This is a genomic window from Actinoplanes sp. NPDC049599 (assembly GCF_044465625.1).
Classification (GTDB): Bacteria; Actinomycetota; Actinomycetes; order Mycobacteriales; family Micromonosporaceae; genus Actinoplanes.
Genome location: NZ_JBITLX010000028.1, coordinates 1 through 57,671, shown reverse-complemented (window position 1 = coordinate 57,671; position 57,671 = coordinate 1). Strand labels below are relative to the sequence as shown.

General features: G+C 72.1%; 48 protein-coding genes, 1 tRNA gene and 2 pseudogenes (1 of these 51 running past the window's edge). 31 read left to right on the top strand and 20 right to left on the bottom strand.

The features are described 5' to 3' along the window. A protein-coding gene (locus ACIBQZ_RS34635) for a WecB/TagA/CpsF family glycosyltransferase (RefSeq protein ID WP_396093062.1) crosses the window boundary here: on the top strand, positions 1 to 733 show its 3' portion. The gene continues 50 nt to the left of window position 1, outside the view; only the last 733 of its 783 coding nucleotides appear in the window; its start codon lies beyond the left edge, outside the window; its stop codon occupies positions 731 to 733. A 54-nt stretch (positions 734 to 787) separates the two neighbouring features. On the opposite strand, the gene ACIBQZ_RS34630 is transcribed toward ACIBQZ_RS34635, so the two are convergent. The 8 genes from ACIBQZ_RS34630 to cysC all read right to left on the bottom strand — a co-directional run bounded on the left by ACIBQZ_RS34630 (position 788) and on the right by cysC (position 11,211). Beyond that, positions 788 to 1,786 carry a glycosyl hydrolase gene (locus ACIBQZ_RS34630; protein WP_396093061.1) on the bottom strand — a complete coding sequence of 333 codons (999 nt, stop codon included), beginning with the start codon at positions 1,784 to 1,786 and terminating at the stop codon, positions 788 to 790. 8 nt (positions 1,787 to 1,794) lie between these two features. Beyond that, entirely contained in the window at positions 1,795 to 2,523 is a 729-nt protein-coding gene (locus tag ACIBQZ_RS34625; protein WP_396093060.1) for a methyltransferase domain-containing protein, read from the bottom strand. Continuing rightward, positions 2,520 to 4,142 (bottom strand): lipopolysaccharide biosynthesis protein, encoded by a 1,623-nt coding sequence (locus ACIBQZ_RS34620; protein WP_396093059.1) that lies wholly within the window; start codon positions 4,140 to 4,142, stop codon positions 2,520 to 2,522. Before ACIBQZ_RS34620 ends, ACIBQZ_RS34625 begins: the two co-directional genes overlap by 4 nt. Continuing rightward, on the bottom strand, positions 4,139 to 5,017 hold the full coding sequence (locus ACIBQZ_RS34615) for a sulfotransferase family protein (protein ID WP_396093058.1): 879 nt from the start codon (positions 5,015 to 5,017) through the stop codon (positions 4,139 to 4,141). Before ACIBQZ_RS34615 ends, ACIBQZ_RS34620 begins: the two co-directional genes overlap by 4 nt. 34 nt (positions 5,018 to 5,051) lie before the next feature. Further along, positions 5,052 to 6,281, bottom strand: coding sequence for a hypothetical protein (locus ACIBQZ_RS34610; protein ID WP_396093057.1), 1,230 nt, complete (start codon positions 6,279 to 6,281; stop codon positions 5,052 to 5,054). Continuing rightward, positions 6,278 to 7,687: an O-antigen ligase family protein gene (locus ACIBQZ_RS34605; protein ID WP_396093056.1), complete on the bottom strand. Its 1,410-nt coding sequence runs from the start codon at positions 7,685 to 7,687 to the stop codon at positions 6,278 to 6,280. Before ACIBQZ_RS34605 ends, ACIBQZ_RS34610 begins: the two co-directional genes overlap by 4 nt. Then, entirely contained in the window at positions 7,684 to 9,555 is a 1,872-nt protein-coding gene (locus ACIBQZ_RS34600) for a GNVR domain-containing protein (RefSeq protein WP_396093055.1), read from the bottom strand. Before ACIBQZ_RS34600 ends, ACIBQZ_RS34605 begins: the two co-directional genes overlap by 4 nt. Positions 9,556 to 9,687: 132 nt before the next feature. After that, positions 9,688 to 11,211, bottom strand: coding sequence for an adenylyl-sulfate kinase (gene cysC, locus ACIBQZ_RS34595; protein ID WP_396093054.1), 1,524 nt, complete (start codon positions 11,209 to 11,211; stop codon positions 9,688 to 9,690). 156 nt (positions 11,212 to 11,367) lie between these two features. Between cysC and ACIBQZ_RS34590 the strand changes: the two genes are divergently transcribed. The 5 genes from ACIBQZ_RS34590 (at position 11,368) to ACIBQZ_RS34570 (ending at position 16,226) form a co-directional block, all read left to right on the top strand. Continuing rightward, positions 11,368 to 12,687 (top strand): glycosyl hydrolase, encoded by a 1,320-nt coding sequence (locus tag ACIBQZ_RS34590; protein WP_396093053.1) that lies wholly within the window; start codon positions 11,368 to 11,370, stop codon positions 12,685 to 12,687. Positions 12,688 to 12,835: 148 nt separating this feature from the next. Continuing rightward, positions 12,836 to 13,750 carry an ABC transporter ATP-binding protein gene (locus ACIBQZ_RS34585; RefSeq protein ID WP_396093052.1) on the top strand — a complete coding sequence of 305 codons (915 nt, stop codon included), beginning with the start codon at positions 12,836 to 12,838 and terminating at the stop codon, positions 13,748 to 13,750. Continuing rightward, positions 13,743 to 14,606 carry an ABC transporter permease gene (locus ACIBQZ_RS34580; RefSeq protein ID WP_396093051.1) on the top strand — a complete coding sequence of 288 codons (864 nt, stop codon included), beginning with the start codon at positions 13,743 to 13,745 and terminating at the stop codon, positions 14,604 to 14,606. Before ACIBQZ_RS34585 ends, ACIBQZ_RS34580 begins: the two co-directional genes overlap by 8 nt. Then, a complete protein-coding gene (locus tag ACIBQZ_RS34575) occupies positions 14,603 to 15,514 on the top strand; it encodes an ABC transporter ATP-binding protein (RefSeq protein ID WP_396093050.1) in 912 nt (303 codons plus the stop codon). Before ACIBQZ_RS34580 ends, ACIBQZ_RS34575 begins: the two co-directional genes overlap by 4 nt. 1 nt (position 15,515) lies before the next feature. Beyond that, positions 15,516 to 16,226: an ABC transporter permease gene (locus tag ACIBQZ_RS34570; RefSeq protein ID WP_396093049.1), complete on the top strand. Its 711-nt coding sequence runs from the start codon at positions 15,516 to 15,518 to the stop codon at positions 16,224 to 16,226. Positions 16,227 to 16,318: 92 nt separating this feature from the next. Here ACIBQZ_RS34570 and ACIBQZ_RS34565 read toward each other — a convergent pair whose 3' ends face one another. The 3 genes from ACIBQZ_RS34565 to ACIBQZ_RS34555 are packed head-to-tail and all read right to left on the bottom strand — an operon-like array spanning position 16,319 to position 18,063. Then, complete coding sequence (locus ACIBQZ_RS34565) at positions 16,319 to 16,741, bottom strand: hypothetical protein (RefSeq protein ID WP_396093048.1); 423 nt, start codon at positions 16,739 to 16,741, stop codon at positions 16,319 to 16,321. A gap of 12 nt (positions 16,742 to 16,753) precedes the next feature. Next, positions 16,754 to 17,665, bottom strand: a complete 912-nt coding sequence (locus tag ACIBQZ_RS34560; RefSeq protein ID WP_396093047.1) for an endonuclease/exonuclease/phosphatase family protein — start codon at positions 17,663 to 17,665, stop codon at positions 16,754 to 16,756. 29 nt (positions 17,666 to 17,694) lie between these two features. Continuing rightward, the gene (locus tag ACIBQZ_RS34555) at positions 17,695 to 18,063 is read right to left on the bottom strand and encodes a MerR family transcriptional regulator (protein ID WP_396093115.1); all 369 of its coding nucleotides are present in this window, start codon (positions 18,061 to 18,063) and stop codon (positions 17,695 to 17,697) included. Positions 18,064 to 18,134: 71 nt separating this feature from the next. Between ACIBQZ_RS34555 and ACIBQZ_RS34550 the strand changes: the two genes are divergently transcribed. Then, positions 18,135 to 18,827, top strand: a complete 693-nt coding sequence (locus ACIBQZ_RS34550) for an SDR family oxidoreductase (protein WP_396093046.1) — start codon at positions 18,135 to 18,137, stop codon at positions 18,825 to 18,827. A 51-nt stretch (positions 18,828 to 18,878) separates the two neighbouring features. Here the strand turns inward: ACIBQZ_RS34550 and ppc are convergent, their stop codons facing one another. Beyond that, positions 18,879 to 21,674, bottom strand: a complete 2,796-nt coding sequence (gene ppc, locus ACIBQZ_RS34545; RefSeq protein ID WP_396093045.1) for a phosphoenolpyruvate carboxylase — start codon at positions 21,672 to 21,674, stop codon at positions 18,879 to 18,881. A 168-nt stretch (positions 21,675 to 21,842) separates the two neighbouring features. Between ppc and ACIBQZ_RS34540 the strand changes: the two genes are divergently transcribed. Continuing rightward, positions 21,843 to 23,423 (top strand): lysyl oxidase family protein, encoded by a 1,581-nt coding sequence (locus ACIBQZ_RS34540; protein WP_396093044.1) that lies wholly within the window; start codon positions 21,843 to 21,845, stop codon positions 23,421 to 23,423. Between the two features lie 139 nt (positions 23,424 to 23,562). Then, positions 23,563 to 25,137 (top strand): lysyl oxidase family protein, encoded by a 1,575-nt coding sequence (locus tag ACIBQZ_RS34535; RefSeq protein ID WP_396093043.1) that lies wholly within the window; start codon positions 23,563 to 23,565, stop codon positions 25,135 to 25,137. A 63-nt stretch (positions 25,138 to 25,200) separates the two neighbouring features. On the opposite strand, the gene ACIBQZ_RS34530 is transcribed toward ACIBQZ_RS34535, so the two are convergent. From ACIBQZ_RS34530 to ACIBQZ_RS34515, 4 genes are all read right to left on the bottom strand, one after another. After that, on the bottom strand, positions 25,201 to 26,271 hold the full coding sequence (locus ACIBQZ_RS34530) for a glycoside hydrolase family 6 protein (RefSeq protein ID WP_396093042.1): 1,071 nt from the start codon (positions 26,269 to 26,271) through the stop codon (positions 25,201 to 25,203). Positions 26,272 to 26,274: 3 nt separating this feature from the next. After that, positions 26,275 to 28,224, bottom strand: coding sequence for a galactose oxidase-like domain-containing protein (locus ACIBQZ_RS34525; RefSeq protein WP_396093041.1), 1,950 nt, complete (start codon positions 28,222 to 28,224; stop codon positions 26,275 to 26,277). Then, positions 28,221 to 30,050 (bottom strand): glycosyltransferase family 2 protein, encoded by a 1,830-nt coding sequence (locus tag ACIBQZ_RS34520; protein WP_396093040.1) that lies wholly within the window; start codon positions 30,048 to 30,050, stop codon positions 28,221 to 28,223. Before ACIBQZ_RS34520 ends, ACIBQZ_RS34525 begins: the two co-directional genes overlap by 4 nt. Positions 30,051 to 30,144: 94 nt before the next feature. Beyond that, a complete protein-coding gene (locus tag ACIBQZ_RS34515) occupies positions 30,145 to 31,938 on the bottom strand; it encodes a hydrogenase maturation protein (protein WP_396093039.1) in 1,794 nt (597 codons plus the stop codon). A gap of 190 nt (positions 31,939 to 32,128) precedes the next feature. On the opposite strand from ACIBQZ_RS34515, the gene mfd reads away from it, so the two are divergent. Genes mfd through ACIBQZ_RS34495 form a run of 4 tightly spaced genes read left to right on the top strand, consistent with a single transcriptional unit; the run spans position 32,129 to position 39,192 of the window. After that, entirely contained in the window at positions 32,129 to 35,749 is a 3,621-nt protein-coding gene (gene mfd / locus ACIBQZ_RS34510) for a transcription-repair coupling factor (RefSeq protein ID WP_396093038.1), read from the top strand. A gap of 56 nt (positions 35,750 to 35,805) precedes the next feature. Beyond that, positions 35,806 to 36,573 (top strand): hypothetical protein, encoded by a 768-nt coding sequence (locus ACIBQZ_RS34505; protein WP_396093037.1) that lies wholly within the window; start codon positions 35,806 to 35,808, stop codon positions 36,571 to 36,573. Beyond that, positions 36,573 to 37,523, top strand: coding sequence for a MazG family protein (locus ACIBQZ_RS34500; protein ID WP_396093036.1), 951 nt, complete (start codon positions 36,573 to 36,575; stop codon positions 37,521 to 37,523). Before ACIBQZ_RS34505 ends, ACIBQZ_RS34500 begins: the two co-directional genes overlap by 1 nt. 52 nt (positions 37,524 to 37,575) lie before the next feature. Then, positions 37,576 to 39,192, top strand: a complete 1,617-nt coding sequence (locus ACIBQZ_RS34495) for a DUF885 domain-containing protein (RefSeq protein ID WP_396093035.1) — start codon at positions 37,576 to 37,578, stop codon at positions 39,190 to 39,192. A gap of 270 nt (positions 39,193 to 39,462) precedes the next feature. Here ACIBQZ_RS34495 and ACIBQZ_RS34490 read toward each other — a convergent pair. From ACIBQZ_RS34490 to ACIBQZ_RS34480, 3 genes and pseudogenes are all read right to left on the bottom strand, one after another. Next, positions 39,463 to 39,866 (bottom strand): annotated as a pseudogene (locus tag ACIBQZ_RS34490) (transposase); the annotation flags it as partial. A gap of 711 nt (positions 39,867 to 40,577) precedes the next feature. Further along, positions 40,578 to 41,267, bottom strand: coding sequence for a hypothetical protein (locus ACIBQZ_RS34485; protein WP_396093034.1), 690 nt, complete (start codon positions 41,265 to 41,267; stop codon positions 40,578 to 40,580). 58 nt (positions 41,268 to 41,325) lie between these two features. Then, positions 41,326 to 41,943: a hypothetical protein gene (locus ACIBQZ_RS34480; RefSeq protein ID WP_396093033.1), complete on the bottom strand. Its 618-nt coding sequence runs from the start codon at positions 41,941 to 41,943 to the stop codon at positions 41,326 to 41,328. A 169-nt stretch (positions 41,944 to 42,112) separates the two neighbouring features. On the opposite strand from ACIBQZ_RS34480, the gene eno reads away from it, so the two are divergent. The 18 genes from eno to ACIBQZ_RS34390 all read left to right on the top strand — a co-directional run bounded on the left by eno (position 42,113) and on the right by ACIBQZ_RS34390 (position 56,232). Further along, entirely contained in the window at positions 42,113 to 43,396 is a 1,284-nt protein-coding gene (gene eno / locus ACIBQZ_RS34475) for a phosphopyruvate hydratase (protein ID WP_396093032.1), read from the top strand. Between the two features lie 108 nt (positions 43,397 to 43,504). Beyond that, positions 43,505 to 44,125, top strand: a complete 621-nt coding sequence (locus tag ACIBQZ_RS34470; RefSeq protein WP_396093031.1) for a septum formation initiator family protein — start codon at positions 43,505 to 43,507, stop codon at positions 44,123 to 44,125. Between the two features lies 1 nt (position 44,126). Next, positions 44,127 to 44,627 carry a DUF501 domain-containing protein gene (locus tag ACIBQZ_RS34465; protein ID WP_396093030.1) on the top strand — a complete coding sequence of 167 codons (501 nt, stop codon included), beginning with the start codon at positions 44,127 to 44,129 and terminating at the stop codon, positions 44,625 to 44,627. A gap of 10 nt (positions 44,628 to 44,637) precedes the next feature. Next, on the top strand, positions 44,638 to 45,141 hold the full coding sequence (locus ACIBQZ_RS34460; protein WP_396093029.1) for an amino-acid N-acetyltransferase: 504 nt from the start codon (positions 44,638 to 44,640) through the stop codon (positions 45,139 to 45,141). Between the two features lie 9 nt (positions 45,142 to 45,150). Beyond that, complete coding sequence (locus tag ACIBQZ_RS34455) at positions 45,151 to 46,056, top strand: exopolyphosphatase (protein ID WP_396093028.1); 906 nt, start codon at positions 45,151 to 45,153, stop codon at positions 46,054 to 46,056. Positions 46,057 to 46,180: 124 nt separating this feature from the next. Continuing rightward, a complete protein-coding gene (locus ACIBQZ_RS34450) occupies positions 46,181 to 46,510 on the top strand; it encodes a PadR family transcriptional regulator (protein WP_396093027.1) in 330 nt (109 codons plus the stop codon). After that, positions 46,507 to 47,517: an HAAS signaling domain-containing protein gene (locus ACIBQZ_RS34445; RefSeq protein ID WP_396093026.1), complete on the top strand. Its 1,011-nt coding sequence runs from the start codon at positions 46,507 to 46,509 to the stop codon at positions 47,515 to 47,517. Before ACIBQZ_RS34450 ends, ACIBQZ_RS34445 begins: the two co-directional genes overlap by 4 nt. Positions 47,518 to 47,611: 94 nt before the next feature. Further along, a complete protein-coding gene (locus ACIBQZ_RS34440) occupies positions 47,612 to 48,160 on the top strand; it encodes a hypothetical protein (RefSeq protein ID WP_396093025.1) in 549 nt (182 codons plus the stop codon). A gap of 69 nt (positions 48,161 to 48,229) precedes the next feature. Continuing rightward, positions 48,230 to 48,967, top strand: coding sequence for a uracil-DNA glycosylase (locus ACIBQZ_RS34435; protein WP_396093114.1), 738 nt, complete (start codon positions 48,230 to 48,232; stop codon positions 48,965 to 48,967). Between the two features lie 53 nt (positions 48,968 to 49,020). Further along, the gene (locus ACIBQZ_RS34430) at positions 49,021 to 49,716 is read left to right on the top strand and encodes a DUF4129 domain-containing protein (protein ID WP_396093024.1); all 696 of its coding nucleotides are present in this window, start codon (positions 49,021 to 49,023) and stop codon (positions 49,714 to 49,716) included. Next, a complete protein-coding gene (locus ACIBQZ_RS34425; RefSeq protein WP_396093023.1) occupies positions 49,713 to 50,315 on the top strand; it encodes a hypothetical protein in 603 nt (200 codons plus the stop codon). Before ACIBQZ_RS34430 ends, ACIBQZ_RS34425 begins: the two co-directional genes overlap by 4 nt. Before the next feature lie 13 nt (positions 50,316 to 50,328). Further along, positions 50,329 to 51,339 carry an AAA family ATPase gene (locus tag ACIBQZ_RS34420; protein ID WP_396093022.1) on the top strand — a complete coding sequence of 337 codons (1,011 nt, stop codon included), beginning with the start codon at positions 50,329 to 50,331 and terminating at the stop codon, positions 51,337 to 51,339. A 20-nt stretch (positions 51,340 to 51,359) separates the two neighbouring features. Beyond that, positions 51,360 to 52,700 carry a DUF58 domain-containing protein gene (locus tag ACIBQZ_RS34415; RefSeq protein WP_396093113.1) on the top strand — a complete coding sequence of 447 codons (1,341 nt, stop codon included), beginning with the start codon at positions 51,360 to 51,362 and terminating at the stop codon, positions 52,698 to 52,700. A 1-nt stretch (position 52,701) separates the two neighbouring features. Then, positions 52,702 to 53,265 carry a hypothetical protein gene (locus ACIBQZ_RS34410; RefSeq protein ID WP_396093021.1) on the top strand — a complete coding sequence of 188 codons (564 nt, stop codon included), beginning with the start codon at positions 52,702 to 52,704 and terminating at the stop codon, positions 53,263 to 53,265. A 116-nt stretch (positions 53,266 to 53,381) separates the two neighbouring features. After that, positions 53,382 to 54,737 (top strand): NAD(P)/FAD-dependent oxidoreductase, encoded by a 1,356-nt coding sequence (locus tag ACIBQZ_RS34405; protein ID WP_396093020.1) that lies wholly within the window; start codon positions 53,382 to 53,384, stop codon positions 54,735 to 54,737. A 69-nt stretch (positions 54,738 to 54,806) separates the two neighbouring features. Beyond that, a tRNA-Leu gene (locus ACIBQZ_RS34400) sits at positions 54,807 to 54,889 on the top strand. Positions 54,890 to 54,996: 107 nt separating this feature from the next. Further along, positions 54,997 to 55,830: a Bax inhibitor-1/YccA family protein gene (locus tag ACIBQZ_RS34395; RefSeq protein ID WP_396093019.1), complete on the top strand. Its 834-nt coding sequence runs from the start codon at positions 54,997 to 54,999 to the stop codon at positions 55,828 to 55,830. Between the two features lie 87 nt (positions 55,831 to 55,917). Further along, a complete protein-coding gene (locus tag ACIBQZ_RS34390) occupies positions 55,918 to 56,232 on the top strand; it encodes a hypothetical protein (RefSeq protein ID WP_396093018.1) in 315 nt (104 codons plus the stop codon). A 393-nt stretch (positions 56,233 to 56,625) separates the two neighbouring features. On the opposite strand, the pseudogene ACIBQZ_RS34385 reads toward ACIBQZ_RS34390, so the two are convergent. After that, positions 56,626 to 56,901: pseudogene (locus ACIBQZ_RS34385) on the bottom strand (transposase domain-containing protein); the annotation flags it as partial. Between the last annotated feature and the right edge of the window lie 770 nt (positions 56,902 to 57,671).

Sequence of the window (57,671 nt, the reverse complement as noted above, 5' to 3'; positions counted from 1 at the left end):
CCGGATCACCGAGGAGGAGGTGGTGGCGCTCGTCCGCGAGGCGATCGATGCCGGCCGCGGTGGCCGGATCCTCACCCCGAACGTGGACATCCTGCGGCAGGCCCAGGTCAACCGGGCCGTCCGGGCGTACCTGGACGACGCCGACCTGGTCGTCGCCGACGGGATGCCGCTGGTCTGGGCCAGCAAGCTGAGCGGGACCCCGCTGCCGGAACGCGTCGCGGGCAGCAGCCTGATCTGGTCGTTGTCGCGCGGCCTGGCCCACGACGGCCGCTCGGTCTTTGTCGTCGGCGGCTCCCCGGCGGCCGGCGGGGTCGCGGACGGCGCCACCCGGGCCGCCGGCCGCCTGGCCCGCGACTGCCCGGGGCTGCGGATCGCCGGCACGTCGTGCCCGTCCTTCGGCTTCGAGCGTGACGCACAGTCCTATGCCGGCTTCTGCCGCACGGTGGCCGGGGCCGAACCCGATCTGGTCTTCGTCGGCCTGGGTTTCCCGAAGCAGGAGGCCGTGATCACCCGGCTGCGTGCCGAGCTGCCGCGGGCCTGGTTCATCGGTTGCGGCGCCGCGGTCAACTTCGTCGCCGGTGACGTCGACCGGGCGCCGCGCTGGATGCAGAAGACCGGCCTGGAATGGGCCCACCGGCTGGGCACCGAGCCGGGCCGGCTGGCCGGGCGCTACCTCAAGCACGACGCCCCGTACGCGATGCGGCTGCTGGCCGGCGCCGCCGCCCGCCGGTGACCCCGACGCGCCCGCGGCCGCCGGACGGATGGCCGTCCGACGGCCGCAGCCGGCCTATTCCGGGTTGAAGTACGGGTCCCGGGTCAGCTGGGTGAACTGCCGGAACGCGGCCTGGTCGCCGCCCAGCCGGAACTGCTGCTTCGGCCCGTTCCCCTCGGGGTCGGACTCGAAGTAGACGACGGCCTTGATCTGCTTGTTGGCCTTGAAGGTGCGCTCCGCGTCCGCCAGCCAGGCCGTCCGCCCGGCCGAGCCCCACGCCTTGGCCACCCCGAACTCGCCGATCACGATCGGCTTCGGCCGCTGTGCCGCCCACTGCAGGAACGGCCCCATGAGCCGGCCGATCGGCTGGAACAGGTTGCCCGCGTAGACGTCCACGCAGGTCCAGTCCACCTGGTCGTCGCCGGGGTAGAAGGCCGGCGCGTCGCCGCGGATGAAGCCCTCCGCGGTCGGGCACCACACCCAGGACACGTTCTTCACCCGCTGCTCGGCGAAGATCGCCCGGATGTGCTTGTACGCGGCGATGTAGTCCGGCCCGGACCACATCGTGGCGCGCAGGTTGGGCCGGTCCATCTCCCACCGGATCCGCAGCAGCACCGGCTTCTTCACCTTCCGGATCGCCTTGGCCTGCCGGCGGATCAGCCGGTCGTGCTCGCCCGCGGTGATCGAGCGGTTGTCGCCGGTCGCCCAGCTCACCATCAGCGTCGCGCCCGAGTCCAGGAAGTCGGCGTCCGACCGGGTGCCGACCATCTGGTCGAAGCGCCGGTAGGTGTTGACGATGTCGAGCGGCCGGCCCAGCTCCTCCTCGAGGGCGTCGACGGCCTCGACCCGGCCGGTGTGGGTGAGGGCATCCGGCTTGATCCAGGCACCCAGGTACGCGCCCTCCGCCGGCGCCTCGAACGGGCCGGCCTCGAACGGGCCGGGGTTCACGGCGACCGCGACGGGTGCGCTGGTCAGGTCGGGAGCGGGCGAGGGCTCAGGCTCTTGCCGCTCGTGCGACGTGCAGCCGGTGAGCAGCAGGACGAGCAGGCCCAGCAGAACGAGAACGCGGCGCATGGCAGGCGCTACTTCTTCCGGCGCGCCGTGTAGAGGACGTTGACCGCGAAGCCGTCGGTGCCCGGCAGCTTGCGCGCGGCCGCGTCGGCGGCGCGGGCCAGCGCCTTGTGGTCCAGCGACTCGGTCAGCATCGAGAAGCCGCGCCGCTCGGTCACCTCGAAGCCGTGCCGGCCGAGCAGCTCCGCGACGTCGGCGTGGGACAGCTCGGCGAACCAGCGCTCACCCGAGTGCCGCCGGGCCCGCAGGTGCCGCAGCGAGCCGGCGTTGCCGTGGTTCTCGACCACCAGCAGGCCGGACTCCGCCGTCGGCAGCGCCTTCGCGGCGAACGCGATCGCCCGCTCCCGGACGTCGGGGTGCACGTTGAGCAGCAGCCGGAACATCGTCACGATCGCCGGGTGGCCGGCCGGCACCGGCTCCGGCACCGGGCCGTCCGTCGGCACCTGGTGCCACTGCGCCTGCGACCCGACCTCGGCGGCCTTGGCCATCATCTCGGCGGAGGTGTCGTAGCCGTGCGCCTCGCGGACCAGGCCGTGCAGCGTACGGATGGCCCGCCCGGTCCCGCAGGCGAAGTCGTGCTGCACGGGCGGGGTGCTGAACGAGCCGGCGACGAGCTTGCGCAGGTACGCCTGCTGCCGCTCGTTGATCCGCGACGCGTAGCTGTCCGGCGCGTACGTGACGTGCTCGTACTTGTCGACGGCGTCGGCGTCCTGGAACACCTCGGTGTATTCGGTGGTCAACCGGTCCTCCTCTGGGTGAGCTTTCGGGGCTTGAAGGCGTTGAGGCCGAGCCGCTTGCGCAGCAGCCACGCGCCCCCGGCGAAGGCGGGCACGGCCACCGCCACGGCCAGCGCCAGGCCGGCCGCGCCGGGGCCGGCGACGGCGGTGACGAGCTGCGGCAGGGCGCCGAAACACGCGACGGAGAGCCCGGCGGCGGCCAGCGTGCCGCGGCCGAACGGGTGCAGCCGGGCCACCCGGCCGATCTGGATCAGCGGCAGCACGTTGTTGGCGACCATCGCGCAGGCCAGCCCGACCGCGGCGCCGAGCGCGCCGTACCGGGGGATCAGCAGCACGTCCAGGCCGACCGTGACGCCGAGCGCGATCAGGACGTTGACCAGGTTCCACGAGGTGCGCCCGGCCATCGCCAGCACCATGTCGACCATGCCGCAGCCGGTCGCCACGAGCATCGCGCAGGCCAGCACGACCACCACGTCGGCGCCGCGCCGGTAGCCGGCGCCGAACAGGCCGAGGTAGACCGGCGCGAACAGGATCACCAGGAAGCTGATCGGCCAGGTGACCAGCACCAGCCAGCCGGTGGCGGTCTGGTAGAGGTGGTTGGCGGTGGCCCGGTCGCCGACCGCCAGCGCCTCGGCCAGGCGCGGCTGCACCGACTGCGAGATGCCCTGGTTGGCGAACTGGACGAGCACCACGAACCGGCCGGCCACCGCGTAGACGGCGGCCGGCGCCAGCCCGCCCAGCGCCGCCACCAGCAGCACGTCGACCCGCTGGAGGGCCAGCTGCGCGACGCTGGCCAGCGCCCGCGGCCCGGTGAAGCGCCAGAAGTCGCGGCGCAGCTGCCGCCGGTCGCGGCGCCGGGTCCGCGGCCCGCCGGGCCGGCCCGCCAGGTACGTCCGCCGCAACGCGACCGCCGCCAGGATCACCACCGGCAGGTACGGCACCGCCCAGGCGAACGCGAACACGGGCAGCGTCGCCGCCGTCCACAGTGTCGCCACCCCGACCGCGCCCACGCACAGCAACTGCAGCGTGCTGCGCAGGACCCGGTCCAGGGTGACGGTCGGCCGCATGGCCTTGTAGCCGCGGGTGGCGGTGAGCAGCGCGTCGGTGAGCGCCTGCAACGGCAGGAACACGGCCAGCACCCGCAGGGCGGTGATGTGCGCGGCGAACACCTGCGGCGAGTCGCCGGCGGTCAGCCCCGCGATGGCGGGCGCGCCGAACCACATCGCGACGGCCAGCCCGATCGAGAGCACGAACACCGGCGTCAGGGCGGTCCGCAGGCAGGCCCCGAGCAGGTGGTCGCGGCCGGTGGCGCGCAGCCGGGCCGGCCAGTACACCAGGCCCGTCTGCGTGCCCAGCTTGGCCAGCCCGCCGACCAGCACGAAGGCGGCCGTGGCCGCGAAGAACGCACCGGCCTGCTCGGTGCCCAGGCCGCGGGCGACCACCCAGGTGACGACAACGCCGGTGCCGCCGGCCAGCGCCGAGCCGACCATGTTGGCCAGCCCGCCGCGGGCGACGCCCCGGGTGCCCTTCCGGTCCGGCGCCGCGACGGTGTCGGCAACGGTCATGCGGTACCGGCTGGGTATGCCCTCCTGGCCCTCGCTGCGCTCGGTGCAGTCGGTCACACCGAGCGCCAGACGGGCACCCGGCCCAGCCACGTGATCAGGGCGTCGTCGTGCGGGGCGAAGTGGTCGGTCAGGTCGCGGCGCAGCACCGGGTCCATGTCGGACTGCCGGGGCCGGGCGTTGTGCCGTTCGAACGCCGGCCGGCCGAGGTCGGTCGGCAGCCCGAGGAACTGGCACACCTCGTCGTAGGTCTGCTCCGGCTCGGTGAAGAACCGCTCGCTCTCCACGACGTGGATGCGTTCCCGGCCGACGTGCTGCGCCATCACGCTCAGGTAGCGGGCGTACTCGCCGCGGGCCCGGTAGGCGTGGTGCTGGTGGGCGAACGAGTAGTAGGTGGGGTCGGTCGCCAGCTTGTGCTCCTGGCGGTGCAGCCGGGCGGGCTCGAGGGCGAGCGCGTTGCCGAAGTCGCGTTCCTGCTCGAAGCCCCGGGCCACCTCGTGGTGGTGCTGCGAGTAGGCCCGTTCGACCGGGTCGCGGACCAGCACCACCAGCTTGGCGCCGGGCAGGTCGGCGGCGATCCGGGCGGCTGCCTGGGGGTGGTACATGTAGTACGGGCTGGACTCGAAGGTCTGCGCGTCGACGCCGTAGCGGGTGCGGACCTTCTCCGCGCTGCGCTGCATCGGGAAGTGCCCCTTGTACCAGCCCATGCCGCGGTCGTAGGACACGTCGAAGTAGTGCACGCCCTTGTGCAGCACGGCCTTGAGCACCACCGGGTGCGCGGCCAGGGCGCGGTAGAGCGAGGTCGTGCCGCAGCGCTGGCCGCCGCAGATCAGGAACGACGGGGTCATCCGCGCGGGTGCGGTGAGCCGGCCGTACGAACGGGAGCCCAGGTGCACGACCCGCTTGACCGGGCTCGGAACTTTCGAGACGTCCATGGCTACAGCGCCCTTCCGATGGTGTGGTGCCGGGTCACAGCTCTTCCACCCGGCGGATCAGGACCGGCAGCAGCCAGGTGCCGAGCACGCCCAGCCGGGCACCGGCCTCGGCCTGCCGGTCGGCGAGGTAGCGGGCGGCGAGGTCGACCAGGTAGAGCAGGGCGGTCAGCTCCCGGACGTCGTCGGCCACGTCGAACGGCGCGAGCAGCTCACCGGCGCGGCGGACGGTCGCCTCCACCGCGTCGGCGGCGTCGCCGGTGGACTGGATCCGCCGCTGCAACTCGTGGTGGATCGCGTCGAAGCCGACCGGCACCCCGGTGGCGAACCGCTCCCAGTCCCAGACCAGCAGCGCGTCCGCGAGGTTGGCCATGTTCCACGGCGCCCAGTCGCCGTGCCAGGCGCCGTACCGCAGGGTGTGCTGGCCGGCGTGGGCGGCGAGCAGTTCCGCGGCCGAGGTGAGCGCGACCCCCTCGGGCCGGTCGCCGACGGCGGCGAGCCGCCCGCGCAGCTCGGCCCAGTACGCGCTGCCGACCAGCGTGCCGCGGTAGAACCCGCGGCAGCCGGCGACGTCGAGCATGGCCGCGTGCAGCCGGTCCGGGGTCAGCGGCGCCCGGGGCTGCCACACCGGCAGCGCCGACTGGATCAGCACCTCCAGCCTTCGCCACTGGCCGGCGTACAGCACGGTCGGCACGGCCAGCTTGGTGAGCCCGACCGTGCCGAGCGCCTCCAGCGCCGCGATCTCGGCCTTGACCAGCCGCCGGGTGAGCGGCCCGGTGCCGAGCTTGCCGAAGCCGAAGGTCTCGCCCGCCGGGCTGATCAGTTGCAGCACCGGCTTGCGGTTGGCCCGCGCCGGCCCGATGTGGATGCTGACCGACAGCTCGCGGCCCAGCGCGTCACGCAGGTGGCCGTCGATGCTCTCCGCCGCCGGGCCGGTGATCCTGATCCGGTCGCGCAGCAGCAGCCCGGACGCGCCGGTGCGCAGCGCGGCCACCACCGCGTCCCGCTTGAGGCGGGCGCCGCGGGACTGCGGCTCCGCGTACCGGCGCACCGCGGCGGCGGCGACCCGGCGCGAGGTGTTCGGCACCAGCAGCCGGGGCCGGCGCGCGTCCGGCACCACCAGGTACTCGGTGATCTCCGGGCCGGGACCGCCGGTGGTGTCGCAGGGCGCCGGGTAGAGCAGTTCCAGCACCTCGGCGAGGTACTGGGCGCGTAACGCCGCGTCGCCCGCGGTCAGGGCGGCGGGCGCGGTCTTGACGGGACTCATGGGCTTTGCCCTCCGGGTCGGTCGGCCGCTTGTTCGTTGCGCCAGAGCAGCGCGTAGGCCAGGAACATGAAGACCAGGGGGGTGGCCAGCGAGTTGTACCAGAGCATCGCCGAGAACGAGCTGACGAGCGCGGCGCTGCCGGCGATCCCGATCGGGGTGCGGTCGCGCCGGAAGCGCCACAGGCCGTAGCCGAAGAAGGCCAGGTAGGCCAGGGTGCCGGCGGCGCCGTGGGCGTACATCAGCTGCCAGAACTGGCCGTTGCCGCCGACGGTGAAGTTGCCGCAGCGCTCGCACTCGGAGCTCTCGCCGACGGCGATCGAGTTCCGGCCGCCGACCGTGTTGCGGGTCGAGCCGTAGCCGATGACCGGGGAGTCGGCGAAGCCGTCGATCGCGCGCTCGACCAGGAAGGTCCGCACACCGTTGGACTTGCCGTTGTCCAGCCGGGCGGTGACCGTGTCGCCGAGCGGGGTGGCGACCAGGGCGACGACCAGGCCGGCCCCGGCGAGCAGCAGCGCGCCGATGATCCAGATCCGGCCCATCAGCACGTACCGGGCGGCGACGTAGAGGACGACCACGCCGATGCCGATCCACAGGCCGCGGTTGAGCGAGCTGACCGCCGGCACGATCGAGACGCCGAGGCAGACCAGTGCGAAGAGCTTCACACCGGCCCGCCGGGAGGACCAGGCGGCGACCACGAGCCAGCCCATCAGCAGGCAGAAGTTGTTGCCCCAGGTGTTGGTGTAGCCCCACGGCGCGGCCGGGCGGGGCTTCTCGGCGCCGACCAGGTCCATGATCTGCGCCGCGTACGGGTGCACCAGCGACTGCACGAACCCCTTGCCGCGTACCTCCGGCGGCAGCAGCCACTCGACCGGGGAGGTGAACTCGAACCGCCCGGCGACCATGCCGAGCAGCCCGCCCAGCACGGTGACCACGAACAGCCAGCCGAGCAGCTTGACCAGCCGGCGGCGGGGCAGTTCCCGCTCGGTGAGGTTGCCCGCGTACACCAGCAGGACGGTGAGGGACGCGTACAGCGACAGCCGGTAGACGACCGCGACCAGGCGGTCGCCGGCGGGCTCGGCGACCGTACCGCTGGGGTCGGCGCCCAGCGCCGCGACGCTCACCACGACCGCGACCAGGAACAGCAGCCACCAGGCGAAGCCGGGCGGCAGCAGCAGCGGCCGCCCGGCCGCGCGCCGGCGCAGCAGCAGCACCAGCATCGGCGCCGCCATCAGCGGGAAGATCAGCACCCCGAGGCCGAGCGCCCACCACAGCGGATAGAACGCCAGCACGCTCGCCAGCGGCCAGGCCGGCAGGGCGGTCGGCCGGCGCGCCGGGGCGGCGGAGTGCGCGGGCCCGGCGGCCCTGGTGCTGGTGGTGCCAGGGCCGCCCGGGACGACCAGCGTCACTTCTCGTCCGGCTGCTCGCCGGTCTTCTCGGCCGTCTTGGTGCGGGCGCTCGCCGAGCCGAGGTCGATGATCGCCGTGACCTCCTCCAGCTCGGTCGGGCGCGGCCGGACCGGTCCGCCGGGAGTGGGCCCGCCGGACGTGGGTCCGCCGGGGCCGCCGGAGGTGGTGCCGGCCGGCACCCGCCGCATCGGCTGGGTCCGGTCGGTGTCGAGCACGGCGGTCTCGTCCGGCCGCGGCTCGCGGCGCTCCTCCTGGCGCTGGTCGGGGCGCTGGTCGTTGCGCTGCTCGCTCGGCTGCTCCGGCCGCTGCCCGGGGCGCGGCTCGGGCCGGCGCTCGGCCGGCAGCGTGACCACCGGCAGGTTCTGCTCGTCGGTCCGCATCGCGTTCAGCCGGGGCAGCACCACGGCGCCCAGCAGCGGCGTGCCGACCCGGCTGAGCTGCTCGGCCGCGTCCAGCAGCGCGGGCCGCTTGGCCCGGCGCAGCTCGACCGCGAGGATCGCCGCGTCGGCCAGGCTGGCCAGGCTCTGCGCGTCGGCGCTGCTGGAGGTCGAGGGTGCCTCGATGACCACGTAGCCGGTCTGCCGGCGCAGCGCCTCCAGCGTGTCCCGCAGCCGCTGGGACTGCATCAGGCCCGCCGCCGTCGCCGCGCCGCCGGTCGTGATGACCCGCAGCGACGGGATGCGCGGGGTCCGCTGCATCGCCTTCTGCAGGCCGATCCGGCCCGCCAGCAGGTCGGACAGGCCCGGCATCGGCGCGACGCCGAGCATCCGGGCCAGCGGCGCCGCGTCCACCACACTGTCCGGCAGGTGCGCGCCGATCAGCACGACATCACTGCCGGTACGCGCCAGCGCCGCCGCCAGGTTCGCCGCCACCAGCGTGGTCGCCGAGCCCCGGCTGGCCCCGGTCACCACGATGATCTGGTCGCCGCTGTTCAGGCTGGCCAGGATCTCGTTGCGCAGCCGGTTGAAGACCCGCCCGCCGGGCCCGTACGGCTGCAGCACGTCGTCGAAGTGCGGGGTGGTCCGCTCGTCCAGGGACGCCAGCACCGGGATGCGCCCCCGGTCGCGGACGTCGGCCGCGGTCCGCAGGCGCCGGTCGAAGCGCTCCCGGACGAAGGCCAGCGCCAGCCCGACGAGCAGCCCGACCATCCCGCCGGTGGCGATGTTCAGCAGCGCGTTCGGGCTGGTCGGGGCGTCGGGCGCGCGGGCGTCGCTGATGATGCTGCCGGCGCCCACGGTGGCGGTGGTCAGCTCGTTGAGCCGGCCGGTGATGTTGTTGAGCTGGTTCTGCGAGTTGTTCCGCAGGCTCTCCAGGTTGCTGCGCTCGAAGCTGCCGTCGGCCGCCCTGGCCAGCCGACTGTTGATGTTGCTCAGGCTGGTGGTGAGCTGCTTGGCCTTGGCGTTCAGCGTCTTGATCCGGGAATCCAGCTCGGCCCGGGCGGTCTCCTCCCGGTTGCGCAGGTACGCCTCGGCGAACGCGTGCGAACCGGCCTGCGCGCCCTGCGGGGTGTCCGCCTGGAAGCGGATCACCAGCACCGTGGTGTTGGCCGGCACCTCGACGGAGACGTCGTGGGCCAGCGTGATCGGGGAGACCGGGGAGCGCAGCAGGGCCGCGGCCTTGACCGCGACCGCGCCGGAGCCGACCAGCTGGGCCTCGGTGTCCAGGTTGATCGGGCCCTTGGTGCGGCCGCCGGAGGCGTTGGAATCCCCCGAGACGGCCTGGACCAGCACCGAGGTCGACGATTCATAGACCCTCGGTACGGCCTGGGTGACCAGGGCGCCCAGCCCGAGGCCGACACCACCAGCCGCGAGGACCACCCACCAGTGCCGGCGGAACACGCCCAGGTAGTGCGAGAGGTCGGCGGACACCGGGCGTGGATCTTCCATCGGTTCGGCGGCCCTTTCGGGGTGTGGAGTGAGTTGGTCAGCAATCGGGCGTTTCGCCCCCCGTAGGGGGTAAACGGCCCGTGCGCCGTTGCGTAACTACTCCACCGCCATCGGTTACTTCATGTTCGGCTCCACCCAGCCGCTTTCCACCAGGTAGGCGAGCACCACGTCGATGGCCTCGACCACGGTCAGGTCCGTCGTGTCGAGCGTGAGTTCGGCGTCCGTCGGCTCCTCGTACGGGTCGTCGACGCCGGTCATCCCGCGCAGCTGGCCGGCCCGGGCGCGGGCGTACAGGCCCTTGCGGTCGCGGCGCTCGCAGACCTCCAACGGGGTCGCCACGTGGATCAGCACGAAGCCGGCCCCGGCCTCGGTGGCCATCCGGCGCACGGCGGTGCGGGCGTCGGCGTACGGCGCGATCGGGCAGGCTATCGACATGCCCCGGTGCCGGGCCACCTCGGCGGCCACCCAGCCGATCCGCCGCACGTTGCGGTCCCGGTCGGCGCGGCTGAAGCCGAGGCCGGCCGAGAGCTCGCGGCGCACCACGTCACCGTCGAGGAAGGTGATCGTCCGCTCGCCGCCCTCCCGCAGCGAGTCGGCCAGGCCCCGGGCGATGGTGGACTTGCCGGAGCCGGAGAAGCCGGTGAAGAACACGACCAGGCCGCGGTGCCGGCGCGGCGGGCGGACCCGGGCCAGCTCCTTGGCCACCGCGGGCGGGGTGTGCCACTCGGGCAGCGGGAAGCCGCGGTCGAGCAGGTCCTCCACCTCGGCGGAGGTCATCGCCAGCCGGCGGTTGCGGGGCGGGATGTCGTCGCGCCAGCGCCACTGACCGTCCCGGTTGTCGTAGGCCAGCTCGCGGGGCACCAGCACCCGCAGGCCGCCGCCGGAGAGCATGTCGCCGGTGGACAGCACGTGGGTGACGCCGTACGCGGTCGCCACCCGGGCCCGCAGCAGCGCGTCGCGCATCTCGTCGCTGCGCGGCATCAGCGGCACCGCCACGATCGTCGCGGGCGGCATCCGGTCGCGGGCCGCGAAGATCGACCGGACCAGCGCCTCCGGCGGCAGCCCGTCCGGGCCGGGCCCGGTGACCGGGATGATGATCAGCAGGTGGGCCGCCAGGGTGCGGGCGGCGTGCGCGATCTGGGCGAGCTGCGGGCGGTGCAGCGGCCGGTCGGCGATGACGCCGAGCACCCGGCCGGGCGGCAGCAGCGCCTTCACCTCCTGCGGGGTGCGCCGCAGCCGCTGGAACGGCCCGTGCCCGCCGTCGCCCATCCGGCGCACGGTGCCGCCGATGGCGTACATCCGCTCGCCGGTCGGCCAGGTGTCGGTGACCTCGACGGCGGCGACCGGCGCGCCCTCCGGGTCGGTGAGCACCACCGTGCGGCGCAGCGGATCGCTGAGGTCCAGCGTGGTGGCGAGCTCGGCGGGGATCTCGCAGGTCACCCCGACCGGCCACGGTGTCCCGTCGGCGAGCCGGCCGCGGCGCTGCAGGGCGGTCAGGTCGGCCCGCCCGAGGAAGCCGGTCAGCGGCGCGTACGCCCCGGAGAGCAACAACTCCAGGTCGGCGAGTTCGTGCGCGCGCGGCGTGTACGACGGCGCGTCACGCAACACGTCCTCGGGCAGCACAGAACCGTCGTTCACCTAAGACTCCCCTTGCAGCGGCTTGAGGGACAGTTTCGCAGCCGCACTGCCCGGGGTCGAGCGGGGTCGGCACTCAGTCTGATCTAGACCGTCGCCACGCGGAGATCCGGCCCAGATAGTCGACAAAACGGACTTTAGGTCGCATAGTGGGCGATCGTGAGACGTCGACCGCACCGAACCAGGCTCCTGCACCTCATCGCCGTAACGGCGATCTTCGCCGTCACCGTGATGGCCACTCTGTCGTGGGCCTGGACCGGCGGTGTGGAACAACTCGGCCTCGCGGGCACCGCCCCGGTCATGACCGTGCCCGGCGGGCCGCTGCCCCCGCTGCCCGGCGCGGAACCGGCCGCCGAACCGGGCGTGCCGGCGATCCCCGGCGCGCCGACGGTCACCCCCGGCGCGTCCGGCACACCCGCACCCTCCGGCTCCGCGGCGCCGAGTGCGAGGGCCGCCCGCCCCGGCGCGGGACAGACCGTCCTCGGCGGCCCCCGTCCGGCCCTGCGCAACCAGAACGGCGAGCGGTGCCGCACCGGCCGCAAGCTCGTACCCTCCTGCGGCGTGCTCTGGGGCGTGGCGCCCGGCGCCTTCACCGACGACCGCGGCCGCACGGCGCTGGCCGCCTTCGAGCGCAAGACCGACCGGCACCAGGCCGTCTACCACGCCTACCACAAGGGCATCCGCCAGCTCTTCCCGACGAAGGCCGAGCGGGGGATCGCCCGCGAGCCGGGCCGGGAGCGCATCCTGTTCCTGAACTGGAAGCCGGCCGGCGCCACCTGGGCCGCCATCGCCAAGGGCGACAGGGGCACCGACGCGTTCCTCGACCGGCTGGCCCGGCACATCAACAAGGAGTTCCCGGAGCAGTTCTTCTTCACGGTGCACCACGAGGCCGAGGACAACGTCAAGGAGCGCAGGGGCTCCGGCTACACCGCCGAGGACTACTCGGACATGTACCGGTACGTGGTCGAGCGGCTGCGCGGGCGCGGGGTGGACAACCTGGTGACGGTGCTGGTGCACATGGCGTACGTGCCGCACACCAGCAAGAGCTGGTTCGACAAGATGTACCCGGGCAACGACGTGGTCGACTGGATCGGCTTCGACACCTACGCCTACAGCGACCCCGGCTACGGCCACGGCGACTTCGCCGAGCTGCTGAACCGGCAGAGCTCGGCCCGCCCCAACTGGCCCGGCTTCTACAACTGGGCGCGGAGCCGGCACCCGGACAAGCCGCTGATGGTGGCCGAGTGGGGCGTCTGGTCGTCGCGGAAGAACCCGGGTCACAAGGCGGAGTTCTACCGCGAGGTGGGCCGGCAGATCGAGAACTTCCCGAACATCCGTGCCCTGGTGCACTTCGACACCCCGCACAACCAGGACGGCCGCGACTCGTCGGTGGACGCGACCCCGGAGTCGCTGCACGCGTACCGCAAGCTGGGCAAGCTGCCGATCTTCCAGGTCGACGTGACGCCCGCCCTGCCGTAGTCGCACGGCGATCCCCGTCCGGTCAGGCGAGCAGGAGCGCGACCACCGGTGCGGGGATCGCGCTCCTGGTTCGCCGAGGTGGTACTCAGGGTCCAGTCCGGGGCATTACCTGATCCGCGGGATGCCAGGGGTTTCTAGGCTGTCGGCTGTGAGCCTCATCGTTACCCAAGGGTTGACCAAGACGTACGGCACGCAGGTGACCGCCCTGCATGACCTGACCGTCTCCGTCGAGCCCGGCATCATCGGTCTGGTCGGCGCCAACGGCGCCGGCAAGTCGACCTTCATCAAGATCATGCTGGGCCTGATCGCACCGACCGGCGGGCAGGTGCGGGTCTTCGACATCGATCCCACCGTCGACCCCGACCGGGTCCGCGCCAAGGTCGGTTACATGCCGGAGCACGACGCGCTGCCGCCGGACGTCTCCGCCGCCGAGTTCGTCACCCACCTGGGCCGGATCAGCGGGCTGCCCCGCACCGCCGCCCGGGAGCGGGCCTCCGAGGCGCTGCGCCACGTCGGGCTCTACGAGGAGCGCTACCGGCAGATCGGTGGCTACTCGACCGGCATGAAGCAGCGGGTCAAGCTGGCCCAGGCGCTGGTGCACGACCCCGACCTGCTGCTGCTCGACGAGCCCACCAACGGCCTCGACCCGGCCGGGCGGGACGCCATGCTGGCGCTCGTGCACCGGATCGGCACCGAGTTCGGCATCTCCGTGGTGGTCTGCTCGCACCTGCTCGGCGAGGTCGAGCGGATCTGCGACTCGCTGGTCGCCATCGAGGCCGGCCGGCTGCTGCGTGCCGACCGCATCTCGGCGATGACCGAGGCCAGCGAGGTGCTCGCGATCGAGGTCAGCGAGGGTACGGACGAGCTGGCCGCGGCGCTGGAGGCGCTGGAGCTGCCGGTGACCCGCGACGGCCGGCTGCTGCTGGTGCCGTTGACCCAGGAGGCCACCTACGACCACGTGCTGCGCGTCGTGGCCGATCTCGACCTGCCGCTGCACCGCCTGGACCAGCGACGCCACCGGGTGGCCGAGCTCTTCGCCCCGAGGGAGACCGTCGATGTCTGAGTCGAGCGTCATCCATGACATCGGCTACCAGCGCTACACCGGCCCGCGGCTGGGCCGTGGCGCGGTGTTCGGCGCGCTCTACGTGCACGGCCTGCGCGCGGCGTACGGCTTCGACCGGTCCGCCAAGGCCAAGATCTTCCCGTGGCTGGTCTTCGGGATCGTCGCCCTGGTGGCGGTGATTCTCGCGGCGGCCCGGTCGCTGACCGGCACGCTGCCGATGAACTACATCCAGTTCGCCGACGCGATGAGCTGGCTGATCATCTTCTTCACCGCGATCGTCGCGCCGGAGCTGGTCTCCCGCGACATGAAGTCCGGGGTGCTGCCGCTGTACTTCAGCCGGCCGCTGCGCTCGGCGGACTACGTGGGCGCGAAGGTCGCCGCGCTGGCCTCGGCCGTGTGGATCCTGCTGGCCGTCCCGCAGTTCATCATCTTCCTGGGCGGCGCCTTCACCACCAAGACCGGCATGTCCGGGGTCTGGGACGAGGTGCTGGACCTGCTGCCCGGCTGGGGATACAGCCTGCTCTGGGCCCTGGTCTTCACCGGGATCGGGTTGCTGATCGCGTCGCTGACCGGCAAGCGGGCGTTCGCCGCCGGCGGCATCGTGGCCGTCTTCCTGATGACCACGCCGGTGGTCGGGGTGCTGTCCATCCTGCCGTCGTCCACCGCCCAGGACCTGGCCGGGCTGGCCAGCCCGATGACCCTGGTCAGCGGCGTCGGTCAATGGCTGATCAGCGGCGCCAACACCGGCCTGAACATCGGTGAGTTCGGCCCGGTGTACGCCATCGAGGCGGCCACCCTGGTCGCCACCTGCCTGCTGCTGCTACTGGCCCGCTACCGGAAGGTGGCCTCGCTGTGACCACGGTGCAACTCGACAACGTGTCCCGCTGGTACGGCAACGTGGTGGCGGTCAACGACATCAGCATGACGCTGGAGCCGGGCGTGACCGGCCTGCTCGGCCCGAACGGCGCCGGCAAGACCACCGTGCTGCACATGATGGCGGGCTTCCTGTCGCCGTCGCGCGGCACGGTGACCATCGACGGCGCGCCGACCTGGCGCAACCCGGAGATCTACCGCCGGCTCGGCCTGGTCGCCGAACGCGAGGCGGTGCACGGCTTCCTGACCGCCCGCGAGTTCATCCACGCCAGCGCCAAGATGCAGAAGCTGCCGGACCCGAAGGCCGCGACGGAGTGGGCGCTGCAGATGGTCGAGATGACCGACGCGGCGGACCGCCGGATCGAGGGTTACTCCAAGGGCATGCGGCAGCGCACCCGGGTCGCCGCGGCGCTGGTGCACAACCCGCAGGTGCTGCTGCTGGACGAGCCGTTCAACGGCATGGACCCGCGGCAGCGGATGCACATGATGAGCCTGCTGCACGAGCTGGGCGACCGGGGTCACACGATCCTGTTCAGCTCGCACATCCTGGAGGAGGTCGAGCAGGTCTCCGGCACCGTCCAGGTGATCGTGGCCGGCCGGCTGGCCGCCTCCGGCGACTACCGCAAGATCCGCCGGCTGATGACCAACCGCCCGCACGTCTTCGCCCTGCAGTCGACCGACGACCGCCGGCTGGCGGTGGCGCTGATCGGCGAGAAGTCGGTCAGCGGTGTGGAGATCGACCACGCCGGGCTGACCGTCCGCGCGTCGGACTACGGCAGCTTCACCCGCGCGCTGCCGCGCATCGCCATCAACGAGGGCATCCGGCTGCGCAAGCTGCTGCCCTCCGACGAATCCCTGGAGAGTGTCTTCTCCTACCTGCTGGAGGCCTGACGTGTCGACCGTTGCGTGGATCACCGCCCGCGGGCTGTTCGGCCGGCGCCGGGTGCTCCTGCTGCTGCCCCTGCCGCTGCTGCTGGTGGGCCTGGCGCTGCTGTGCCGGACGTACGACGTGAACCCGGCCGACTGGGGCACGCCGGTGCTGGTGGGCCTGGGCCTGGCCGTGGTGCTGCCGGTGATCAGCCTGATCGTCGGCACCGGGGTGCTCGGCTCCGAAGTGGACGACGGCACGATCGTGCACATCCTGACCAAGCCGCTGCCCCGCCGCGACATCATCGTGGCGAAGCTCGGCGTGGCGATCGGGGTGAGCGCCTTGACCTCGGCGGTGCCGCTGTTCGTGGCCGGCGCGCTGGCGGACTCGGCGCGCCTCGGGCTCGGCCTGGCGGTCGGCGCGGTGGTGGGCGCGTGCGCGTACTCGGCGTTCTTCCTGCTGCTGAGCCTGCTGACCCGGCGGCCGGTGCTGCTCGGCCTGCTCTACATCCTGGTCTGGGAGGGCCTGCTGGCCCGCTTCGTCGACGGCACCCGGGTGCTGTCGATCCAGCAGTACGTGATCACGATCGCGGACAGGATCGCCCCGACCGGCATCCTGGAGTCCCGGGTCTCGCTGACCCTGGCCGTGGTGATGGCGGCGATCTTCGTGCTGGGCTTCACCCTGCTGTCGGTGGACCGGCTGCGCAGCTTCAGCATGGCGGGCGAGACCAGCTGAGCCCGGCGTGACGGCCCGGATCGGCGACTCGTTCGACGATCCGGACCATCCGCCGCCGGTCGGCCTGCGGAGCGTCATCGGCCCGCCGCGAGCTAGCTGACCCGGCAGTACAGCCGGTGCTCGGTGGTGCGGGAGAGCCGGGCCAGCTCGGTGAGGATCTCGTGCGCCAGCTCCGGGTCGACGGTCTCGCCCTCGGCGGCCCGCTCGTCGGCCCAGAGCCGCGCCACCCGCTCCAGCTCCGCCTCGCTCGCGGCGGCCAGCGCCTCCTGGAGCTCCGGGGACGCGGCGACGATCAGGGCGCCGTCGTCCTCGTCGGTGATGACCCCCGAGGCCGACGCCAGCAGCAGGTCGTCGAAGGCGCGGCCGGTCAGCAGGCTGTCCCACTCCAGCAGGGCCAGGTCGGCGTCGAAGTTGCCGTAGGTGACCGACTCGAAGGTGTTCTCCGGGTCGCCGTCGACCACGGTCGCGGCGGCCTCGTCGTCGGGGGCCACGAAGAATCTGATGATGCTGCTCATCCCGCTATCCCATCAGAGCCGGAGGCGGGCGGCGATCGGCAGGTGGTCGCTGCCGGTCGCGGGCAGCGCCCAGACCGCGGTGACCGTCACCGACCGCCCCATGATCTGGTCGATCCGGGCCACCGGGGCCCGGGCCGGCCAGCTGAAGGCGAACGTCGAGTCCGCGGTGCGCAGCAGGTCGCCGAGCGGCGCCAGCTCGCGGTCGTCCACTGTGTAGTTCAGGTCGCCCAGCAGCAGCACCCTGCCGAGCGGCTCGGCGGCGATCAGCCCGGCGAGCCGGGCAGCGCTCTCGTCCCGGTGCGCGGAGCCGAGCCCGCCCGGTCCGAGCCGCACCGACGGCAGGTGGGCGACGTAGACGGCGACGTCACCGCCGGGCAGCCGGGCGACGGCCCGCAGCCCCCGGTTCCAGTCGGCGCCGAAGTCCCGCGGCCGGATGTCCACCGGCCCGGCCTCGGCCAGCGGGAACTGCGACCAGAGCCCGACGGTCCCCTGCACGCTGTGGTACGCGTACCCGGCCGGTATCGCGGCGGTGTACGCCGGCAGCGCGGCGGGCGTCACCTCCTCCAGCGCGATCAGCGCGGGAGCGACCTCCAGCAGCTCCCGTACGGTGCCGGCGGGGTCGGCGTTCTCGTCACTGACGTTGTGCTGCACCGCGACGAGGTCGGCGGGCGACCCGCGCGGCGGCATCAGGTGGCCGCCGAAGACGAAGAGCCAGGCGGCGACCGGCAGCAGGACGGCCAGCGCGGCGACTCCGGACCGCCGCCACCAGGCGAGCAGCGCCAGCACCGGGACGCTGAGGCCGAGCCAGGGCAGGAACGTCTCCAGGAGGCTGCCGAGCTGCCCGACCATGTTCGGCACGGCCCGGTGAAACAGCAGCAGCCCGGCCACGGCCAGGCCGGACAGGACGATCCCGGGTCGGCGCACCCCGCGATGCTGTCAGAGCGCCGCAAGCCTCATCCGGCCCGACGGGTGCAGGGGGTCGTGGTGTCCGCGGCGATCGCGATCACCGCGTCCAGCCGGTCGCGGGTCGCCAGCAGGCCGGCGATCTGCCGGTCGATCCGGTCGCGCTCGGCGGTCAGCCGGGCCAGCGACTCCGGGGTGCTGACCCCCGCGTCCACGCACGGCAGCAGGTCCAGGATCGTCCGGCTGGGCAGCCCGGCCGCGTAGAGCTGCTGGATCAGCTGCACCCGGTCCAGCGCCGCCGGCGGATAGACCCGCTGGCCGCGGGGTGTGCGTTCGGCCTTCAGCAGGCCCTGCTCCTCGTAGTAGCGCAGCGCGCGCACGCTCACGCCCGCTGTGCCGGCCAGCTCGCCGATCCGCATGGTCATCTCCGAAGTGAGTGCCGTCACGACCCTTGCCTCTGACGTCAACGTCAGGTTTTAGCGTAACCGGCATGAAGATCTCTGGAGCTGTCGCCCTGGTCACCGGCGCGAACCGCGGCATCGGCCGCCAGTTCGCCCTCGAACTGCTCGCCCGCGGCGCCGGCAAGGTCTATGCGACCGCGCGCCGGCCCGAACTCGTCGACCTGCCCGGCGTCGAGGTGCTGCCGCTGGACATCACCGACCCGGCCTCGGTGGCCGCCGCGGCCGCGCGGGCCGGTGACGTGAACCTGCTGATCAACAATGCCGGCGTCTCCACCTACACCAACCTGGTCACCGGGGACCTCGACAAGATCCGGCTGGAGCTGGACACCCACTTCTGGGGCACGCTGCACGTCATCCGGGCCTTCGCGCCGGCGCTCGGCGGCGGCGCGATCCTCAACGTGCTGTCCCGGCTCTCCTGGGTCTCCTACGACGGCGCGAACGCCTACAGCGCGGCGAAGGCCGCCGAGTGGAGCCTCACCAACGGCGTCCGGCTGGAGCTGGCGGCCCAGGGCACGCTGGTGACCGGGCTGCTGCTCGGCGCCGCGGACACCGACATGATGGCCGGTTTCGACGTCGAGAAGGCCGACCCCGCGCAGATCGCCCGGCTCGCGCTCGACGGCATCGAGGCCGGCGCCATCGAGGTGCTCGCCGACGAGGGGACCGCCCAGGTCAAGGCGGCGCTGGCCGGCGACCCGCGGGCGCTCTACCCGGCGGTGGCCTGAGAAGCGGAACGGCCGGGCCCACCGGGGCCCGGCCGTCGCGTCCACAAGGGATCAGCCGGTGTTGCGCATGCCGGCTGCGATGCCGTTCACCGTGGTCAGCAGCGCTCGCTCCAGCGCCGTCGAATCCGACGGCGAGCGGCGGGCACCCGGCGCGGTCGGCGGCTGGCGGTCGCCGTCCTGCAGTTCCCGGTACTGGCGCAGCAGCGCGACCTGCAGGTGGTGCAGCGGCTCCAGGTACGTGTCCCGGACGCCCAGCGTGCGCGACAGCTCGGGCTGGCTGGCCAGCAGCTCGTCGCGGCCGGTGATGGCCAGGATCTGCTCGACCGTCCTTGCGTACTCCTGCTCGATGGTGCCGAAGATCGGCTGGAGCTCGGCCGGCACCAGCGTGTCGACGTAGCGGCGGGCGATGGTCAGATCCGTCTTCGCCAGCATCATCTCCACGTTGGAGATGAAGGTGCGGAAGAACTGCCAGTTCGCGAACATCTCGTCCAGGACCTCCGCCTGGCCGGCCTCGCGCACCGCGAGCAGGCCGGTGCCGACGCCGAACCAGCCCGGCACGATCTGCCGGGTCTGGGTCCAGCCGAACACCCACGGGATGGCCCGCAGGCCGCCCAGGCCCGCGTCGGCGTTCGGCCGCTTCGCCGGCCGGGAGCCGATGTTCAGCGCGCCCAGCAGCTCGGTCGGCGTCGCCGCCCAGAAGTACGCCGGCAGGTCCGGGTTCTCGACCAGCGCCCGGTACGCCCCGAAGGCCGCACCCGACGCCGTGTCCATCGCGCCGTCCCAGCGGGCCAGCGAGGTGAGGTCGACCGACGGCGACGTGTGCAGCAGCGTCGCCTGCAGCACGGCCGCCACGGTCAGCTCCAGGTTCTCCCGGGCCAGCGCGGGCAGCGTGTACTTGTCCGAGATGACCTCACCCTGCTCGGTCACCTTGATCGCGCCGTCCAGCGTGCCGTACGGCTGGGCCAGGATCGCCTCGTGCGTCGGGCCACCGCCGCGGCCGACGGTGCCACCGCGGCCGTGGAACAGCCGCAGCCGTACGCCGTGCCGGGCCGCCACGTCCCGCAGCGCGCGCTGCGCCTTGTGGATCGACCACTGGCTGGTGGTGATCCCGGCCTCCTTGTTGCTGTCGGAGTAGCCGAGCATGACCTCCTGGAGGTCGCCGCGGGCCCGCACGATCGCCCGGTACGCCGGCAGCGACAGCATCTCGTCCAGCAGCTCACCGCCGGCGTCCAGCTCGGCCGGGGTCTCCAGGAGCGGGACGATGCCGATCCGGGCCCGGCCGGTGTGGATGTCGACCAGGCCGGCCTCGCGGGCCAGCACCGCCGCGGCGAGCACGTCGTCCACGCCGAGGGTCATCGAGATGATGTACGACTCGATGACCTCCGCGCCGAACCGGTCCTGCGAGTCGCGGATCGTGTTGAACACGTCGAAGGTCTTGCGCGCCGAGTCGGTCAGCGGGGTGTCGTTGCCGGCCAGCGGGCGCCGGCCGGTCAGCTCGGTGGCGAGCAGCTTGGTGCGCTCCGGCCGGCCCAGCGAGAGGTAGTCGTCGACCTCGCCTACCTGCGTGTACAGCTGCGCCAGCACCTCGTGGTGCTTCTCGGCGTGCTCGCGCACGTCGAGGGTGGCCAGCTGCAGGCCGAAGGCGGACACCGTACGGATCGCCGAGGCCACCGTGCCGACCGCGGTGAGCTGTCCCGAGTTGCGCGCCAGCGAGGCGCGGATCAGCTCCAGGTCGCCGACCAGCTCGTCGGTGCCGAGGTAGTCGCGGCCGGGTACGTGCACGGTGCCGCGGCGCAGCCGCTCGCGGGTGTTGGCGAGCTTGGCCTTGATGCAGCGGACCTTCAGCCGGTACGGCTCCTCCGCGTTGGTGCGGCGGAAGCGCGGTGCGACCTCGGGCAGCGCGTCGAGGTCCTTGGCCAGGCTCGCGGACAGGTCGAGGGACACGCCGCGCAGCCGCCGGGAGACGGACAGCTCGTCGATGAGGGCGTCCATCGCCGCCTCGGTGGCCTGGATGCCGTGCTCGTGCTGGATGATCAGCACGTCGCGGGTGACGGCCGGGGTGACGAACGGGTTGCCGTCGCGGTCGCCGCCGATCCAGCTGCCGAAGGTCAGCGGGCGCGCGGTCGGCGAGGTCTCCACCCCGAGCTGGCGCAGCGTCTCGGCCAGGTCGTCGAGCACCTGCGGCGCGGCCTCGGCGTACAGGTCCTTGAGGTAGTAGACGGCGTTGCGGGCCTCGTCGGTCGGGTCGGGCCGGTCCAGCCGCAGCTCGTCGGTCTGCCAGAGCAGGTCGATCAGCTCGGCGAAGCGGCGCGTGGAGGCGGTGGTGTCCGAGGCGCCGTACAGGATCGCGGCGCTGGCCTCGCCGTCCAGCGAGTCGGCGAGCTGGCGCAGCTTGGACAGGATCGAGCGGCGGGCCGCCTCGGTGGGGTGCGCGGTGAAGACCGGGCGCACCGCCAGCCGGCGGGCGGCCGCGGCGATCTCGTCGGCGGGCACGCCCTGCTCGGCGATGCGCTTGGCGGCCTGATCCAGCCAGCCGCCGTCGCGGGCGCGGCGGCGCTGCAGGTCGCGGGCGCGGTGCACCTGCTCGGTGATGTTCGCCAGGTGGAAGTAGGTGGAGAACGCGCGGGCCAGCTTGGTGCCGGTCGTCACGTCCAGGGCGGCGAGGCGCTCGGCGGCGGCCGGTGCGTCGGCCCGGACCAGCGCGCGGACCTCCTCGACCAGGTCGAGCAGGGGCTTGCCCTCCTGGCGGGCGAGGGTCTGGCCGAGCAGCGTGCCGATCCGCCGGATGTCGGCGCGCAGCGCCGCATCGGGACTTTCCGGGTCGGGCTGGCCGTGCTGGTCTGTCACCGGAGCGCTCCTTTTGCATCGTGCGGAAGGACAGCGCTGTCCCGACTTCGCCGATCGTATCGGTGACCCGCCCCGGAGGGGTGATTTGAGGCAAGTCTCATAGGCGCTTACGCCCCCTTCACGCCTTTCCGGATTACCTGTGCGTCACGAACTCCGGGGAGGACAAGAATGGCAAGAAGGACCCGCATTCTGGTGGCCGGCGCGGTCGCCACCGCCGTCGGCATGGCCGCCGCCGGTCTCGGCGTGGCGGACGCCGCCGCCGCACCGCCGCCGCTGGCCTTCACCGTGGCCACGCCGAACGTGCTGGCCGAGCGGTACGTCTACGACGGCGAACAGGGCTACCTCAACTTCGACCTGGGCGTGAACGTCATCGCCGGCAAGGATCCGCTGGAGATCCGAGCCAAACGCCCGTCCTACACCAAGCCGATCGTGGCCGAGCAGATCGTGGTGCGGAAGGGCAAGAAGAAGGCGGTGCCGCTGCCGGCCGGGATGGTCACCGGCTGGGGCGGCCTGGCGAACTTCACCACCGTCACCGTGAAGAACGCGGCGGGCAAGCAGGTCGCCGGCTACCAGACCGACTTCTGCCCGAACGCCTACGAATCGGCACGCACCCGGCGTGACGCGCCCGCGCAGAACCCCTATCCGCGGGGCTGCTCCGGTGCCCCGTTCAACCTGGGCGCGGTGTGGGGTGTGCAGGCCGGCTGGAACGCCCCGCTCGCCAGCATGCCGCGGAGCGGCGAGCTCGACCTGCCGGACGGCGTCTACACGGCGACCGTCTCGGTCAACAAGAAGTACCGGGACTTCTTCAAGATCGCGGCGAAGGGCGCGACGCTGAAGCTCACCGTCACGGTGAAGACCATCGTCGAGGACGGCGACGCGGCGGCTGCGGCCGTGGCCAGGATCAAGGCGGCCCGGGCCGGCGACGACACCGCCGAGGCGGCCGCGGTCGCGGAGCACGGCGAGCACGGCGGCCAGGGCGACGCGGACCTGCAGATCTCGGCCTACAAGCCGGAATTCCGGCCGCCGGCGAAGAAGCCCAAGGCGGTCAAGGCGTCGACCATCGCCAAGGGCCCGCGTCCGGACCTGCGCTCGCTGCCCGCCTGGGGCATCTCGCTGTCGCAGGAGGAGGACGACAAGAAGTGGTACGTCAACTTCGGCGCCACGGTCTGGAACGGCGGCTCGTCACCGCTGCTGGTCGACGGCTTCCGGCGGACCGGCACGGAGCTGATGGACGCGTACCAGTACTTCTTCGACGCCAAGGGCAAGGAGGTCGGCTCGGCCGCCGCGGGCACGATGGAGTGGGACGCCCGGGAGGGGCACCGGCACTGGCACTTCACCGACTTCGCGCAGTACAGCCTGCTCAAGGCGGACAAGAAGCTGGCCGTGCGCAGCGGCAAGGAGGCGTTCTGCCTGGCCAACACCGACGCGGTGGACTACACCATCCCGAACGCGAAGTGGCGGCCGGACAACACCGACCTGTCCAGCTCGTGCGGGCAGAACACCGCCGTGGCGGTGCGTGAGGTGCTGGACATCGGCAACGGTGACACGTACACGCAGGACCGGCCGGGGCAGTCGTTCGACATCACCGGCCTGCCGAGCGGCACGTACTACATCGAGGTCAAGGCCAACCCCTCCAACAAGCTGACCGAGCTGAGCACCAAGAACAACACCGCCCTGCGCAAGATCGTGCTGGGCGGGACCGCGGCGGCGCGCACCCTCAAGGTGCCGTCGGTCAACGGGCTCGACTGATGACGATCGGCGCCGGCCACCGTTCCGGATATTCACGTATTCATCTGCGTGATTCGAAACGGATCTCACAGGTCCTCACGTCCGCTTCACGCCTGTCCCGTTTACCTGGGCGCTACACAGCCCTCTGGGGAGGAAAAGCATGACAAGAAGGACCCGGGTTCTGGTGGCCGGCGCCGTCGCCACCGCCGTCGGCCTCACCGCCGCCGGGATGGGAGTGGCGAACGCGGCCACCGACCCACCGCCACTGGCCCTCACGCTCGCCACCACCAACGTGGTCGCCGAGCGGTACGTCTGGGGCGAGGAGAGCTACCTGTACTTCGATCTGGGCGTCAACGTGATCGCGGGCAAGGACCCGTTCGAGATCCGGGCGACCCGCAAGTCGTACGCCGATCCGATCGTCGCCAAGCAGACCGTGCTCAAGAACGGCAAGAAGAAGGAGGTGACGCTGCCGGCCGGGATGGTCACCGGGTGGGGCGGCCTCAAGGACTTCACCACGGTCAGCATCAAGAACGCGGCGGGCGCCGAGATCGCGAACTACCAGACCGACTTCTGCCCGAACGACTACCAGTCGACCCGGACCCGGCGCGACGCCCCGGCCGACACCCCCTACCCGCAGGGTTGCTCGTACAACCCGTTCACGATCGGCTCGGTCTGGGGCATCCAGGCCGGCTGGAACGCCACCACCGCCAGCCTGCCGTCGACCGGCGAGTTCGACCTGGCGGACGGCGACTACACGGCGACCGTCACGCTGAACAAGACCTACCAGGACTACTTCAAGATCGCGGCGAGCGGCACCGCGTTGACCATGAACCTCAAGGTCGAGACCATCGACGAGGGCAAGGAGGCCGGCGAGGCCGTTGCGGCCAAGGTCAAGGCGGCCCGGCAGGGCGAGAACACCGCCGAGGCGGCGGCCGTCGCCGAGCACGGTGAGCACGCCGGCCAGGGCGACGCCGACCTGCAGGTCTCGGCCTACAAGCCGGAGTTCCGGCCGCCGGCCAAGCGGCCGAAGGCGGTCCGGGCGGCCAGCATCCCCAAGGGTCCGCGCCCCGACCTGCGCTCGCTCCCGGCCTGGGGCATCGCGCTGGAGCAGGGCGACGGTAAGGCGTTCGTCAGCTTCGGCGCCACCGTCTGGAACGGCGGCACGTCGCCGCTGCTGGTCGACGGTTTCCGGCAGACCGGCACCGACCTGATGGACGCGTACCAGTACTTCTTCGACGCCAGCGGCAAGGAGGTCGGCTCGGTCGAGGCCGGCACCATGGAGTGGGACGCCCGGGACGGCCACCGGCACTGGCACTTCACCGACTTCGCCCAGTACAACCTGCTGACCGCGGACCAGAAGCAGGCGGTGCGCAGTGGCAAGGAGGCGTTCTGCCTGGTGAACACCGACGCGGTCGACTACACGATCCCGAACGCCAAGTGGCGCCCGAGCAACACGGACCTCTCCAGCTCCTGCGGCCAGAACACCGCCGTGGCGGTGCGTGAGGTGCTCGACATCGGCAACGGCGACACCTACACCCAGTCGCTGCCGGGTCAGTCGTTCGAGGTCACCGATCTGCCGAACGGCACCTACTACATCGAGGTCAAGGCCAACCCGTCGAACAAGCTGAGCGAGCTCAGCACGACGAACAACTCCGCCCTGCGCAAGATCATCCTGGGCGGCACGCCGGCCGAGCGCACCCTCGAGGTGCCGGCGGTCAACGGCATCGAAGGCTGATCCACGGACGGCCGGCGGGCACCGATCCCAGCGTGGGGGCCGGTGCCCGCCGGTCCCGGCGGCTCAGGACCGCGGCGCGGCCAGGTCCAGGGCGTACTCCGGCCACCACTCGCCGGCCGGGGGAGCGCCGTCGCCGCAGGCGCCGTCCGACTCGCCCGGCCGCTTGATCCACAGGTACGCGTCGGCCAGCGGCACCCCGGTCCGGGTGGTCGGCGCCTCGCCCAGCGCCCGCCCCGGCGGGTTGCACCAGTGCCGGTCGCCCGCGCCCTTCTGGGCCGGGCCGTTGCCGTTGCGGCTGGTGTCCACGACGAAGTGCGCGCCGCCCAGCAACGCGGACAGCCGGGCGCCGTAGCTGAGGTTGTCCGCGGTCGTCTCGAAGTTGGCGACGTTGAGCGAGAAGCCGGCCGCCCGGGTGATGCCGGCCCGGCGCAGGGCGGCGGTCAGCCGGACCGGCTTGGTGATCCAGCTCGGGTTGCCCGCGTCCAGGTAGACCAGCACACCCGGGCTGGCCCGCAGCGCGTCGACCGCCTCGGCGAGCAGGTCGTACCGTTCCTGCGCCGCGTCCGGGTCCAGGCAGCCCTGCACCGCCTGCGGGATCGCGTCGGGTTCGAGCACGACCAGCGCCTGATGCCCGCGCAGGGCGCCGGCCAGCGCGCGTACCCAGGACCGGTAGGCGTCGGCGTCGTCGGCGCCGCCGGCCGACTGACCGGCGCAGTCCCGTTCCGGGATGTTGTAGAGCGTGAGCACCGGCAGCCGGCCGGCCGCCGTCGCGGCCGCGGCCAGCCTCCCGGCCCGCTGCGCGTAGCCGGGGGAGTCGTCGGCGAACCAGGTGGCGGTGGGCTGGTCGGCGATCCGCCGCAGGGCCGCGACATCGGCGGTACGCCCGGCGCTCTGCCACGCCGCGAGCTGGTTCACCGCCGCGCCGTTCGGGTCCACGTACAGCGGCCGGGCGGCCGGCGTGCCGCGCGGCTCCGGGCCGGCCACGTCCGACCGCGCCCCGGCCGGGCCGAGCACCACCGGCGACTCCACGCCGCGCCGTGTGAGCACCACGATGGCGGTGATGACCAGGATCAGGGCCAGCCCGGCGACGGGCAGCGCCCAGCGGCCGGGCGCCGGGCCGGCGTGTCTCGCCATCGCTCAGCGCACCCGGACCCAGCGGCCCGCCGACGGCACGCCCTTGTCGTCCACCAGGAACAGCAGGTACCAGCCCGAGGGCACAAGTCCCCGGGCCTTCGGCACCGACAGGGCCACGCCGTCCGCCGACGGTGTCACGTCCAGCGCGACCGAACGCTGGTCGACGTCGGTGACGTGGGTGACGGCGCTGGGCCGCAGCAGCCGGGCCGTGCGGACCCGGCCGGCGTCCGGGGTGGCGAAGCTGACCGTCGTGCCGCGCTGCACCGACTCGGGCCCGGCGCCGATCACCGGCCGCGTGCCCTTGAACAGGTACGGCGGTGAGTACACCTCGATGCGCTGCTCGAAGGTGCCGGGGTCACGGCCGGCCGGATCGTAGAGCGGGTCGCTGCCCATGGTGATGACCCGCCCGTCGGGCAGCAGCAACGCCTCGGAGTGGTAGTTGCGGCCGACGGTGGACTCCGCCGCGGTCTCGAAGCGGTCCCGGGCCGGCCGGTAGATCTGCGCGTTGAACAGGTCGCTGCGGGTCCGGCCGCGGTACTCGCCGCCGCGGTAGCCGGACGAGCCGCCGGTGGTCAGCACGGTGTCGTCGGGCAGCAGCACCGTGCTCAGGTAGCGCGCCGGCTGCGGCAGGTCCGGACCGGGCAGGTACCTCGGCTTCGCCTCGTCCAGGTCCGCGACCGCGGTCCGCCGGGTCGACACCGCCGACTCGCCGACCTCGCCGCCACCGAAGATCATCACCCGCTGGTCCTGGGCCGGCGGCAGCAGCACCGACGAGCTGGTCTCGGTCAGCCGCCCGTCGCGCAGGCCCGGCACCGCCTGGAACTTGTTCTTCTGCAGGTCCCACAGCCCGGGGGTGCGGCCGATGGTGTCCGAGCCGTAGCCGGAGTTGGAGCCGGAGAAGAACAGCCGGCCGTCCTGCATCAGGTGCAGCGCGGGATAGGTGGGGAAGACCCGCTTGAGCTTCGGGGCGTCGACCCAGCGCCGCTGGTCCTTGACGTAACGCTCGTTGTCGCCCGGCAGCATCCGGCCGAACTCGTCCAGCCCGGACACCGCGAGCACGTCGCCGTTCGGCAGCTCGGCCAGCGTCGGGTACCAGCGGCTCTTGACCATGTCGGCGGTGCGCACGTACTGCTCGGTGCGCGGGTCGAACTCGTACGACGTCTTGTCGCCGCCGTACTCCTGCTTCTCCCGGGTGATCTTGTCGGAGACGCCGTAGATGTTGCGCTGGTCCTGGCCCCGCAGGCCGCTGACCGCGTACTGCGCGGGGTGGTCCACCACCGGGACGTCGCCCTCGACCTCGGCGTCGACCCACACCTCGACCTCGCCGGCGTAGGTCGTCACCTTGTCACCGTGGTTCATCGCGGTCGCCGCCGGCAGGGTCACGTCGTCGCGGGTCAGGTAGGCCTGGCCGGCCGTGCCGGTCAGCCGGGTGCCCTTGGGGAAGAACCGGGGCCCGTCGGCCGGCGACTCGTTCTTGATCTTCATGACGCCGGCCGCGTGGGTGATGTTCTTCGCCAGCACCTCGTACGACTTCGTCCCGCCGGCCACCAGCAGGTTGCCGCTGGGCAGGAAGGTGTGCCCGGCGCAGAACACGTCCGTCGGGGTGGGCACCTCGTTGAACGTGTTGCGGGCGGGGTCGTACAGCACCGTGCGGAACGTGCCGGCCTCGAAGTTGTCCCGGTTGTTGCCGCTGCCCGCGATGATCAGCACCTTGCCGGTGTGCAGCAGCGCCGCGTGGATCGCGTTGACCCGGAAGCCGGCCGGCACCGGCAATCGGGCCCAGTGGCCGTACTTCTCCTTGTAGGACTGGCGGTTGATGGTGAAGTCGTGCAGCGCGTCCGAGCCGAAGGCCACCACGGGCCGGTTGACGAAGACGAGCAGGCCCAGGACGACGAGGCCGATCAGGCCGCTCAGCAGGCGGCGCAGCAGCGACGGGCGGGGGCGGGGCTTCATACCAGGGTCTCCACGGGTTCTGCGGCGGGCTTGGGGTGCGGGGCGGTGCCGGACGGCGGCGCTGCGGCCCGGCGGCGCTGGTGCTCCTGGCCGGCCCAGATCGCGGGCGGCAGCAGGCAGATGATCAGGTTGACGGCGGGCCACACCCACATCGCGCCGTGCAGGTGCCCGCCGATCGGGGCACAGGCCAGCAGCACGACGTAGAACGCCGCCCAGCGCAGGCCCGGTCCGAAGGTCAGCAACCGGTCCGGGCTGGCCGAGTCGCCCTTGGGCGTGACCACAAAACCGGTGGTGCGGCGCAGCAGCGCGCTCAGGTACGAGGACACGTACACCGGCGTGGACAATGTGGACATCAGCATGCCGGTGAGCCCGGAGGAGCCGGCCTCCTCGTGCGGGCTGGTGTTGTGGCGGCGGTTCCACACGTACAGGCCGAGCTGGAACAGGGCGGCGTCCACATAGAGCATCAGCCACACCTCCTGCGGCACCTGGACGCCCTTGGCACCCAGCACCAGATAACAGACAGCGTTGCCGGCGCCGAGCAGCCAGGCCAGCGCGGTCAGCGGGTAGTACGACATCAGCAGCCCGTAGTGCAGTGCCCGCCGGAACCCGAGCCGCCAGACGAACTTGGCGAACGACGTGACGACAACCTCGTTGGTGCCGCGCGACCACCGGTGCTGCTGGGTGAAGTAGTCGGTCCAGGACGACGGTCCCTCGCCGACCGCCAACACGTCCGGGGTGTAGACCGAGCGCCAGCGCTTGCCGGAGTGCGGGTTGCGGGCGCTGTGCATGACCAGGCTGGTGGCCATGTCCTCGGTGATCGAGTCCTGCAGGCCGCCGATGCTGCGCAACGCCGAGATGCGGACCGCGTTGTTGGTGCCGACCAGCATCGAGATGCCGAGCCGGTTGCCGGCCCGCTGCAGCAGCGAGTGGAACAGGTACTGCTGCGACTCGGCCCAGCGGGTCACCACGTTGTCGTAGTTGCCGTAGATCTGCGGGCCGACCACGAACGCCACGTCGGGATCGCGGAAGTAGCCGAGCAGCCGCTCGCAGAAGTTGGGCATCGGCACGTGGTCCGGGTCGACCGAGACGAACACGTCGTAGGAGTCGCCGTGGTCGCCGATCCACGAGTTGTAGTTGCCGTGCTTGGTCTTCGCCTTGAACGGCCCGGCCGCGGTGTTGCACTCCGCCCGGCCGCGGCGGCTGAAGTGCCGGACGCCGAGCCGCGCGCACATCGCCTTGACCTCGTTGTCGTCGCCCTCGTCGAGCAGCCAGACGTCGTACTTGCCGGGGTGCCGGATCGCCCGCGCCGCGCGCAGGGTGCGCTCGACCATCGCGATCGGCTCCTTGCCCGGCACGATCGTGGTCAGGAACGCGACCCGCAGGGCCCGGTCCGGCACCATCGGCACCGGGTCCCGGGCCCAGAGCGTGGCCAGGCACAGCGTGAAGACGTTGACCAGCCGGAACAGCTCGATCAGCGCGGTCGCCGCGATCATCACCACGGTGGCGGCGTAGAGCCACAGGTGCAGGTCGGGGTCGGGCACCTCGATCGAGGAGAGCAGCCAGGCGAAGAACGTGCTCTCGAAGGCGAAGGCGAACAGCGTGATCAGCACGGTGGTCAGCGGCCGGCGCCGGGCCAGCGGCCGCATCGTGACCCGCCGCGGCCCGGGGCCCGGGTTCTCCGCCGGGCCGGCGAGCACGCTGTAGCCGCTGTACTCGTAGCGGCCGGGCAGCAGGGTGGTGGGCGTGTTCAGCACCCGCGCGAGCGCGGGATCCACGGCTGCGCGCGGCGTCGGGATGGCGGGTGGCGGCTGGGCGGGGTCGCTCATCGGCGTCCTCTCACATCGGACCCGGGCACGGGCGGATCGGCGGGACGCCGTTCAGGGCGTCCCGCCGGTGCCGAGCAGGCGGCGTCGGGCGGCGTCAGGCGGACAGCGGTACGGCGGAGCGGACCCGTACCGGGGCGTCGGCGGGATTCTCCGCGGTGACGCGCGGCCGGTTGAGCTGGCGCGGGCGGGCCGCGGCCGGCTCGGTGCGCGCGCCCGGCAGCAGGCGGGCCGGCGTCGCGACCGGCCGTGCCTTGCTCAGGAACGCCCGGCGGGCGGCGGCGAAACCGGACCGGTCGCCGAACATGTCGCTGCTCATCTCCGCGAGCTCACGGGCCTCGTAGACGTCCAGCGGCACCCGTTCGGCGGCCAGCCGCTTCGCCTTGGCCGACTGGCGGCGCCGGGCGCTGCGGGGGTCGGCCTGGCGGGTGGCGAGCGCGGTCAGCCACTCGGCGTACGCCTCGGGGTGGCGCGGGCCGACCTCGTCGACCAGGCCCAGCGCGGCCGCCTGGTCCGCGCCGACCGGCAGCTTCGCGTCGATGAGCCGTTGCGCGGTCTCCGCGCCGACCCGCCGGGGGAGGGTGAACGTGTGCAGCTCGGAGCCGTAGAGCCCGATGTCGTAGTACGGGTTCAGCACGGTGCCGCGGCGGGCCGCGACGATGTCGGCGCCGAGGCCGAGCATCACGCCGCCGGCGCCGGCGCTGCCCGCGTACCCGGCCACCACGACCTGCCCGGTGCAGGAGATGATCTCCCGGCACACCGCGTTGACGGCCTTGATGTTGGCCCAGGCCGCGGCGGCCGGGTCGGCGGCCGCGTCCACCGCCGCCAGGTGGATGCCGTTGCTGAACGCGTCGGTGCCGCTGCGCAGCACCAGCACCCGGGTGTCCTGGGCGGCGGCGTACCGCAGGCCGGCCAGCAGCCGGCGGCAGTGCCCGGTGGACATCGCGCCGTTGTAGAAGTCGAAGGCCAGCCAGCCGACCGGTCCGGTCCGGCGATAGCGCACCTGCCGGTACGACGGACCCTCCGGCTCGGTGCCCGGCGGCAGCGGCGAGTCGGGTACGCCGTGCAGCCGCTTGCCGAGCAGCGTGGTGGCCGGCAGCTTGACCTGGTCGGGCCGGGTCGCGTCGCGCAGCTGGCCCAGCCACAGGCTGCCGTCGCCGGTGGCCACCAGCACCGCGCCCTGGCGGCGGCTGAGCACCGTGCCGGGGCGCGCGCCGCGGGCCAGCCCGGGATGCGCGTCGTACGCGAAGACCTCCAGCCCGGCCACCGTGGTGCGGACCCCGGGGCTGCCGTCGGCCGCGCGGATCCGCCGCAGGATCTGCTCGCCGGGCTGGGACCAGTCGAACGCACGGTCGGCCTGCCGCATGGCGGGCCGGGGCCGGGCGCCCTGCACCTCGATGGTCAGTTCGGTCGCCGGCACCGGGCGGAACGCCGGGTCGGCGGCCTTGGCCAGGACCTCGAAGACGCACTCCAGGGCCGCGTCGGCGACCGGTCCGTTGTAGAGCGACGACTTGCGCGGGGCGGCCGGCATCGGGAAGGTCCGGGTGGCCCAGACGGGGCCGGCGTCCATCTCCTCGACCGCCTGCAGCGCGGTGACTCCCCAGCTGGGCGTGCCCTCGGCGATCGCCCAGTCCAGCGACGACGGCCCGCGGTCGCCGACCGGACCGGGATGGATGATCACCGTGCGGCACTGCCGCCAGACCTGCGCGGGGACCCGATGGGTGAGGAACGGGCAGAGGATCAGCTCGGGCTGAGCGGCGGCGACCCCGTCGATGATGTCCTGGGCCGAGGTGGCGATCAGGACACCGACGTCATGGCCCGCTTCCCGCAGCGCACACCAGGTCCGCTGACTCAGACCGTTGAACGCCGACACGAGCAGCAGAACCCGCACATTGCCTCCCCAGACAATTCCCCCACGACCAGCGGGCAGTCTTAGTCACCCGTTTATCGTTATGTCGGACATGCAGTCCGATAGCGGTCCGTCGCCGCGAGGATGTCGGCCGGCGGACTAAGCTTTGGGGCATACCCCCCGTTCAACTGGCGTCGGGGGTTTTCGATGTGCCTTCACGGGAGTTTTTCTCATGCAACTCAGCGGCCTGATTCCTGCGGCCCTGCGCGACCGCGGGCTGGCCCGGGCCCGTGACCTCGCGCGCAAGGGCGGTGCCGACTCCGACGCGCTCGACCTCACCGCGCCCGCCTCGTCGCGCCCGTTCGTGGTGGCCGCCGTCGCCGGCCCGGCCGAGCACGGCGGCGCCGGCCGCCCGGTGCTCGCGGTGACCGCGACCAGCCGCGAGGCCGACGACCTCGCCGACGCGCTCGGCTGCCTCATCTCACCCGACCGGGTCGCCGTCTTCCCCTCCTGGGAGACGCTGCCGCACGAGCGGCTGTCCCCCCGGTCCGACACGGTGGGCCGCCGGCTGGCCGTGCTGCGCCGCCTCGCCCACCCCGGCGCGGCCGGCGGCGAGCCCGTCCAGGTTGTGGTCGCGCCGGTGCGCAGCCTGCTCCAGCCCCAGCTCAAGGGCCTCGGCGACCTGGAGCCGGTGGCGCTGAGCACGGGCGGCAGCGCCGAGCTGGAGACCGTCGCCCGGCGGCTCACCGACATGGCGTACGCCCGGGTCGACCTGGTCACCAAGCGCGGCGAGTTCGCGGTGCGCGGCGGCATCCTGGACGTCTTCCCGCCCACCGACGAGCACCCGTCCCGGGTCGAGTTCTGGGGCGACGAGGTGGAGGAGATCCGCACCTTCGCCGTCGCCGACCAGCGCACCATCGACCCGGTGCCGCGGCTCTGGGCGCCGCCCTGCCGCGAGCTGCTGCTCACCCCGGCGGTCCGGGCCCGCGCCGCCGAGCTGGCCGAGCAGCACCCGGAGATCGCCGAGATCCTCGACAAGCTGGCCGAGGGCATCCCGGTCGAGGGCATGGAGTCGCTGGCGCCGGCGCTGATGGACGGCACCGACTCGATGGAGCTGCTCATCGACTGCATGCCCAAGGGCACCCACGTGCTGCTCTGCGACCCCGAGCGGATCCGCACCCGGGCGCACGACCTGACCCGCACCTCCGACGAGTTCCTGGAGGCCAGCTGGGCCGCGGCCGCCGTCGGCGGCCAGGCCCCGATCGACGTCGGCGCCGCTGCGTTCAAGACCCTCGCCGAGGTACGCGCCCACGCCGCGGTGCTGCACCAGCCATGGTGGACGGTCTCGCCGTTCGGCCTGGCCGAGGCGGAGGAGCCGGCGTCGGAGACCCCGTGGCTCGAGACGCCGGCGGTGGAGGTGTCACCCGACCTGGGCGACGCGATCGCCCTGCACGCCCAGCCGGTCCCGCTCTACCACGGCGACACCGCCAAGCTCGCCGCCGACCTGCGCCAGTGGGCCGGTGAGCAGTGGGCCATCGCGCTGGTCTTCGAGGGCCACGGCACCGCCCAGCGGGCCACCGAGCTGCTCCGCGACGCCGGCCTCGGCGTCACCCCGGTCGACGCCATCGGAGCCGCGCTCGAGCCGGGCCAGCTGCTGATCACCTGCGGCGGGCTCAACCACGGCTTCGTCGACGAGGGCTCCCGGCTCGCCGTCATCACCGGCAACGACATCACCGGCGGCCGCGGCGCGTCCACCAAGGACATGCGCAAGCTGCCCAGCCGGCGGCGCAACACCATCGACCCGCTGGAGCTCAAGCCCGGCGACCACGTCGTGCACGAGCAGCACGGCATCGGCAAGTACGTCGAGCTGGTGCAGCGCACGGTCAACGGCGCCGAGCGCGAGTACATGGTCATCGAGTATGCGGCCAGCAAGCGCGGCCAGCCCGGCGACCGGCTCTTCGTCCCCACCGACCAGCTCGACCAGCTCTCCCGCTACGTCGGCGGCGAGTCGCCCACGTTGCACAAGATGGGCGGCTCCGAGTGGCAGAAGAGCAAGGCCCGGGCCCGCAAGGCGGTCCGCGAGATCGCGGCCCAGCTCATCCAGCTGTACGCCGCCCGGCAGGCGTCCAAGGGCCACGCGTTCGGCCCGGACACCCCGTGGCAGCGTGAGCTGGAGGACGCGTTCCCGTACACGGAGACCCCCGACCAGATGGCGGCGATCATCGAGGTCAAGCAGGACATGGAGCTGGCCGTGCCGATGGACCGGCTGATCTGCGGCGACGTCGGCTACGGCAAGACCGAGATCGCGGTCCGGGCCGCCTTCAAGGCGGTCCAGGACGGCAAGCAGGTGGCCATCCTGGTGCCCACCACGCTGCTCGCCCAGCAGCACTACAACACCTTCGCCGAGCGGATGAGCCAGTTCCCGGTGACCATCAAGCAGCTCTCCCGCTTCCAGACGCCCAAGGAGGCCACCCAGACGCTGGAGGAGGCCGCCAACGGCACCGCCGACATCGTCATCGGCACCCACCGGCTGCTCGCCGCGGCGACCCGCTTCAAGAACCTCGGCATGGTCATCGTCGACGAGGAGCAGCGCTTCGGCGTCGAGCACAAGGAGCAGCTCAAGACGCTGCGCGCGTCGGTGGACGTGCTGACCATGTCGGCCACCCCGATCCCGCGCACCCTGGAGATGGCGATCACCGGCATCCGCGAGATGTCCACCATCGCCACCCCGCCCGAGGAGCGGCACCCGGTGCTGACGTTCGTCGGCGCGCACGACGACAAGCAGGTGGCCGCGGCCGTCCACCGCGAGCTGCTCCGCGACGGCCAGGTCTTCTACCTGCACAACCGGGTCGAGTCGATCGACAAGGCGGCCCGCCGGCTGCGCGAGCTGGTGCCCGAGGCGCGGGTCGCCGTCGCGCACGGCCAGATGGGCGAGGAAGCCCTGGAGAAGGTGATGGTCGGCTTCTGGGAGAAGGACTTCGACGTGCTGGTCTGCACGACCATCGTGGAGTCCGGCATCGACATCCCCAACGCCAACACCCTCATCGTCGAGCGCGCCGACCTGCTCGGGCTCTCCCAGCTGCACCAGATCCGCGGCCGGGTCGGCCGCGGCCGGGAGCGCGCGTACGCGTACTTCCTCTACCCGCGGGAGAAGCCGCTCACCGAGACCGCGCACGAGCGGCTGGCCACCATCGCCCAGCACACCGAGCTCGGCGCCGGCATGTACGTGGCGATGAAGGACCTGGAGATCCGCGGCGCCGGCAACCTGCTCGGTGGCGAGCAGTCCGGCCACATCGAGGGCGTCGGCTTCGACCTGTACGTGCGGATGGTCGGCGAGGCGGTCAGCGCGTTCAAGGGTGAGCGGCCGGAGGAGGAGCCGGAGGTCAAGGTGGACCTGCCGATCGACGCGCACCTGCCGACCGACTACATCTCGGTGGAGCGGCTGCGCCTGGAGATGTACCGCAAGCTCGCCGAGGCCCGCGACAACGCCCGCCTGGACGAGGTCGTGGCCGAGATGACCGACCGCTACGGCGAGCCGCCGACCCACGTCGCCAACCTGATCGCGGTGGCCCGGTTCCGGCTGCTGGCCCGCGCGTACGGCCTCACCGACGTCTCCGTGCAGGGCAAGCACCTGCGGTTCTCGCCGCTGGTGCTGCCCGACTCCAAGCAGCTGCGGCTCAGGCGCTACCACCCGGACTCGGTCTACAAGACCACCAACGATCAGGTCAGCGTGCCGCGGCCGACGACCCGCCGGGTGGGTGGCGAGCCGCTGCGCGACCAGGCCCTGTTGCAGTGGTGCGCCCAGCTGCTCAAGGACGTGCTCGGCGAGGTGCCGGCCCCGGTGTCGGCATGATCCGATATCAGGGGGTGGGCGGCGTACGTCACACCGGCCGTGAGAGAGTCATCGGCATGCAGCGTGCTCGCCGACTCGCATCCACCACCGTCGTCGCCGTCCTCGCCGTGGCCGGTCTGTCGGCCTGCCAGGCCGAGCCCGACGTGGCCGCGTATCTGGGCGGCGATCAGAAAATCACCGAGGAGCAGGTCCAGCGGGTCTACGACCAGGCCCGCGACGAGCTGACCGCGGCCCGCGAGCAGGTGCAGCAGCAGGACACCACCGGCGCCTCGGCCGCCGCGCTGCCGCCGGTGGAGATGCCGTTCAAGCAGAAGGACGTGCTGAACGCGCTGCTCACCATCGACGTGCTGGAGCAGGCGGCGGCCGCCAAGGGCGTGCAGGCAGCCGCCGAGCCCACCGTCGAGCAGATCGCCCAGGGCTCCAGCTACTCCCCGAACTGGGAGTACACCAAGCTTTACGCCCGCACGTTCCAGCTGCGCGCGGCGCTGCTGCCCAAGGTGACCCCGGCCCCGCTCACCGACGCCGACCTGCGCCCGGTGTACGACCGGCTGCGGGCCGGTGGCGCGGGTGACGCGACGCCGTACGAGCAGTTCAAGACCCAGCTCTCGGACCAGAACAAGCAGGCCCTGCAGCAGACCATCGGCCTGCGCAACGAGCTGGCGGAGATCGTCGAGGACGACCACGTCAAGCTCAACCCCCGGTACGGCGACCAGCAGCTGGTGCTGCTGTCGGCGCAGGCGGGCAACGCGGACGTCCCGCTGGTCGAGGTGTCGTTCGCCGGCGCCGGGTCGAGCAAGGCCCCGTTCGTCACCGACGTCTCCTGATGGCCCCAGCCGGACGCATCGTCCTGCTGGTCACGTCCCCGCGGCTGCCGGCCGGCCTGCTCACGGCCGAGGCCTGGGACCTGCTGCGGGCGCACCCGGTCTACACGCCGGGCGAGAGCGACCAGGTGGACGCGCTGCGCTCCTCCGGGGTCACCGTCTCGGTGATCGAGCCGGAGCCGGAGACGCTGGTGGCGGCGCTGGCCACTCACCACACGGCGATCTGGCTGGCCGGTGCGGCCGGCGACGAGGAGTTCGCCCGGCGGCTGGGGCTGCGGCTGGCCCGCGAGCCCGCGCTGGCCGAACTGGAGCTCTGCTACGGCTCATGGGACCCGCCGGGCGCCCGGCTGCTGGACGCGGTCGCGGTGATGGACCGGCTGGCGTCGCCGGGTGGTGACCCGTGGAAGCTGCAGCAGACCCACGAGAGCCTGGCGCCGTACCTGCTGGAGGAGAGCTACGAGGCGTACGACGCGATCGTGGCCTCGGACCTGGCGGCGCTCCGCGAGGAGCTCGGCGACGTGCTGCTCCAGGTGGTGCTGCACGCCCGGCTCGCCGAGAACCTGCCGGCGGACGAACGCTGGAGCATCGACGACGTGGCCGGCGGCCTGGTCGAGAAGATGGTCCGCCGCAACCCGCACGTCTTCGCGGACGCGCAGGTCTCCGGCGTCGAGGACATCATCGACAACTGGGAGCGGATCAAGAAGGCGGAGAAGTCCCGCGACTCGGTCCTGGACGGCATCGCCGTGAGCCAGCCCGCGCTGGCGCTGGCGGCGAAGATCCTCCAGCGCGCCGAGCGGGCCGGGGTGACGGTGCCGCTGCCGCCGGGCTCCGGTCTCGGCGCCACGCTGCTGCGGCTGGTCGCGGACGCGCGTTCGCAGGGTCTCGACGCGGAGGCCGCGCTGCGCCAGTCGGCGCTGGAGCTGGCCGCCGCGATCCGCGAAGCCGAGGCCTGAGCCACCGTCCGGCGGCGCGAGAATGTCGCACCCGGCGAGTAGATTTCGCCCCATGCCGGAGTTCGTGCCGCTCGCGGAGCGCATCGTCGACGCCATCCTGGAGACCGATCCCGCCCTGGCGTCCTACGCCGGCGACCATCGCTACGACGATCGGCTGCCCGATCTGTCGCCGGGCGCGGTCGCCGACCGGGTGACGATGCTGCGCGACGCCGCCGACGCGCTGTCCGGCACCGACCCCGACGACTTCAACGACCAGGACAAGGTCGACCACGCGATCCTGTCGGCGATCGTCGAGCGCGGCATGTTCGAGCTCGGCGACGTCCGCGAGCACGAGTGGAACCCGCTGGCCCACAATCCCGGCCCGCTGCTGCACACGCTGCTGGCCCGCCCGTTCGCCCCGGCGGAGGAACGCCTCACCAGCCTCGGCGGCCGGCTGGCGTCGGTCCCCGACGCGCTGGCCACCGCCCGCGCGGTCCTGCGCGACGTGCCCCGGCTGCACACCGAGATCGCGGTGGGCCAGTTCGCCGGCACCGCGGCGCTGATCCGCGACCAGCTGCCCGGCCTGCTCGCCGAGGCGCCCGCCCTGCGCCCGGCGGTCGAGCCGGCGGCGGCCACGGCCCTGGCGGCGCTGGCCGAGTTCGACGGCTGGCTCCGGGCGAGGCTGGAGAGCGGCGAGCCGGGCCGCGACCCCCGCCTGGGCCGCCCGCTGTGGGAGGCCCGGCTCTGGCACACCCTCGACACCGAGCTGCCCGCCACCGAGGTCCTGGCCCGTGCGGAACGCAACCTGGCCGAGGTCGGCGAGCAGCTGCGCGCGGCGGCGGCCGAGCTGACCGGCGGCCCGCCCACCGACGAGACGGTCCGCCGCGCCCTGGACGCCCTGGCCGCCCAGCACCCCGACGACAGCACGATCGTCGACCTGGCAAAGGTCACGATGGCCGAGGCGACGGAATTCGTCCGCGAGCACGCCCTGATGACGCTCATCGACGACCCGTGCGTGATCGAGGAGATGCCGGAGTTCGCCCGCGGGGTGGCAGTGGCCTACTGCGACCCGCCGGGCCCGCTGGAGACCGCGGACGTGCCGACGTTCTACTGCATCGCGCCCGCCCCGGCAGACTGGCCGGGCGACCGGGTGGAGTCGTTCTACCGCGAATACAACGACCACATGCTGCGCAACCTGACGGTCCACGAGGCGATGCCCGGCCACTTCCTCCAGCTGGCCCACTCCCGCCGGTTCCGCGCCGACACCCGCGTGCGAGCGCTGGGCTTCTCCGGCCCGTTCGTGGAGGGCTGGGCGGTGTATGCGGAGGAGCTGATGGCCGGCCTCGGCTTCGGCGGCCTGCCGGTGCGCCTGCAACAGCTCAAGATGCAGCTCCGGATGAGCCTGAACGCGATCCTCGACCAGCTGGTGCACTGCGCGGACCTGAGCGAGGCCGAGGCGATGGCCATGATGACCGGCCGCGGCTTCCAGGAGGAGGGCGAGGCGGCCGGCAAGTGGAAGCGGGCACTGCTGACCTCAACCCAGCTCTCGACCTACTTCGTGGGCTACACGGAGGTGTCGGCAATCGCGGCGAGCCGCCCGTTCGGTGCCACCCCGAAGGCCTGGCACGACGCGATGCTGGCGCACGGCTCCCCACCACCCCGCCACCTGCGCACCCTGCTCGGCGTGTAGCCCGAGGCAGGGCCGGGCGACGCCGGCGTCTCGGTCAGGCGTGACTGCGGCTGTCAGGATCGGGCCATGTTGCGGCCTGTTGAAGTCACGGCCGTTCTCGCCCTTGCCCCGACTTTCGCCATCTCTGGATCACGGCCCCCCGTGATCCAGCCCGTTGCCAGGTTCGTCCGGTATGCGGGATTGGCTCGTGGAGATTGTGTTATGCGTTTTGGGATTCTCGCCAGGTCGGGATGGTTTCGTCGGTGAGCCGTCGGGCGAGGTTGTCGATCACGCGAGCGGCAGGCCGAGGGTGTCGGTGATGATGCCGCGTTTACGGCCGACGATCTTTTTTGCCGGCGTTGATGCCTGGGGTGTCGGCGGGCACGTTGGTCATGTCTTGACGCTCTGGGTGTCCATGATTGCTGCGGTCGGCGAGACGGTGCGGCCGTGGTGATCGCGGACGAGTCCGGTGAGCTGATAGTTGAGTTCGACGAAGATCCCTTCCTTGCTCCATAGGGCGAAGTAGCCGTAGACCGTCGCGTGTGGAGGGAAGCCGTGCGGGAGGTAGCGCCAGGCGATGCCGGTGCGGTTGACGTAGAGGATGGCGTTGAAGATCTCGCGCAGGTCGTGGGTGGGAGCGCGGTACGGGCGTCGGTGCGGGCCTGGCGCCACGCGGTCAGCCGGGGTGCGATCAGGGCCGGGTCCGTCGATTCCTGGCGGAAAGCTAATCAAGCACGATCGAGGGATTAAAGCCCGCAGATCTACTCGTATCAGAGTCAGCTCGAAAGCGTTGATTCGGATGTAACCCACCAATAACCCACTTAACACTACTAAAATGACCAGGAAGAGGGTGGGAGTGGTGGACCTTGTGGCGGGGTGGTGTGGGGGGAGTCTTTTGCGTGGTTGGCGTATCGGGCGATGGCAATAGCCCGCCGACCGCCACCGACGCGCAAGATGTCGATCTCGTTGATGTGGTGTGAGCTCGAACCTTAAGTCCACAAGATCGACAATTCACTGCTCGCTTCGTGACTTTTACGCCCTTTGTTTCCTTAGGAGTTCCGTGATGTGAGAGTCCTGCTCAATGTGTGGGCCGGTGCTGTGGGTTCGGCGGTGGGCTGGCCTCCGGCAATGCTTGGCGCGGCCGTTTCGGCGCGGCAGAAGCGTGTCGCCCGTCCGGGGGATGGCGATCGATCATCACAACAGCCATGCAAAAGACTCACTGGAACGTTTTAGCTCATCCAGATCTGCGGGAAGGCTGCCGCTGAGGCTGCGACGGCGCTGGATGGCGAAGGTCGACCTCTGTGTCCGGACCCGCACTGGCAGGCGCTTTCTCCACCCGGGCCAACCTCGTCCGCCCGCAGACCCACGCCTGCGAGCACAGCGGGGCCGCTGCACCCCAACGCGCGCTAGGTGCCTCGGCGGTCCACCAGTTTGGCTGCGGGGGGCAGGTCGAACATTGTCTCCTCGACCTGTTCCGAGTAGTGGGTCATTGCCACGTCCACCCGGGTCTGGTTCAGGATCCCGTTGAAGCTGCCCAGCACGCCCTCGTTGGTGATGCACGTGCTGAAGTCGCGGGCCGCGGCGTCGTCGACCCCGGTGAGCTGGACGCACGTGGCGTGCCTGCCCGCGATCGTGGTGTCGTGCTGCGCCACTTCCACGTCGCTGTCCAGGACGGCCGCGTTCAGCAGGGCCAGCACTGTGGCCGGGGTGACCAGGCCGGTTTCGCCCGCGACCGCGAAGACCTTGGCCGAGGGCGGGCTGGCCGCGCTCGCCGGCGCCGTCATCGTGCACGTGGTCGTTTTCGCCGTACGGCATTCCGTGGTCGCGTCCGCGGTCACCGTGACCTTGCCGCCGGGGTACACGTACGCGGTGCGGGCCGGTTTGCGGGTCTGCGCGACCGTTGCCTTCGCCCCGCCCGGCAGCTGGTAGCTCGCCTCGTACGTCAGGTCGGCCGCCGCCGTCATCTGGGCGGCCAGGTCTGCCACCAGGTCGTTGCGGGTCAGCCCCTGGCCGGGGTCGTCCAGGTCCGAGCAGCCTGCCGTGGCGGCGCACAGGGCGAGCGCGGCCGCGGCGAGGCGTCGGCGGGAGAACAGCACGTGCCCACCTTGGCCGATGCGTGCAACTGCGCGCAAACCGGTATTCGCGGGGTGACTCTCAGGCTCGGCTGCGGCTCAGCAGTTGCTGGCGCATCACGTACCGGCGGATCAGCCGGGCCTGCGCCTCGTCCGCCGAGAAGAGCGCCACCAGCTCCACCGACATCGGGCCCGGCGGCACCTGCTGGGGCAGCGCCGCGACCTTCGACGACGTCGCCGCCACCTCGATGACCTCGCTGCCCAGCTCGATGCGCAGCCACAGGTCCTCGCTGTCGCGGACGTTGGTGTCCTCGAAGTGGGCCCGCATGCTGGTCTCGCTGATGTCGCGGATCCAGCCGTTCGCGTCCGGGAAGCCCTCCCGGCGCATGAGCACCTGTTCGCCCCCGCCGCCGCGGACGTAGTGGCGCTGCTGCTCGACCACGGGCTCGGCGCGGGCCTCGACCCGCAGCCGGTTCTCGTCGACCTCGAGCACCGAGCAGGGCAGGGCGTACCGTCCGCGCGGTGCGGCCGACCAGCGCAGGGTGACGCCCGTGCCCACCTGGGGCACGGCGACCAGCGGGGCCGACAGGATGAGCCCGCGACCTTCCGCGTGGACCACACGGACACGGCTGGCCTGCTCGTCGGAGGCGGTCATCTCGACGTACGAGCCGGCATCAGGAAGGGGCACGGTAGTAGTCATCGCGATACCCGAGATCGGCATTTTTCGCCTCCGCCTGAGGCATGTGGCGGCGGAAGTTCACCGGCCGCCGCCACGGGCGACACTCCGGCTCGATACGCTCTAGCGCGTGGTGGGCCGCAGGGTCGCGGTCTGGAATCTATCCATACGAGCATGAGGAGCGACACGACAGATGGCCACCATTGAAGCGATCGTCGCCCGGGAGATTCTCGACTCGCGGGGCAACCCCACCGTCGAGGTCGAGGTGGGCCTGGACGACGGCACGGTCGGACGCGCCGCGGTGCCGTCCGGCGCCTCCACCGGCGCCTTCGAGGCAATCGAGCTGCGCGACGGCGACAAGGGCCGCTACCTCGGCAAGGGCGTCGAGAAGGCGGTCAGCAACGTCGAGGACAAGATCGCCGATGAGCTGCTCGGCTACGAGGCCAGCGAGCAGCGCCTGATCGACGAGAAGATGCTCGACATCGACGGCACCGCCGACAAGTCCGAGCTCGGCGCCAACGCGATCCTCGGCGTCTCGCTCGCCGTCGCCAAGGCCGCCGCGCTCTCCGCCGAGCTGCCGCTGTTCCGCTACCTCGGCGGCCCGAACGCGCACCTGCTGCCGGTGCCGATGATGAACATCCTCAACGGTGGCGCGCACGCCGACTCGAACGTCGACGTGCAGGAGTTCATGATCGCTCCGATCGGCGCGCCGTCGTTCCGCGAGGCGCTGCGCACCGGCGCGGAGGTCTACCACGCGCTCAAGTCGGTGCTGAAGAAGAAGGGCCTGTCGACCGGGCTGGGCGACGAGGGCGGCTTCGCGCCGAACCTGCCGACCAACGCGGCCGCGCTGGACCTGATCTCCGAGGCCGTGCAGGCCGCCGGCTTCACCCTGGGCACCGACATCGTCTTCGCCATGGACGTCGCGGCGACCGAGTTCCACTCCGACGGCGCGTACGTCTTCGAGGGCTCGCCGAAGTCCACCGACGAGATGATCAACTACTACGCCAAGCTCGCCGAGACGTACCCGATCGTCTCGATCGAGGACCCGCTGGACGAGGAGGACTGGGCCGGCTGGACCGCGCTCACCGCGCAGCTCGGCGGCAAGGTCCAGATCGTCGGCGACGACCTGTTCGTCACCAACCCGACCCGGATCGGCCGGGGCATCGCCGAGGGCGCCGCGAACGCCGTCCTGGTCAAGGTCAACCAGATCGGCTCGCTGACCGAGACCCTGGACGCCGTGGACATGGCGCACCGGGCCGGCTTCAAGACGATGATGAGCCACCGCTCCGGCGAGACCGAGGACACCACCATCTCGGACCTGGCCGTCGCTGTCGGTAGCGGCCAGATCAAGACCGGCGCGCCGGCCCGTTCGGACCGCGTCGCCAAGTACAACCAGCTGCTGCGCATCGAGGAAGAGCTCGGCAGCGCCGCCCGGTACGCGGGCGCGGGTGCGTTCCCGCGTTACCGCACCGCGTAACCCTGCGTCGTCAGATCATGGAGTTGTGGCTCCGCGTTTCGTGGGCATAGTGTCCAGAGGCAGGTGCCGCACTCCATGGTCTTGGCGAGCTCCGGGGGAGGGCAGGGGATGACGCAGCGCCGCACACCGAGTGGACAGGGCCCCGCCCGTCGTGCCACCGGTCACGCGGGGCGCCCGGGCAGCCGGACGGCCGCTCGCCCGGCCCGCACCCGCGACACCGCCGCCACCCGGATCGAGCCCCGCCGCCTGCCCACCACCCGGACCACCAGCGGCATCAGGTCCGGCAACCGGCCGGCCGCCGCGCGCCGCGCGGCCGCGGCCGGCGCCACCAAGCGCACCGTCGCCACCCGGCCCAAGGCCTTCACCGGCCGGGCCACCGTGCTGATCGTCGTGCTGGTCGCCCTCGCCCTGGCCTACACCTATCCGGTCCGCGTCTACCTCGCGCAGGAGTCCCAGATCGCCCAGATGCAGGCCGACCAGGCCGCGCAGCAGGCCACGATCCAGGGGCTGACCGAGGAGGTGGAGAAGTGGAAGGACGACGAGTACGTCCGCAGCCAGGCCCGCGACCGCCTCTTCTACGTGCGCCCAGGTGAATACCCGCTGCTGGTGCTGAAGGACGCCGCCGGTGCCGCCCGCGACGCCGGCGGCGCGACCGCGGACACGCCGGACCGCTGGTACGACACGCTCTGGGGCAGCGTCGCCGCCGCCAATTCAGACCTGCGAAAGTAGTATGACGACACCCTCCGAGAGCGATCTCCAAGCCGTTGCCCAGCAGCTGGGCCGCCGTCCCCGGGGCACCCGGGCCGTCGCCCACCGGTGCCCGTGCGGCAACCCGGACGTGGTGGAGACCTCGCCGCGGCTCGACGACGGCACCCCGTTCCCCACGATGTTCTACCTGACCTGCCCGCGGGCCACCGCGGCGTGCAGCCGGCTGGAGTCCGCCGGGGTCATGCGGGACATGCAGCAGCGGCTCTCCACCGACCCGGTGCTGGCGAAGCAGTACCAGCAGGCACACGAGGACTACCTGCGGCGGCGCGAGGCGGTGGAGCACGTCGAGGAGATCACGAACGTCTCCGCCGGCGGCATGCCCGACCGGGTCAAGTGCCTGCACGTGCACCTCGGCCACGCGCTGGCGGCCGGGCCGGGCGTGAACCCGTTCGGCGACGAGGTGCGCGCGGCGGTCGAGCCGTGGTGGACAGGCGGTCCGTGCGTACGGCCCGACGCTGAATAAACTCGGCCGCATGCAGGTGGAGATCCGTCGCGCGCGGACGTCAGACATCCGGGCCATCCGCGACCTCGTGGACACGTACACGTCGGACCGCCGGCTGTTGAACAAGGCCACCGTCACGCTCTACGAGTCGGTCCAGGAGTTCTGGGTGGCCGTGGACGTCGCCGACGACCGGGTGGTGGGCTGCGGGGCGCTGCACGTGATGTGGGAGGACCTGGCCGAGATCCGTACGGTCGCCGTCGATCCCGCCTGCCGCGGCCTCAAGATCGGCCACCGGCTCGTCACGGAGCTCCTCCATGTGGCCCGTGAGCTGGGTGTGGCCCGGGTGTTCTGCCTGACCTTCGAGACCCGCTTCTTCGGCTCGTTCGGCTTCACCGAGATCGACGGCGCCCCCGTGCCGCACGGCGTCTACGACCAGCTGCTGCGCTCCTACGACGAGGGTGTCGCCGAGTTCCTCGACCTGGAGCGGGTGAAGCCGAATACCCTCGGTAACACCAGGATGCTCCTCCATCTCTAGGGAGTTCGCGTGAGAGTTGCCGCCATCGACTGTGGCACCAACTCGGTCCGGCTGCTCATCGCGGAGGTGGTCGACGGGACGCTCACCGACGTCTCCCGGCGGATGGAGATCGTCCGGCTGGGCGAGGGTGTGGACCGCACCGGCCGGCTGGCCCCGGAGGCGATCGAGCGCACCCGCAAGGCGCTGCTCGGGTACGCGATGGAGATCGCCGAGCTCGGCGTGAGCCGGGTCCGGATGTGCGCGACCTCGGCGTCCCGCGACGCGGCGAACGCCGCCGACTTCACCGCGATGGTCCGCGCCACGCTGGGCGTGGACCCCGAGGTGATCTCCGGTGACGAGGAGGCCCGGCTGTCGTTCGCCGGCGCGGTCACCGGGCTGACCGTGGAGCAGCCGTACCTGGTGGTCGACATCGGCGGCGGCTCGACGGAGTTCGTGGTCGGCGACACCGAGGTGCGGCACGCGGTCTCGGTGGACATCGGCTGCGTCCGGATGACCGAGCGGCACCTGCACGGCGACCCGCCGACCCCGGCGGAGGTCGCGGCGGCGGAGCAGGACATCACCACGGCGGTCGACACCGCCCTGCGGACGGTGTCGGGACACCGCACCGCGACGCTGATCGGCCTGGCCGGTTCGGTCACGACCGTCGCGGCCCTGGCGCTGCACCTGCCCGGGTACGACCCGGAACGGATCCACCACGCCCGGATCCCGTACGACGACGTGGCGAAGGTGACGTTCGACCTGCTGGGCTCGACCGTGGCCGACCGCCGCGACCTGCCGGTGATGCACCCGGGCCGGGCCGACGTGATCGGTGCGGGCGCCCTGATCCTGCGCGTCATCATGGAACGGGCGGGCCGGTCCTCGGTGGTCGCCAGCGAGCACGACATCCTCGACGGCATCGCCCTGTCGCTGGCCTGACCGAGGCGCGCCGGCCGGCTTGACCGGCGGTGCGATGGTGGTCCCGGCGGTGGATGACGGTCGATCCGCCGCCCCGGTACCGCGTCTTTGACACTACTTCGGATCGCGCAGTAGTGTGCACCGCGTGGATACCACCCAGCTCCTCAAGGGCGTGCTGGATCTCGCGTGTCTCGCCGCCCTGCGCGACGAGGACGGCTACGGCTACGACATCCTGCGCCGCTTGCGGATGGCCGGCCTGACCGAGGTCGGCGACGCCTCGGTCTACGGCACCCTGCGCCGGCTCTTCAACGCCGGCCTGCTCACCACCTACGTCGTGCCCAGCGACGAGGGCCCGCACCGCAAGTACTACGCGCTCAACGCCGCCGGCCGTGCCGAGTTGCAGCGCTCCGGCAAGGTCTGGCACGGTTTCGCATCCACGATGGACGATCTGCTTCGCGAGCGGGAGACGGCGTGATCACCACAGCTCAGGACGAGATCAATCTGTATGTGTTCGCGGTCCGCGCGGCCCTCGGCGACCTGCCCGAGTCGCTGCGTGACGAGCTGCTCGAGGATCTGCCCGAGCACCTGGCCGAGGTGCTGGCCGACGGCGAGGGCTCGCTGACCGACCGGCTCGGCAGCCCGGAGGCGTATGCGGCGGACCTGCGCACCACCGCCGGGTTCGTCGGCGGCTTCCCCGATCCGCCCGGCCGCACCGACCAGGTCCGGGAGATGCGCGACGCGGCCCTGGCCCGGCTGCGGATCGCCGACGTCCGGCTCGGCCCGCTCTTCGGCGCCGCCAAGGCCAGCGAGTTCCTGGTGCTGCTGCGTCCGGCGTGGTGGGTGCTGCGCGGCTACCTGGCGGCCATGGTGCTGGCCTGGATGCTCGACGACAGCGGCCAGCCGCTCGGGCTGCTGCCCCGGATCGGCGGCAGCGAAGCGATCGCGCTGCTTTTGCTCGGTGCCGGAGTGCTGGGCTCGATCTGGCTCGGCCGGCGCTCGCTGCGGCTGGCCCGGGGGCCGCGGGTGGCGCTGTATGCGGGCTCGGTGGTGCTGGTGCTCGTCGCGCTCGGCGGCTTCCTCGACGCCGACAGCAACGCCCGCGGTTCCTCCTACAGCGACGTCGGCTACGAGAACCCGTACAGCAGCGTCGAGGACCTCTTCATCTACGACGAGCAGGGCCGGCTGATCACCAACGCCCGGGTGTTCGACCAGAACGGCGAGCCGCTGCGCATCGGCAACGCCTACTGCTACGACGATGACGGCAACGTCACGAACGAGGTCACTGGGCTCACCTACCCGTACTGCCCGGAGCGTGACCCGTTCCGGTTGCCGGTCGCCTCGGCAAGTGCGGACCCGGCGCCGAGCGGGCCCACCGACGGTCCCGGCCCGATGCCGGACAGCAGCGCCGGGGTCGGCCCTTCGGCCAGGCCCTCGGTCGGCCCTTCGGCCAGCTCCGCGGCCGTCTCGCCATCGCCCAGGTGAAGGCTCGGTAACGGGGTCGCGGCGGCACCACCCGGGTCGTTACGTTGTGCTCCGATCGGCCGACCCCCTCGGCCGGACCCCGAGAGGAAACATCGTGAGCAACCCGGTCGCGCCGCCGCCCCCTGCCGGAGACGGCTTCCCGCCGCCCGCCAACGAGGGCTTCGGCAACGCCCCCGCGCCGGGCCAGCCGGCCGGCCCGCCGCCGGCCGACGGCCCGTTCGTGCCCGGCCAGCCCACCGGCGACCCGGCCCAGCAGGGTTTCGGCGCGGCACCGGCCGAGCCCAGGAAGAAGAGCGCGGTGGGCCGGGTCATCCTGCGCATTCTCGGCGCCATCGTCGCGTTTGTCATCGTGCTCGTGGTCAAGGACCAGCTCTTCGGCGACAAGGCCAAGGACGCCGCGGTCGGTGACTGCGTGGCCTCCTCGGCGGACGTGAAGGCCGACGAGGAGACCGAGGCCAAGGCCAAGGTCGTCAAGTGCGACTCGGCCGACGCCGCGTTCACCGTGGTGGGCCGGGTCGAGGGCGAGAGCAACACCAAGAGCAAGTCCTGCGAGAAGTTCTTCAAGGAGAACGAGGAGTACTACGTGTACGGCAGCACCGCCGGCAGCGGCTACCTGCTCTGCCTGCGCCCGAAGGCAGCCTGATCCACCGGCACGGCGGGAGCGCCCACCCCGGGTGCTCCCGTCGTGCCGTGCAGTGCTGTGCTGGAGCGCGTGCTCAGCCGTACCCCGGAAGACGTCGCCGCGCACGCGGCCGCCGCGACCGCCCTGCCGGTCCTCGACGCCGGCGTCGCGGATTGTTTCGCCTGCCCGCGCCTGGTCGCCTGGCGCGAGGAGGTGGCCCGGGTCAAGCGGGCCGCCTTCCGTGACCAGACCTACTGGGGCCGCCCGATCCCGGGTTTCGGCCCCGCCGACGCCGGCATCGGCATCCTCGGCCTCGCCCCGGCCGCGCACGGTGGCAACCGCACCGGCCGGATCTTCACCGGTGACCGCTCCGGTGACGTGCTCTTCGCCGCCCTGCACCGGGCCGGCCTGGCCAACCAGCCGACCAGCGTCGCGGCCGGCGACGGCCTGACCCTGCGGCACACCCGGATCTTCGCGGCCGTCCGCTGCGCCCCGCCGGACAACAAGCCGCTGCCGGTCGAGCGGGACACCTGCGCGCCCTGGCTGCACCGGGAGCTGGCGCTGATCCGGCCCACCCTGCGCGTGGTGCTCGCGCTCGGCGCCTTCGCCTGGTCGGCCTGGTGGCCCGCGATGACCGCGGTGTACGGCCTGCGCCCGCCGGTGCCGCGCCCCGCCTTCGGGCACGGCGCCCAGGTCAGCCAGCCGGGCGCGCCCGAGCTGCTGGGCTGCTATCACGTCTCGCAGCAGAACACCTTCACCGGCCGGCTCACCCCCGTGATGCTCGACGATGTCCTGGCCCGTGCCAAAGAGCTGGCGGGCCTGGCATGATTCGGTCTCTGCCGATTTTCGCCGCGCACGGATGACCTTGAGGGCCCTCAGTAGTGGATCTCGCCGCACTGCGTCGCTGGTGGCCGCTGGCCGCCGTCCTCGGGCTGCTCTTTCTCGCCTCGCTGGCGGCCACCCGGTCGGCGCCGCAGCTCGAGCGGTTCAACCCGGACGCCGTGGCGACCGAGGAGGCCGCGCCGCTGCTGCCGCCCTCGCCGGAGCCGCTGCGGCCGTCGCAGCAACCGGCGGAGGCCGGCGGCGAGCTGCCCGACTGGACCAGCACCGTGGCGCTGGTGATCCTGGGTGTGCTCGCGGTGATCGTCCTCGGGCTGGTGGGCTGGGCGCTGGTGCGCCAGACGCTGAGCCGCCGGGGCAGCCGCACCGGCCGGCGCGATCCGCGGCGCACCGAGTCGAGCACCGCCGAGGACCTGGTCGCCGCCCTGGACGCGGGCCTGCAGGAGCTCTCCGACACCGACCGGGATCCGCGCCGGGCGGTCATCGCCTGCTGGGTCCGGCTGGAACAGGCCGCCGCGGCCGCCGGCACGCCCCGGCACGCGGGTGACAGCCCCACCGACCTGGTGGCCCGCCTGCTGGCCGAGCAGCGCCTCGACGCGGGCGTGCTGACCCCGTTCGCCGCGGTCTACCGCCAGGCCCGGTATGCGACCCACACCGTCGACGACCAGATGCGCCGGCAGGCCCGTTCCGCCCTGGAACGGCTCCGGTCCGACCTGGGTGCGGGGGTGGGGGCATGAGCCGCGAACCGGACGGCGGGCTGGAGGACCTCTTCGGCAGCCGCCCCGTCGAGGTGGCCCTGCCCGAGCCGGAGGAGGGCGTCGAGAAGCCACGGTCGCGGCTCGGCTGGCTGGTCCGCAACGCGCTGCTGGTGGCCGTCGCCACCGTGGTCGTGGTGGCCGGGCTGCGGTCCCGCGGCATCAACGTCTCGGTCCTGCTGATCGTGGCCGCGTTCGTGGCGCTGCGGCTGCTGCTGCTCGCGGTGTCCGAAGTAGCGCCGCCGCCGCTGCCCCGCCCGTCGGCCCGGCGCGGCGAGGAGGACGGCGACTACCAGTGGGCCGGCACCGATACCCTGCGCGCGGCGGTGCGCCGCTGGGAGCGGCAGCTGGAGTGGTCGCGGAGCGACGCCGAGAAGTTCTCGCGTACCGTCCTGCCCGGGTTGGCCGAGCTGACCGATGAGCGGCTGCGGCTCAAGCACGGCATCACCCGCGCGTCGGACCCGCGGCGGGCGCGGGAGCTGCTGGGCGACCCGCTGTGGGAGTTCCTGGACCAGCCGGGCCGGCGGGTGCCGAAGCCGCGTGAGCTGTCCTCGTACGTCGAGGCACTAGAGAGAATCTGAGAAGGGTGGTTCGGTGACGGACGCGAGCGTGGAGGCCCTGCCGCCGTACGAGGTGGGCAGGCTGGCCGGCGCTGTCCTGGACTCGGTCGGCAGCGTGGTGGTCGGCAAGCGGGAGTCGCTGGAGCTCGTGCTGGCCGGCATCCTGGCCGGCGGCCACGTGCTGCTGGAGGACCTGCCCGGGCTCGGCAAGACGCTGACCGCCCGGTGCTTCGCCCAGTCCCTCGGCCTGGACTTCCGCCGGCTGCAGTTCACCCCCGACCTGCTGCCCGCCGACGTCACCGGCTCCTTCCTGTACGACCAGCGCAAGGGCGACTTCGCCTTCCGGGCCGGCCCGGTCTTCACCAACATGCTGCTGGCCGACGAGATCAACCGGACGCCGCCGAAGACCCAGGCCGCCCTGCTGGAGGCGATGCAGGAGAAGCAGGTCTCCGTCGAGGGCGTCACCTACCGGCTGGACCCGCCGTTCCACGTGCTCGCCACCGCCAACCCGATCGAGTACGAGGGCACCTACCCGCTGCCCGAGGCCCAGCTCGACCGCTTCATGCTGCGCGTGTCGTTCGGCTACCCCACCCAGGACGAGGAGTGGGAGGTGCTGCGCCGCCGGATGTCGCGCCGCCAGGAGGAGTCGCAGCTCGCCCCGGTGGTCGACGCCCGCCGGCTGATGGCCATGCAGGCGGCGCTGGAACAGGTCGTGGTCGAGGACTCGATCGGCCGGTACATCGTCTCGCTGGCCTCGGCGACCCGCGACCACGCCTCGGTGCTGGTCGGATCGTCGCCGCGGGGCTCCCTCGCGCTGCTGCTGCTGGCCCGGGCCCGGGCGGTCATGGCCGGCCGGGACTTCGTGGTGCCCGAGGACGTCAAGGACGTGGCGGTGCCCGCGTTGGCCCACCGGATCACGCTGCGGCCGGAGATGTGGCTGCGCCGGGTCGACCCGGCGTTCGTGGTCCAGGAGGTGCTGCAGGCCGTGCCCGCGCCGGCCAGCGGTGCCCTGCCGACGTACGCGGGCGGGTATTCCGGACAGTGACAGTCTTCGAGCCGCCGTCGTTGCGGGCCGCCGTACCGCCGGCCTCGGCGGGCGACGAGGGGTGGGCGGCGCCCGCCTGGGTGCCCACCCGGGCGCTGGGCCGCACGGTGCTGCTCACCGGGCTGCTGCTGGTGCTCGGCGTGGCGCTGGGCCGGGTCGACCTGGTGCTGCTCGCCGCGCCCTTCGCCGTCGGCGCCGCCATCGGCCTGCGCCGGATGCCGCGCTCGGCGCCCGAGCTGACCGTGGACGCGACCGAGGAGCACATCGTCGAGGGCGGGCCGGTCGGCGCCGGGCTCACCGTGGCCAACCCCGACGTCATCCCGTACGACCTGGTGGTCGTGCGCACCCGGACCTCGCCGTGGCTGGAGCTGGAGGAGGCCGACCGGCCGTTCGCGATCACCGTCGCGCCGGACGGCTGGACCGCCGTGGAGCTGCCCGGCCGGGCGACCCGCTGGGGCCGGCACGACGTGGGACCGGCCGCCGCGCGGGTCGCCGCCTGCGGAGGGCTGCTCGCCTGCCGCCCGGTCGTCACCCCGGCGCGGGGCGTGCGCGTCTACCCCGAGACCGAGCCGTTCGCGGCCACCGAGGCGATGCCCGCGGCGGCCGGCCTGGTCGGTAACCACCGGTCGCGGCGGCCCGGCGAGGGCGGGGAGCTGGCCGGGGTACGCCCGTTCGCGCCCGGTGACCGGCTGCGCCGGATCGACTGGCGGGTCTCCCTGCGTACCCGGGATCTGCACGTGGCCTCGACCCTCTCCGACCGGGACGCCGAGGTCCTGCTGCTGCTCGACGTGCTCGGCGAAGCCGGCACGTCCGGCGGGGTCGAGGGCAGCGCGTCGGTGCTCGACACCACCGTCCGCGCGGCCGCCGCGATCGCCGAGCACTACCTGCAGCGCGGCGACCGGGTCTCGCTGATGGAGTACGGCTCGTCCGCCCGGCGGCTGCGCGCGGCCACCGGCCGCCGCCAGTACCTGACGGTGCTGGAGTGGCTGCTGGACGTCCGCGCCGACAGCGGCGACCAGGGGCCGCACGAGCACGCGTTCGGCGCCCACCACGTCTCCTCGGACGCGCTGGTCATGGTGCTGACCCCGCTCGTCGACCCGCGCTCGGCCGACATGCTGGCCGGGCTCAGCCAGTCCGGCCGCTACACCGTCGCGGTGGACACGCTGCCGGCCGGGGTCGCGCCGCCCAGCCGCAGCCCGTGGACGCCGACCGCGACCAAGCTGTGGCGGATGGAACGGGAGAACGTCCTGGGCCGGCTGCGCGAGCACGGCGTGCCGGTGGTGACCTGGGCCGGGGCCGGCAGCCTCGACCTGGTGCTGCGGGACGTGTCCCGGCTCGCCTCCGCACCCCGGGGGCGCTGACATGCTCGACGGCATCACCCGGCGGATCGAGCGGACGCGCACCGTGGTGGCCCGCGCGACGGCCCTGCCGCTGCTGGTCCGGGGCGGGATCGCGGTCGCCTTTGTGCTCGCCCTGCTGGTGGCCTGGCCGGCGGCGCTGACCACCAGCCGTTACGTGGTGCTGCTCGGGCTGGCCGGCTGCTACCCGGCCATCGCGCCGCGGGGCCGGGGCGTGACCGTCACCGTGCTGCTCGTGGTGGCCGGCTGGGTCCTCGACACCACCTACTACGACGCCCGGGTCGCGCTCTGGCGGGTGCTGAGCATCGCCACCCTGCTGTATCTGGGGCACACGCTGGCCGCGCTGGCAGCGGTGCTGCCGTACGACGCGATCGTCAACGTGGACGTGGTGGGCGGCTGGCTCGGCCGGGCGCTGGTGGTGGTGCTGATCTCCGCCGTGCTGACCGTGATCACGCTGGGCCTGACCGCGGAGCTGGCCGGCGGAGCGTTCCTGATCGCCACCCTGGTCGGGCTCGCCGCGGCGGTCGCGGTGACGCTGCTGCTGAGCCGGCTGCTGCGCCGTCCGTGACCGAGATCGCACCCGCGAAACGGCACTGAAACGGGGGCGTCACGGCACTTGACCAACCGGGTTGTGCTTGGTCACAGAACCGCGCATCCCTGCGGCGCGCGCAGCATGATGAATCCGTGAAACCGCAGCGGATCGTTGTCGTAGGGGCAGGTCACGTGGGGCTCTACGCGGCCCTGCGCCTGTCGAAGAAGCTCAACTCGGCGAAGGCTGAAGTGATCGTCATCGATCCTCAGCCGCACATGACGTACCAGCCGTTCCTGCCCGAGGCGGCGGCCGGCAACATCTCGCCGCGCCACTCGGTGGTGCCGCTCCGGCGCGAGCTCAAGCACTGCCGCATCGTCTCCGGCGAGGTCACCAAGATCGAGCACGCCCGCAGGACGGTCACCGTCCGGCCCATCGACGGCCCGGCCAAGGAGATCGCGTACGACCACATCGTGGTGGCGCCGGGCTCGGTGTCGCGCACCCTGCCGATCCCCGGCCTGCGGGAGCGCGGCATCGGCTTCAAGACCATCGGCGAGGCCATCTACCTGCGCAACCACATCCTGGACCGGCTGGACATCGCGGCCACCACCCCGGATGCGGGGATGCGCAAGGCGTCGCTCGCGTTCGTCTTCGTCGGCGGCGGTTACGCCGGTGTCGAGGCGCTCGCCGAGATGGAGGACGTGGTCCGCGACGGCCTCAAGTACTACCCGGAGCTCCGGCAGGACGAGCTGCGCTTCGTGCTGGTCGAGGCGTCGAACCGGATCCTGCCCGAGGTCGGCCCGGAGATGGGCGCGTACGCGGCCCGCCAGCTGCAGAAGCGCGGCATCGACATCCGCCTCGAGACCCGGATGGACTCCTGCGTCGACGGCGAGGTGCACCTCTCAGACGGCGAGGTCCTCCGCGCCGAGACCATCGTCTGGACGGCCGGCGTCAAGCCGTCGCCGATGCTCGACCACACCGACCTGCCGCGCGGTCCCCGGGGTCACCTCACCTGCAGCACCACCCTGCAGATCATCGATGGCGACAAGGTGCTCGACGGCGCCTGGTCGGCCGGCGACTGCGCGCAGGTCCCCGACCTGACCAGCCCGGGCGCCTGGTGCTCGCCGAGCGCCCAGCACGCGGTCCGGCAGGCCTCGGTGCTGGCCGACAACATCCGCGCGGTGATCATCGGCGCCGAGCCCAAGGACTACCGGCACAAGTACGCGGGCAGCGTGGCGAGCCTGGGCCTGTACAAGGGCGTCGCCAAGATCTACGGGGTCAAGCTCAAGGGCTTCCCCGCCTGGCTCATGCACCGCACCTACCACATGAGCCGCATCCCGTCGTTCAACCGCAAGGTCCGGGTGCTGGCCGACTGGACGCTGGCGTTCGTGCTCAAGCGTGAGGTCATCTCGCTGGGGCAGCTGCACGCCCCGCGCGAGGAGTTCACCCACGTGACGCCGCCGCTGGGCGACGAGCGCAGCACCGAGCCGGTCGGCGCCGGCTCCCGCTAGGCGTGGTTTGTGCCCGTCCGGCGTTCTGCCGGGCGGGCCGGACCCGATACGGTGAGCATCAACGCATCGGCCCGGGTGGTGGAACGGCAGACACGGCCGCCTTAAAAGCGGCTGCCCCAAAAGGCGTGCGGGTTCGAGACCCGCCCCGGGCACGTTTTCAGCCTGCTCACAGCTTTCCCGGGCGTCGCAAAGATGGTATTGGTCGTACCCTGGAACAGCACGCCCCTACGTGCCTCAACCTCAAGGGAGGCTGGACACAGTGAAGACTTCCAACCCGGTGCTCTCGCGCCTCGGCCAGGCGGCCGAGCGGGAGCGGACCGCCGGGTACAACCCGGCCGGACCGTACGGCCCGGCCGCCGGTCAGCCGGGTTACGGTCAGCCGTACCCGAGCGCACCGGGATATCCGGCGTCGCCGCCGGCCGTTCAACCCATGACGATCGACGACGTGGTCGTCAAGACCGTCACGCTGCTCGGCATCACCGGCGTCTCCGCGGTCGCCGCGTGGAACCTGATCCCGGACTCGCTGCTCGGCCCCGCGTGGATCGGCGCCGCGGTGGTCGGCCTGGTGCTCGGTCTGATCATCTCGTTCTCCCGGATGGCGAACCCGGCCCTGGTCGTCGCGTACGCCGTCATCGAGGGCGCGTTCGTCGGCCTGGTCAGCAAGTTCTACCAGGAGATCGCCGGCTTCCAGGGCATCGTGCTGCAGGCGGTGATCGCCACCTTCGGCGTGTTCTTCCTGATGGCGTTCCTGTACCGGGCGAAGGTCATCCGCGCCACCCCGAAGTTCCAGCGCGGCATGATCGCGGTCATGGCGGGCCTGTTCGCCGTCATCCTGATCAACTTCGTGCTCTCGCTGTTCGGCTTCAGCACCGGCCTGCGCGACAACGGCGCCCTGGGCATCGGCTTCAGCCTCATCTGCATCGTCGTCGCCTCGCTGAGCTTCATCCTCAGCTTCAACGAGGTCGAGGAGGGCGTCCGGATGGGTCTGCCGCAGCGCTACTCGTGGACGGCGGCGTTCGGCATCCTGGTCAGCCTGATCTGGCTGTACCTCGAGGTGCTGCGCCTGCTGAGCTTCCTGCAAGGCGACGACTAGTCGCCCGCACACCCGTCACACCCGGCAGCGCCCGGTCCGCCTCCCCGCGGACCGGGCGCTGCCCTGTTTGCGGGTAACCTCGCTCCGGTGAGCGCAGGGGACTTCGAGACCGCGGTGCAGCTTCTGCTCAACCAGGTCGGGCACTGGGAGGCGGGCCGCTGGCACGCCCCGGCGAAGACCGGCGGCACCCGGGGCGAGGTCGTCTTCGCGCTGGTGCAGCGGCTCGCCGACCGGGCCGCCGACGCCGAGCAGGGCCGGCACCGGCCGGTGCCACGGCTGGCCGACACCGTGCTGCCCGACCAGCTGCGGGTCATGGCCGACGACCTGATCGCCGCAGACCCACCGGCCGAGGTCCTCACCCAAGCCACCGAAGCCGTCACCGAGACGCGCACCCGCCTCTAGCCGGACCCGCACGCCGTCCGGCGTGCCCCCAACCGCCTTGGTGGTCCCCGGCCCTGATGAGTCATCCGCACGAATCGAGCGGCCTCGCCGAGCTCGCCACCCAGCCGGGGGCGCCGCTGGCGGGAACCAGTGGGCGCCGATCTTGATGAGCGGTGGCCATCCTCGCCACCTCGACACAAGATCGCCGCGAAGGCCCACCTCAGCACACCGTTTACCCTGTTTTGTGGTGGTGGTCGGTCCGGATGGTCGTAACCATTCAGGTGCCTCCGCCTTGGCCAGCCGAAACGGAGTCCCCACCGGATTCGGCCGGTTCATCGCCGTAGCCCATGACACCCTCGTGCCCGAACGGCCCTGTCTACTTCTCGCAGGGCTGGGCAACACGAACAGGGCCTGCAACGGTTGCGAGCCGAGTCGTTGCCGGGCCTGGCGTAATGCGCTGCCGCTGGGCGATATCAGCGGCAGGCCGCACAGCCCGCTGGTCAGTTTGCGCCATACCTGCCGGTATCCCAACTCGGCGAACAGGCATCCGGCAAGCACCAGATAGACGACCACCCGGGCTGGTAGCAGCCGGACCCGCGACTCGGCTCGCCTGGTCGTGGCCAGGACATCATCGACCATCTCGAACGGCACCAGACGAGTCAGCTCGCCCAGATGGCCCGGCGCGAACACCCCCGCTGCTACCCGCACCGTCCGGGTTATGGCAATCTGATCAGCCAGCGGAGCTCCAGGTGTCAGGGAAGTCTTAGAGTGACCACCCTCTATACCGGAGCTCCGCTGCTTTACGTCTCAGACACGCCTTGACGACCCACCGATCCGCCTAACTGAACGGCGTTGCGTCTAGACGGCGAGGGCACGCCGATCCCTGCAGAAGGCTCTCTTGAGCCTTGTTCTGGGGCGGGGACTGTCGTTTTGGCAAGACGCGAGGGGGTCCGCGGGTGAGGTGATCGGTGGTGTTCGATGGATGGGGGTAGCTCTGGACTTGTGTGTGGGTTGTTGAGGGGGACATGTCAGGAGGAAAGGTGCGTGACTTGTGGATCTTGTGGAGTGTTGGTTCGGCTAGATCGTTTTAGCTCATCAAGGTCCGCTGGCGGCGGTGTGGTGACTGATCGTGGCGGTCAGTCCTCGTCGTTCCCCGCAGCCGCAGCCGCAGCCGCAGCCGCAGCCGGAGCCGGAGCCGGAGCGGCTGGCAAAGCCTCGGGTGCTGGTGCTGGTGCTGGTGCTGGTCGGGCTCGACTCGGCAGGGCAGGGCAGGGCAGGGCAGGGCAGGGCAGGGGATCTTGCGGATGGTCGGGCCGGCGTGGGGACGGGTCTTGTTCGTGAGCGCGTTGCGAGGGGAATGGGCTCCTCTAGACGAGTGATTCCTTATGAGTTCAGTGGTCGTACGCGATCAAGGAACGCTTGACGTCGGCGTTGATGCGCCAGTTGTGCCAGATCGCGGC

Excerpts from the sequence above, each read along its gene's own strand:
- ACIBQZ_RS34630 (WP_396093061.1), bottom strand. The coding sequence starts at position 1,786 with ATGCGCCGCGTTCTCGTTCTGCTGGGCCTGCTCGTCCTGCTGCTCACC.
- ACIBQZ_RS34615 (WP_396093058.1), bottom strand. The coding sequence starts at position 5,017 with ATGGACGTCTCGAAAGTTCCGAGCCCGGTCAAGCGGGTCGTGCACCTG.
- ACIBQZ_RS34610 (WP_396093057.1), bottom strand. The coding sequence starts at position 6,281 with ATGAGTCCCGTCAAGACCGCGCCCGCCGCCCTGACCGCGGGCGACGCG.
- ACIBQZ_RS34580 (WP_396093051.1), top strand. The coding sequence starts at position 13,743 with ATGTCTGAGTCGAGCGTCATCCATGACATCGGCTACCAGCGCTACACC.
- ACIBQZ_RS34565 (WP_396093048.1), bottom strand. The coding sequence starts at position 16,741 with ATGAGCAGCATCATCAGATTCTTCGTGGCCCCCGACGACGAGGCCGCC.
- ACIBQZ_RS34555 (WP_396093115.1), bottom strand. The coding sequence starts at position 18,063 with ATGCGGATCGGCGAGCTGGCCGGCACAGCGGGCGTGAGCGTGCGCGCG.
- ACIBQZ_RS34550 (WP_396093046.1), top strand. The coding sequence starts at position 18,135 with ATGAAGATCTCTGGAGCTGTCGCCCTGGTCACCGGCGCGAACCGCGGC.
- ACIBQZ_RS34540 (WP_396093044.1), top strand. The coding sequence starts at position 21,843 with ATGGCAAGAAGGACCCGCATTCTGGTGGCCGGCGCGGTCGCCACCGCC.
- ACIBQZ_RS34535 (WP_396093043.1), top strand. The coding sequence starts at position 23,563 with ATGACAAGAAGGACCCGGGTTCTGGTGGCCGGCGCCGTCGCCACCGCC.
- ACIBQZ_RS34530 (WP_396093042.1), bottom strand. The coding sequence starts at position 26,271 with ATGGCGAGACACGCCGGCCCGGCGCCCGGCCGCTGGGCGCTGCCCGTC.
- ACIBQZ_RS34525 (WP_396093041.1), bottom strand. The coding sequence starts at position 28,224 with ATGAAGCCCCGCCCCCGCCCGTCGCTGCTGCGCCGCCTGCTGAGCGGC.
- ACIBQZ_RS34520 (WP_396093040.1), bottom strand. The coding sequence starts at position 30,050 with ATGAGCGACCCCGCCCAGCCGCCACCCGCCATCCCGACGCCGCGCGCA.
- mfd (WP_396093038.1), top strand. The coding sequence starts at position 32,129 with ATGCAACTCAGCGGCCTGATTCCTGCGGCCCTGCGCGACCGCGGGCTG.
- ACIBQZ_RS34505 (WP_396093037.1), top strand. The coding sequence starts at position 35,806 with ATGCAGCGTGCTCGCCGACTCGCATCCACCACCGTCGTCGCCGTCCTC.
- ACIBQZ_RS34500 (WP_396093036.1), top strand. The coding sequence starts at position 36,573 with ATGGCCCCAGCCGGACGCATCGTCCTGCTGGTCACGTCCCCGCGGCTG.
- ACIBQZ_RS34495 (WP_396093035.1), top strand. The coding sequence starts at position 37,576 with ATGCCGGAGTTCGTGCCGCTCGCGGAGCGCATCGTCGACGCCATCCTG.
- ACIBQZ_RS34480 (WP_396093033.1), bottom strand. The coding sequence starts at position 41,943 with ATGACTACTACCGTGCCCCTTCCTGATGCCGGCTCGTACGTCGAGATG.
- eno (WP_396093032.1), top strand. The coding sequence starts at position 42,113 with ATGGCCACCATTGAAGCGATCGTCGCCCGGGAGATTCTCGACTCGCGG.
- ACIBQZ_RS34470 (WP_396093031.1), top strand. The coding sequence starts at position 43,505 with ATGACGCAGCGCCGCACACCGAGTGGACAGGGCCCCGCCCGTCGTGCC.
- ACIBQZ_RS34465 (WP_396093030.1), top strand. The coding sequence starts at position 44,127 with ATGACGACACCCTCCGAGAGCGATCTCCAAGCCGTTGCCCAGCAGCTG.
- ACIBQZ_RS34460 (WP_396093029.1), top strand. The coding sequence starts at position 44,638 with ATGCAGGTGGAGATCCGTCGCGCGCGGACGTCAGACATCCGGGCCATC.
- ACIBQZ_RS34425 (WP_396093023.1), top strand. The coding sequence starts at position 49,713 with ATGAGCCGCGAACCGGACGGCGGGCTGGAGGACCTCTTCGGCAGCCGC.
- ACIBQZ_RS34410 (WP_396093021.1), top strand. The coding sequence starts at position 52,702 with ATGCTCGACGGCATCACCCGGCGGATCGAGCGGACGCGCACCGTGGTG.